The 40,885-nt window shown below is 43.3% G+C and carries 37 protein-coding genes and 5 pseudogenes; 35 read left to right on the top strand and 7 right to left on the bottom strand.

Going from position 1 to position 40,885, the window contains the following annotated elements; genetic code table 11:
* The first annotated feature begins 431 nt into the window (after positions 1-431).
* The 5 genes and pseudogenes from ASG81_RS23275 to ASG81_RS33760 form a co-directional block, all read left to right on the top strand.
* Complete coding sequence (locus ASG81_RS23275) at positions 432-644, top strand: hypothetical protein (RefSeq protein ID WP_056639898.1); 213 nt, start codon at positions 432-434, stop codon at positions 642-644.
* 36 nt (positions 645-680) lie between these two features.
* On the top strand, positions 681-1,067 hold the full coding sequence (locus tag ASG81_RS23270) for a hypothetical protein (protein ID WP_056639895.1): 387 nt from the start codon (positions 681-683) through the stop codon (positions 1,065-1,067).
* 598 nt (positions 1,068-1,665) lie between these two features.
* Positions 1,666-1,833: a hypothetical protein gene (locus ASG81_RS31310; protein WP_155971822.1), complete on the top strand. Its 168-nt coding sequence runs from the start codon at positions 1,666-1,668 to the stop codon at positions 1,831-1,833.
* 352 nt (positions 1,834-2,185) lie between these two features.
* On the top strand, positions 2,186-2,692 hold the full coding sequence (locus ASG81_RS23265) for a DinB family protein (protein ID WP_056639892.1): 507 nt from the start codon (positions 2,186-2,188) through the stop codon (positions 2,690-2,692).
* 436 nt (positions 2,693-3,128) lie between these two features.
* Positions 3,129-3,251: pseudogene (locus tag ASG81_RS33760) on the top strand (exosporium leader peptide); the annotation flags it as partial.
* Positions 3,252-3,401: 150 nt separating this feature from the next.
* On the opposite strand, the gene ASG81_RS23260 reads toward ASG81_RS33760, so the two are convergent.
* Positions 3,402-3,722, bottom strand: coding sequence for an AbrB/MazE/SpoVT family DNA-binding domain-containing protein (locus ASG81_RS23260; RefSeq protein ID WP_056639889.1), 321 nt, complete (start codon positions 3,720-3,722; stop codon positions 3,402-3,404).
* A 162-nt stretch (positions 3,723-3,884) separates the two neighbouring features.
* On the opposite strand from ASG81_RS23260, the gene ASG81_RS23255 reads away from it, so the two are divergent.
* From ASG81_RS23255 to ASG81_RS23220, 8 genes are all read left to right on the top strand, one after another.
* Complete coding sequence (locus ASG81_RS23255) at positions 3,885-4,976, top strand: tyrosine-type recombinase/integrase (protein WP_056639886.1); 1,092 nt, start codon at positions 3,885-3,887, stop codon at positions 4,974-4,976.
* 319 nt (positions 4,977-5,295) lie between these two features.
* The gene (locus ASG81_RS23250; RefSeq protein WP_155971819.1) at positions 5,296-5,757 is read left to right on the top strand and encodes a DinB family protein; all 462 of its coding nucleotides are present in this window, start codon (positions 5,296-5,298) and stop codon (positions 5,755-5,757) included.
* A 110-nt stretch (positions 5,758-5,867) separates the two neighbouring features.
* Positions 5,868-6,584: a M24 family metallopeptidase gene (locus tag ASG81_RS30280; protein ID WP_081417534.1), complete on the top strand. Its 717-nt coding sequence runs from the start codon at positions 5,868-5,870 to the stop codon at positions 6,582-6,584.
* 251 nt (positions 6,585-6,835) lie between these two features.
* Positions 6,836-9,244, top strand: coding sequence for a hypothetical protein (locus ASG81_RS23240; RefSeq protein WP_056639884.1), 2,409 nt, complete (start codon positions 6,836-6,838; stop codon positions 9,242-9,244).
* Complete coding sequence (locus ASG81_RS23235; protein WP_056639880.1) at positions 9,241-10,188, top strand: serine hydrolase domain-containing protein; 948 nt, start codon at positions 9,241-9,243, stop codon at positions 10,186-10,188. The genes ASG81_RS23240 and ASG81_RS23235 overlap by 4 nt, the downstream gene beginning before the upstream one ends.
* 290 nt (positions 10,189-10,478) lie before the next feature.
* Positions 10,479-11,243 carry an S-layer homology domain-containing protein gene (locus ASG81_RS23230; protein WP_056639878.1) on the top strand — a complete coding sequence of 255 codons (765 nt, stop codon included), beginning with the start codon at positions 10,479-10,481 and terminating at the stop codon, positions 11,241-11,243.
* A 167-nt stretch (positions 11,244-11,410) separates the two neighbouring features.
* Complete coding sequence (locus tag ASG81_RS23225) at positions 11,411-11,926, top strand: GrpB family protein (RefSeq protein WP_056639875.1); 516 nt, start codon at positions 11,411-11,413, stop codon at positions 11,924-11,926.
* 209 nt (positions 11,927-12,135) lie between these two features.
* Positions 12,136-12,600, top strand: a complete 465-nt coding sequence (locus ASG81_RS23220; RefSeq protein ID WP_056639872.1) for a VOC family protein — start codon at positions 12,136-12,138, stop codon at positions 12,598-12,600.
* 979 nt (positions 12,601-13,579) lie between these two features.
* Here ASG81_RS23220 and ASG81_RS23210 read toward each other — a convergent pair.
* Positions 13,580-13,807 (bottom strand): hypothetical protein, encoded by a 228-nt coding sequence (locus ASG81_RS23210; protein WP_056639863.1) that lies wholly within the window; start codon positions 13,805-13,807, stop codon positions 13,580-13,582.
* A gap of 97 nt (positions 13,808-13,904) precedes the next feature.
* On the bottom strand, positions 13,905-15,359 hold the full coding sequence (locus ASG81_RS23205; RefSeq protein WP_056639860.1) for an RCC1 domain-containing protein: 1,455 nt from the start codon (positions 15,357-15,359) through the stop codon (positions 13,905-13,907).
* A gap of 1,363 nt (positions 15,360-16,722) precedes the next feature.
* Between ASG81_RS23205 and ASG81_RS23190 the strand changes: the two genes are divergently transcribed.
* The 7 genes from ASG81_RS23190 to ASG81_RS23155 all read left to right on the top strand — a co-directional run bounded on the left by ASG81_RS23190 (position 16,723) and on the right by ASG81_RS23155 (position 22,770).
* Entirely contained in the window at positions 16,723-17,553 is an 831-nt protein-coding gene (locus ASG81_RS23190) for a helix-turn-helix domain-containing protein (protein WP_056639850.1), read from the top strand.
* A gap of 188 nt (positions 17,554-17,741) precedes the next feature.
* Entirely contained in the window at positions 17,742-18,686 is a 945-nt protein-coding gene (locus ASG81_RS23185; protein ID WP_056639847.1) for a helix-turn-helix transcriptional regulator, read from the top strand.
* Between the two features lie 73 nt (positions 18,687-18,759).
* The gene (locus tag ASG81_RS23180) at positions 18,760-19,245 is read left to right on the top strand and encodes a DinB family protein (protein WP_056639844.1); all 486 of its coding nucleotides are present in this window, start codon (positions 18,760-18,762) and stop codon (positions 19,243-19,245) included.
* A gap of 73 nt (positions 19,246-19,318) precedes the next feature.
* Positions 19,319-20,200, top strand: coding sequence for an SPL family radical SAM protein (locus ASG81_RS23175; RefSeq protein ID WP_056639841.1), 882 nt, complete (start codon positions 19,319-19,321; stop codon positions 20,198-20,200).
* Between the two features lie 629 nt (positions 20,201-20,829).
* Positions 20,830-21,309 carry a GNAT family N-acetyltransferase gene (locus ASG81_RS23170; protein WP_056639839.1) on the top strand — a complete coding sequence of 160 codons (480 nt, stop codon included), beginning with the start codon at positions 20,830-20,832 and terminating at the stop codon, positions 21,307-21,309.
* 312 nt (positions 21,310-21,621) lie between these two features.
* Entirely contained in the window at positions 21,622-21,972 is a 351-nt protein-coding gene (locus ASG81_RS23165; RefSeq protein WP_056639833.1) for a hypothetical protein, read from the top strand.
* 576 nt (positions 21,973-22,548) lie between these two features.
* A complete protein-coding gene (locus tag ASG81_RS23155) occupies positions 22,549-22,770 on the top strand; it encodes a hypothetical protein (protein WP_056639827.1) in 222 nt (73 codons plus the stop codon).
* 220 nt (positions 22,771-22,990) lie between these two features.
* Here ASG81_RS23155 and ASG81_RS23150 read toward each other — a convergent pair whose 3' ends face one another.
* Positions 22,991-23,872 (bottom strand): LysR family transcriptional regulator, encoded by an 882-nt coding sequence (locus ASG81_RS23150; RefSeq protein WP_056639825.1) that lies wholly within the window; start codon positions 23,870-23,872, stop codon positions 22,991-22,993.
* A 108-nt stretch (positions 23,873-23,980) separates the two neighbouring features.
* Between ASG81_RS23150 and ASG81_RS23145 the strand changes: the two genes are divergently transcribed.
* From ASG81_RS23145 to ASG81_RS33115, 4 genes and pseudogenes are all read left to right on the top strand, one after another.
* Positions 23,981-24,850 (top strand): alpha/beta fold hydrolase, encoded by an 870-nt coding sequence (locus ASG81_RS23145; RefSeq protein ID WP_056639822.1) that lies wholly within the window; start codon positions 23,981-23,983, stop codon positions 24,848-24,850.
* A 396-nt stretch (positions 24,851-25,246) separates the two neighbouring features.
* Positions 25,247-27,769 (top strand): RCC1 domain-containing protein, encoded by a 2,523-nt coding sequence (locus tag ASG81_RS23140; protein ID WP_056639820.1) that lies wholly within the window; start codon positions 25,247-25,249, stop codon positions 27,767-27,769.
* Positions 27,770-28,277: 508 nt separating this feature from the next.
* A pseudogene (locus tag ASG81_RS33120) lies at positions 28,278-28,601 on the top strand (NucA/NucB deoxyribonuclease domain-containing protein); the annotation flags it as partial.
* An 87-nt stretch (positions 28,602-28,688) separates the two neighbouring features.
* Positions 28,689-28,982: excalibur calcium-binding domain-containing protein (locus ASG81_RS33115; protein ID WP_235548995.1), on the top strand; the 294-nt coding region annotated here is incomplete at its 5' end.
* Positions 28,983-29,462: 480 nt separating this feature from the next.
* Here the strand turns inward: ASG81_RS33115 and ASG81_RS30275 are convergent.
* Positions 29,463-29,764, bottom strand: a pseudogene (locus tag ASG81_RS30275) (ATP-binding protein); the annotation flags it as partial.
* A 324-nt stretch (positions 29,765-30,088) separates the two neighbouring features.
* On the opposite strand from ASG81_RS30275, the gene ASG81_RS23125 reads away from it, so the two are divergent.
* From ASG81_RS23125 to ASG81_RS34125, 8 genes and pseudogenes are all read left to right on the top strand, one after another.
* On the top strand, positions 30,089-30,886 hold the full coding sequence (locus ASG81_RS23125) for a YheC/YheD family protein (protein WP_056639812.1): 798 nt from the start codon (positions 30,089-30,091) through the stop codon (positions 30,884-30,886).
* Positions 30,887-30,996: 110 nt separating this feature from the next.
* The gene (locus ASG81_RS23120; RefSeq protein ID WP_056639809.1) at positions 30,997-31,419 is read left to right on the top strand and encodes a hypothetical protein; all 423 of its coding nucleotides are present in this window, start codon (positions 30,997-30,999) and stop codon (positions 31,417-31,419) included.
* A 687-nt stretch (positions 31,420-32,106) separates the two neighbouring features.
* Positions 32,107-33,390: pseudogene (locus ASG81_RS23110) on the top strand (spore germination protein); the annotation flags it as partial.
* A 1-nt stretch (position 33,391) separates the two neighbouring features.
* A partial coding sequence (locus tag ASG81_RS33110; protein ID WP_235548994.1) for a spore germination protein occupies positions 33,392-33,777 on the top strand: 386 nt, incomplete at its 5' end.
* Positions 33,778-33,811: 34 nt separating this feature from the next.
* Positions 33,812-34,981, top strand: coding sequence for a Ger(x)C family spore germination protein (locus tag ASG81_RS23105; RefSeq protein ID WP_056639803.1), 1,170 nt, complete (start codon positions 33,812-33,814; stop codon positions 34,979-34,981).
* Between the two features lie 156 nt (positions 34,982-35,137).
* Complete coding sequence (locus ASG81_RS23100) at positions 35,138-35,386, top strand: hypothetical protein (RefSeq protein WP_056639800.1); 249 nt, start codon at positions 35,138-35,140, stop codon at positions 35,384-35,386.
* A 189-nt stretch (positions 35,387-35,575) separates the two neighbouring features.
* Positions 35,576-36,351, top strand: a pseudogene (locus ASG81_RS34130) (GerAB/ArcD/ProY family transporter); the annotation flags it as partial.
* A 41-nt stretch (positions 36,352-36,392) separates the two neighbouring features.
* A complete protein-coding gene (locus ASG81_RS34125) occupies positions 36,393-36,770 on the top strand; it encodes a GerAB/ArcD/ProY family transporter (protein ID WP_442952951.1) in 378 nt (125 codons plus the stop codon).
* Positions 36,771-36,778: 8 nt separating this feature from the next.
* On the opposite strand, the gene ASG81_RS23085 is transcribed toward ASG81_RS34125, so the two are convergent.
* Positions 36,779-37,777: a sensor histidine kinase gene (locus ASG81_RS23085; protein WP_056639791.1), complete on the bottom strand. Its 999-nt coding sequence runs from the start codon at positions 37,775-37,777 to the stop codon at positions 36,779-36,781.
* 9 nt (positions 37,778-37,786) lie between these two features.
* On the opposite strand from ASG81_RS23085, the gene ASG81_RS23080 reads away from it, so the two are divergent.
* The 3 genes from ASG81_RS23080 (at position 37,787) to ASG81_RS23070 (ending at position 40,582) form a co-directional block, all read left to right on the top strand.
* Complete coding sequence (locus ASG81_RS23080) at positions 37,787-38,668, top strand: extracellular solute-binding protein (protein ID WP_235548993.1); 882 nt, start codon at positions 37,787-37,789, stop codon at positions 38,666-38,668.
* 184 nt (positions 38,669-38,852) lie between these two features.
* A complete protein-coding gene (locus ASG81_RS23075; RefSeq protein WP_056639790.1) occupies positions 38,853-39,767 on the top strand; it encodes a carbohydrate ABC transporter permease in 915 nt (304 codons plus the stop codon).
* Entirely contained in the window at positions 39,764-40,582 is an 819-nt protein-coding gene (locus ASG81_RS23070; protein WP_056639787.1) for a carbohydrate ABC transporter permease, read from the top strand. The genes ASG81_RS23075 and ASG81_RS23070 overlap by 4 nt, the downstream gene beginning before the upstream one ends.
* Before the next feature lie 122 nt (positions 40,583-40,704).
* On the opposite strand, the gene ASG81_RS33105 is transcribed toward ASG81_RS23070, so the two are convergent.
* On the bottom strand, positions 40,705-40,885 hold a 181-nt coding region (locus ASG81_RS33105; protein ID WP_235548992.1), incomplete at its 5' end, for a hypothetical protein.

The raw sequence follows: 40,885 nt of genomic DNA, 5'->3' as shown, positions 1-40,885 counted from the left end.
ATAATGCAGCTTAATCCGTTCTTGAATATTTTTAAGTGCATAACCTGACTTCTGCTATTACAACCGTCAAAACTTAGAGGTATCTAATGATATTAAACCCAAATATATTATTAGAAATCTTTTAGATCTTGTAGATGTAGTGGGATTGTAGCTACATAGTACCATGTAGCGGATGTGCAATCCGGATCTTACTAAAGGGACATGACTACGCTAACGGGTACGATAGTTCAATCATAACGACGGTAGCCGGCCAGATGATCGGCTGCCGTTTTCTGTTGAAGTAACTGGCAGTTTAGCTTATTGGGGGTCTTGAGTTTGCGGCGGTTTATACCGTTTCCCACAATCTGGCGAACATTCATTAAGCAACATTTAAACTGGGTGCCACGTCTTAACATTCAACAAAAGAAACAAAACAAAATGGTGAGGTAAAAATGATTATCAAAAAAGCGATGTTGTTTTTGGTACTTATCGTGATTCTAACCGCTTGTGGAATTACGTCAGAACAGAAAACAAAATTAGACACACCTCAATTTGAAGAAAAGAAAAATCTGCCACCTAAGAAGGCAGAAGCAGGAGTAATAGATGATTTAATTGCTTTCCAACAAGATGTAAGATCAGTAACTGAAGAAGAGTTGGTTAAGTAATATCCAACGAAACATCCTGATTCTGGTGAAACAATAGTGGATAATGAAGCGTTGTTGGAGGACTTAATATGGTATTGGGATAACGATAGCAATAAAGCTTTCTTCAAGGTTGATAAAGAAAATTCCCCAAAATGGAAAGAAGCTCGTAAGCATATCGAAGAACGTTCGGGTGCGAAGGTTGTAATCAAGAAAGCAACAAAGAATCCTAAGATGTTGCAAGATATGGTTGAACCTGTTACTGATTTCCTCAAAACGAAGAATTATAATAAAGACATGAGCGTAGGTTGGAGTCCTGTTGAGGAAAAGGTTATCGTTAAGGTGGATAATCTAACCCCAAAATTAGCAGATGAAATCAAAGCAAAGTTTGGTTTCGATAATGTATCTGTTGAAGAAATGCCTGATCGTTATGCTCAAGATACCTAAGTTAGAAGTTAATCCATTTATATTTGTTGTCATCGTCGTGCCGTTTAGCCATCGATCCGCCTGAGGCATTTTGCATTTGGATGGCTAACGGGTACGATAGTGGAGGGGCTTGCTCGTAGCAGCTCCTCTTTTGATTTATTGAAGTAACTGGAAGATCTCCATGTTACATTTTAGCAATCCATCCTTGTCTAGGCTCGTCTATAGGTAAAAAAAGGAGGTGAGTCGCTAACCAATGCCCTTTACCTTTGCGCACCCGACCTATGCTTTCCCCTTAAAATTCATCAGCCCGCGATTAAACGGATCCCTATACGAAAGAGATCCCATTCATCACGTACAAACAAAAACTGTTTTATTGGGGCTTCGCGGCGATGGTCGCAGTCTTCATGACAGGGTGTAAACTGCTGCTAACCTCGGACGGCAACATCATCGGAATTTTGGTCGTAGCGCCAATCACCGGCTTCTGTGCAGGGGTACTGTTCGTCTCCTTGCTCTGGAGAAGAACCAGGCATAGAAACAAATAAGGGGCTGGGTGAATCGTAGAGTTGTGGGATGGTGAACCCCCAAGGAAATTAATAAAGAAGGAGGAGCGTGAAACAACATGGATAATGATAAAGTGAACAAAGTTCATGAAACGCAATCCAACGAGTCTGAAATTTTAAACAGCACGAATATAAGCTTTATTGATGATCAACTGCTTCATATGCAAAGAATAGAAGGTGGTGGCCCTCCTAAGAGAATTGATCTTAGTACGATGCAAAACCGTTGAGAATTTTTGGCTACTTTTTCTTCGCATTTATTTTAATTATGTTTTTGGCGATTTTATTTGTGAGCATATTCAAGTAGAATTTCCCTGATTCACTAAGGAGCAGCCCGTTGCGGTTGCTTCTTTTTAACTTGTTCACAAAATAAGAAATTTTGTACATATGTACTGATAGGCGTTAAGCTAACAGGCAGAATTAGTGGAATAATGTGGCGTTTTTATCTGTTATTATGTAAAATACTTCTTGAGCTCGCCTTACAAATGCATATCAATTGTAGTAACATTCGTTTCTGCAAGTCGAGCTATGATGGTTGTCGTCGGCAGCGTATTTATTCCAACTCTATGAGGAGAGATGAAGATGTACACGAGCGTGAACGCATTTCTAGAAGATTGCAGGCAAGAGTCGGAGCTGACATTGAAAGTATTGGACAAGTTGACGGACGAATCGCTGAAGCAAGCCGTTTCGGAGGCTCAGCCGCGGACGTTGGGCGAACTGGCTTGGCATCTGGTAGGCAGCTACGGCGCTTTTCTGAAAGGGGCAAGCCTGCAGATGGAATGTCCGGACCTCTCGAAGCAGCCGGCTTCCGCAGCCGAAATCGTCAAGACTTATCGCAAGATTCATGACATAGCCTCATCGGCGTTGAAGGAGCAATGGACGGACGCCAAGCTACAGGAGAAGTTGGTCCTGTTCGGCTTTATCGATACGACATACGGCGGCGTGCTGCAAACATTGATCCGCCATCAAATCCATCACCGCGGCCAGATGACGATTCTGATGCGTCAAGCGGGACTTGTGGCTCCCGGCATCTACGGACCGAACGAAGAGGAAACCGCAGCCATGCGCGCAGCCCGCGCGAACAAATGATAGATATCAATGAGGCGGTTTTATTTGGAACCTATTTCTTGAAGTACCCGCTGGATGAACCGAAGTGGTAATAGCCATTTAGAGAGATGCTGCAGCTGCATCTCTTTTTTATGCCTTTTTTAAGTATTGAAATTCTGATTTTGTTATGACACGTTATTATTTCTAAAAGAGGGCGATACTCATTAGCCCCGTACCAGTTGACGAGAGGTTCAACATGCTCAGACTATCGTTGTTCTTATGCAATATGCAGAGGTCATTAGAAAAGTAAATGTAACAACAGGCAGTCATTGTATAGACTTATTCTCAAGTATGATTGAACTTCATAATTTGACCGGAATAATAAGAGATCAAAGGAACGATGGGAATTTCTTCGTTTGGAACCGCATGTGTGGCAAACGTATGCCTCAAAAGATGAGCCTTTAAACAACTTGATTATTCGGGGCAGCTTATTGTTAATGGAGTAAATAACGTCATTACAAGAGTCAGAGCAACAGTCGATTCGATTCCGATTCGTTCCCGGGTAACTCTTACTGGTACGAATACCACTTTAATTGAATTGCTGCAGCGATTGGTCCTATCTAAGAGGTATTCAATCAAATGAGACAAGTTAGTTTGCAACGGTCGTATAGGAATCCTCGACAGACGTCGGGGGTTTCTTTATTCAATTTAAAAAAATGAGGCATCGTCAGTCTAAGACTTTTATTTCAGTCTAATACTTCAACACATAAAACCGCGTGGGATCAACAACTCCAGTATATAATTTATTTTCATCGGAACAACGATAGCATTCTCTCTCCTTCCGAACATAATCATCACTTGGTTCATCTTTCCATAACTCTTTTCCAAGTCCCCAAAGTTTGTCGGAAAATGATTTTGGTTTTGGCATCACAATGATCTCATCACGAACCTCGTCATACTGCCATAACAGTTTATCGCCAACTGCTAGTTTAGCTTTCACGCGTATTTCCTCAGGGATTGTAATCTGATACTTCGTCCGAATCTCGCTTTCCAATTTCGATATATGTTCCATATCACACCGTACTTTGAATCGTCTTACTATTATTTGTTTTATCACACTTATGTAGATTTAATCCAACCTTAAAACCGGAAGACAAAACACGTCACAGAATGTCCCTTCTGTGCTCTGAATTTGCTATAGTAGGTAGAAAAAGACGTTCAAGGAGGCCGCTAAGTGAGACGAAACACGACAAGGAAGAATTTTTCGATCTATGACCCGGACGAGGATCGGCTGACGCTTTGGAAAGAGCGCTACATGGAGATGGAAAAATCAGGGGACAGGAAGCGAGATATCGAAAAAAAGATTGATCTGCAGCTGAGCCGGTTCATTGACTTCTTTCGGGACCGGTACGGATATGAAAAAGTAACGGCTGTTGTAAAACGGGATGTTACGGCGTGGCTCGAGCAGCTGTATCATCCTCCCGAAAAGGGAGGGAAGGGATATGCGCCGGCCACCGTGAACAATCACCAAGCCGCACTGTCCCGGTTTATGAAATGGCTTCGGGTTCGAGCACCGCATCTTCTGCCGGAAGATCCGACCAAAGGGATCCGGGAAATTATGCTGCCGGATCCTAAGCCGCGGACGCTGACTTCCGAGCAGATTGTGACCCTCAAAAACATCTGTGATCGGCTGGAGCGGTTTCATCTTAAAAAGGATCGGCGCCGAATGAAGGGGAAAATGGAACTCAAAACGCATGCGCGCCCGCAGCGCGATCGGGCGATCGTTTACGTCCTGCTTTCGACGGGGCTTCGCCGGGAGGAACTGGTGAATCTGAACTTGGATCAAGTCGAACCTAGTGACCCTGTGCAGATGCGTGCAGCTCGCAGTGCAAAGATCGTCCTGATACGCGGAAAGGGAAAAGCGGAAGGAACCGAGTACTTGTCGGCCGATGCAAGGGCTGCCCTGGCCGATTATTTGGAATTCGAAAGGGGTCTGGATCATGCGGAGGAAACGATTGCCTTGTTCTTAAGTGCGAAAGGAACACCAGCTCGAAATATAGATGGCCGGCTGTATCCCAGGTCCATTAACCGAATCCTTGAGCAAATCGGTAAATGGCACGATGCAGAGCTGAAGGATCCTGAGCGCCACCTTTCACCGCTGCGCCCGCATGACCTTCGCCATACGTTTGCCAATGAATTAGCCAAACATCCTGATGTGACCGAGCAAGATTTGGAACGGCTGTTACGGCACCGGAATAAACGATATTTGAGCCTTTATACGAGACCGCCAGAAGCCACGTCCGCAGGTTTTGTGGAGAAGTTATAGTACCCGAACTGCAGTACTGATGAGTATTACTTATAATCTTTTATCATTAATATCATTTATAATTAACCCCGTTGATACCCCAATCTGTCTGGGATATCGATCCATATTATTGATGGAATAGCCTGCGAGGTTGAAGTTTTTGAGCGACGCAAGTCTGCTTAACTAATGACCAAGCGATACAACTCTTGAATAAATGTCTTAGACTGGGCGAGGCGTTAAGCTGACGAGCAGATTTGCGCAATAATAGAGGGATTTTGTTTTAAGACACGAATCTATATAATTTTAGGAATTAATTGGGAACTACTTAGGGGTGCATCAGTTGATAAATTTATATCGGTATAACTGGATGGTAAGAGATGAATGGTTTGAATTGTGTAAGCAAATTTCAGATGATGAATTGATGCGTAAACGCATTGGTGGAGTAGGTGGTATTCTATATACACTATTTCATATTGTAGATGCGGAATATAGCTGGATTCGTGGAATTCAGGGAAAACCAGATATACAAGTGCAATATGATAAATACAAGTCTATTCAGCAATTACGGGATCTTTCAGATTCTTGGAGAACCGAAATACAGCTGTTCCTTGAAACATGGAAAAACGATTTTGAACACGAAATTGTGACCGTACCATGGACGGAAGGACGTTACACCAAAGGTGAAATCTTGCGTCATGTGATTGCCCATGAAATTCATCATATGGGTCAGCTATCCATATGGGTAAGAGATCTTGGGTTTCAACCAGTATCAGCCAACGTTATTGGTAGAGGATTATTTTAACAAGAAGGCTAGACTAAACGGGTACGATAGTTTAATCAGAAGGACGAATTATTTTTATAAAGAAGATTCAAAAGTATTCTTCTCCTAGAAAAAAAGAAAGTTGGCTATATATGGAGATTATTTCGCAATATATTTATGTTCAGTCCATTGCAAAAGCTACAATGGACGAGTTAAAGGAATTCATTAAAGAAGGTATCTCTGAAAGAGAAATTGTTATTAAAGCTGAGGGCATCTTAAGAGATAAGGGCATAAATATTTTCTGGTATCACGGTATAGGGGCTTTTGTTCATGTTGGAATAAGAACAACGATTTCTGAATCAGGAAAAAGTTATAAGCCTTCAGATAAATTAGTCGGTAAGAATGATATAGTGACTATCGACCTTAGTCCAGAGTTAAATACCTATTGGGGTGACTATGCCCGAACGTATGTAGTCATTGATGGAAATGTAGTTGAGGAAGACGTGCTTTTAAATAGCAAAACCGAATTTGACATGGAATTCTTAAATGGAATTAAAACTGAAAAGAAACTTCATACACAATTTAAGCACAATATAAAACCAGACATGACTTTTGAAGAAGTTTACTTATATATGAATGAAGTTATACAACAATACGAGTACATTAATCTTGATTTTGCTGGAAATTTGGGGCATACAATTGAATTTAATAAGGATAGCAGAAGATATTTTGAGTCGGAAAATAAAACTAAGCTGAGTGAAGTATCTCTCTTTACATTTGAACCACATATTAAGCATAGGAATGGAGAATACGGATTTAAGAGAGAGGACATTTATTATTTCCGAAATGGCGAATTGTTTGTTTTATAAAGATAAAGATTGAGCTAACGGGTACGATAGTTCATAAACACGAAGAGACGGCAGCCGGTAATAGCGGCTGCCGTTTTCTCAAATAACTGGCAGTTATGCGTAGTAAATGTCGCATATGGGAATGTCAATAATCGGACCGCAGTTTCGAAATGAAGGGTTCATGCAATGTCAAAAGAAGTTATTTCTATACGAACAAGAGCGTTTGATATAATCATTGTTACTCAAATCGAAATCAAAGAAGCAGGTGACTCGTGAATAATACTATTCGGATTAGGGGTGCTAAGAAACATAATTTAAAGAGCCTAGATTTAGACATCCCTAAAGGGCGATTTGTCGTTATTACCGGAGTGAGCGGTTCGGGAAAGTCTACATTGGCTTTTGATATCCTCTATCGTGAAGGAAGACGCAGGTATGAGCGGGCAGTTGGTACGAGTTCCTTTGATGATGAGGAAGGATTCGACGAGATATCGGGGTTGGTCCCAACAGTGGCAGTGGAACAGCGGATCATACGGCAGTCGAATCCTCGAAGCTTGGTAGGAACCCGTACGCAGTTATTAGGGTTAATGCAAATTGTTTTTTCTCTTGCAGGTCGTTACACATGTTACTGTGGTAGGGAGACAGATGAACGGCGTGTATGTCGCGATTGTGGTCATAGGGTCGAGCCGCTTCCAACCGGGTATTTTAACTTTAATTCACCTCTAGGGATGTGCTTGGCATGTTTCGGTACAGGGAAGGTATCGGCTTTAACGGAAGAACAAGCTCTTCAAGGAAGAAATAGTGTTTCGTTAATGCGCGGGACGCCAGGAAAGCTAAAGGATGGATTAAAGAGACTTGGGAAAGCTTATGGGTTTGATCCTAACGTCTTCTATTTTAATTTATCTCCCGAGGCCCAAAGAGCGTATTTGGAAGGGGATTTATCCGTCGGCTACGAAGGACTGATGCCTTTTTTACATCGAATTGGAGCAGGAGCGGAAGGCCTTGGATCCAGCATATGTCCTTCTTGCAGTGGCACCAGAATTGGTGAAGAGGCCAGGAACATCACCATTGAAGGATTGAACATTAGCACGTTGGCAGAAAAAACATTATGTGAGCAAGCAGATTTTTGGGAAGAGCTGTCTGGTCGCATAGTAAGGGCCGATCCTAATCTCGCTCAGGTTCTGAAAAGGATAAGAACGCAAATATATGCTCTTCTCGATGTGGGCTTGTCTCACCTATCTTTATACCGACAAACGCCGACTTTAAGCGGTGGGGAACTGCAACGTTTATTCCTCGCATCGCATCTGGATTCGGATCTGGAAAGCCTCATCTATATCTTCGACGAGCCTTCGGTCGGTTTGCATGAGAGGGAAAAAGATCGTCTTATCAAACGACTGAAGGAGTTACAAAGCTTGGGGAATAGTGTAATTGTCGTTGAGCATGACCCTAGCGTTATTCGGTCTGCAGATTGGATCATCGAGATTGGACCTGGTGCGGGGAAAGATGGCGGACGCATTGTTTATCAAGGAAATTTAGAAGGATATTTATCTTGTACTGAATCCCGAATCGCTACTTTTATATCACAAGGTGACAGTCCTATTTACGTAGGATTTGGTGAACAACGTCATCGGATACAGGTAACAGAAAATACACCAAGACTAACAGTTTACCATGCAAATCTACATAATCTGAAAGATATATCAGTGTCCTTTCCCCTAGGGGTCATGGTGGGAGTGGCCGGGGCTTCGGGCAGTGGCAAAAGCTCCCTTGTTTCTTCAACGTTGGTTCCCCTGTTGGCTAACTTCTTTGATTCTATCGTAGAAGCTGATCTGGAGGATGATGAGGAAAAAGAACAGGATGCGGAGGAACTCAAGGATGCCGAGTTGAAAGGAGCCGATATGCTGACTGGAGTATTATTAGTCAAGCAGGCACCGATCGGTCGCTCAAAAACCTCTACACCTGCAAGCTATATTGGAGTGTGGGACAGGATTCGCAGCCTATATGCTAGTCAAACAGCAGCAAAAGAGATGGGATTAAGCTCGGGTGACTTCTCATTCAATTCGACTGGGGGATGCACAGAATGTGGAGGAGAAGGTATTATCAAGAAAGAAACGCGGGGTAATACATTTAGGTGGCCTTGTCACATTTGTGGTGGAACACGTTATCGTCCCGAGGTCTTGGAGATTACCATTGCTGGAAAAAGCATAGCAAAAATCTTGGAAATGTCCGTGGATGATGCGATAGACTTTTTTCCAGGGGATATAGGTATTTCCGGACCGCTTAGAGTTTTACAGCAGGTAGGAATGGGATACTTAAGACTCGGCCAGCCGGCTACTACGATTAGTGGCGGCGAGGCACAACGAATCAAGCTGGCCAAGGAACTAGGACGGGGCCGCAGTGGGAACATGATGTATATTCTCGACGAGCCAACGACCGGACTCAGTTGTGCAGATGTGACACAACTCATGAGTTTATTAAGGAGTTTAGTTGATCGAGGAAACACCGTATTACTTATTGAACACGATCTGTCTGCATTGTCGCAATGTGATTGGTTAATTGAGATGGGACCGGGCGGTGGTCATGAGGGTGGTGAAATAATCGCAGAGGGTTCGCCGGAAATACTGGTATCCCTGCAAGCTTCCGTAATCGGTAAATACTTGAGAAGGGGCGTTGGCGAATTGTGATCGATTCTCAAAATTGGTTTGTCTCAACTCCTGAGGAAAAAGGTATGGATCCTATACAGCTGGGATTGATTGACCGCGAGATTTATGCCAAGTATCCTAATCTCCTAAGTTCCCTTATCTTGAAAGACGGCTGCATAGTGCATGAAAGCTATTATCGGAATATCGGACCTGACGATCCGGTTCCAGTTATGTCGGCTAATAAAAGTGTTCTGTCTGCATTAATTGGGATTGCCCTAGACAAAGGGATTTTAACCAGTCTCGACCAACTGGTGCTGGATTTTTTTTCTGAGATAAACACCAAGGATATTGATCCGCAGACTCGCCGTCTAACGTTGCGGCATCTTCTTACCATGACTTCCGGATTTTACTACCCGCGTTTGACAGGGGATGCCCAACCCATTTGGCAACGTACAACTATGAGTCGTAATTGGATTGAATTCAGTCTGAAGATACCCGTACGAGATGTCATGGGCCAGCACTTTAACTATAAAAATACGGATTCTCTTTTAGCAGCAGCGTGCCTATCCCGTGCAACTGGGAAGCCTGTAGGTGAATTGGCAGAAAAATGGTTATTTCAGCCTCTCAACATGAGGGTTCCTTATTGGAAAGCAGAGGACCCCCAGGAACTCGGCATAGGAACCCTTTCTATGACAGCGCGAGATATGGCAAAATTAGGTCAGCTTTATCTACAAAGTGGCTACTGGAATGGCCTTAAGGTCGTACCAGAGGAATGGGTTAAAACATCTACATCGCGCCATATTGGCCGTTATGGGTACTTATGGTGTATTGAAGAAGATGGGTTTTCTGCATCAGGAGCAGGTGGAACTCTTATACGTATAATTCCAGCGCGACGGGTTGTAACAGTGTTTCAATCTAAACATCTTAAACGGTTTAAAGATCCCCGGGAAATTGTTGATCGTTACGTAATTCCTGCGACTTATTGATTGTTAATAAAGATGCTATAGGGATTCAATGCTTACAGGGGTCAGTGTACTGAACTAACGGGTACGTTAGTTGAATGACAGAGGGAGCAGTTTGCCGCAGCTCCTTGTTTTTATTAAACGGGCAGCATTTCTATTATGAGGAAATATTCCTCAAAAGAGGAACAATATATACCTGGATCCGATAGGTAGATGTGAAGAATGAGTGCAACTTTATGCGATTGCATACGTCTAAGTTATTTTATGTAGAACACACATCAAAACTAGAATCGTATGAAAAGGGGACATCCAGAATGCAAAAGCAAACGATGAAAGGCTTTGTTTTAGGTTTTTCAACAGCACTATTGTTCGGATGTGCATCACTTACTGTAGGAGCGGCAAGTGGAGCATTTAAGGATATTAAAGCAGGAGCTTGGTACGAAAGTGCGGTCCTTTGGGCTCAAGAAAAAGGAATTGTTAATGGTTATCAGGACGGTACATTCAAACCAAATGGTAACGTCACACGTGCCGAATTAACAGGAGTGATACAAAACTTAGCTAAAGAAGGCTACATTGATACGGATATTCCTTTAGAAACGACCGAAGGTTATGGGAAACCTACAGTTACTTACGAAAAGTTTAAGGCTATCCGTATTGGAGAAACAACTCTTAAAGACCTGGAAAAGCTGTATGGTCAGAAACTGAACTACGATATTAATGTCGATCAATACGAAATAATAGCAGAACGTAGTATTTTTGTGCGAGTAAACCAGGATCAAGTGGTAATGACTAAACATATTTTAGGCGCAGAGTCTGATGATGGAATCAAGAGCATTCGTTATCCTCAAGTTACGGAACTTAACTATAACAAGTTAGAAAATAATATGAGCTATGAATTTGCTAGTGCCATACTTGGTGGAAAAGGTATTCTTGTCTTTGACGGTTTAAATGAGCAAATCTATAACTGGTTCGGTACGGAGGATACTTTCGTACAACTTGTTTTTACTAAGGCTGGGGAAGGATTATCCTTAACACTTGATGGCGGGAAGCAGGGAAGAAGCATGTTTAATGCTTCATAATAAAGCATAATCTAAAATTAAAAATATTCAATAGTGATTAAACTAACGGGTACGATAGTGAGGAGCTTGCTCGGCGGCAGCTCCTTTTTCGTTTGTTGAAGTAACGGGCAGGATAGTTTCGAAAAAATGTTATAATTGTAAATAAAAATCTCTAGGGGGATGAGGCAGTGCTTGGTCTACCGAAAGGGAAAGTTTTTCTTATTCCTTGGACGAACGAATGGGAAAAAGAATTTACAAATGAGAGTAAGAGGATAAAATCTGAACTCGGCGAACTTGTCCTAGCAGTTCACCATATCGGTAGTACAGCGGTAAAAAACTTGTCCGCTAAGCCAATAATTGATATCGCAATTGAGTTAAAAGAGTTCCAACTCGGTAAACATTGTGTCCAGGGCTTAGAAAAAATCGGATATGAATATAAAGGTACAGATATACTGCCTGAAAGGCATTACTTTAACAAAGGAGAGCCAAGAACTCATCAGATACACATGTTCCAAGCAGGTAGTATATATCTGAAAAGACAACTTGCCTTCCGGGATTATTTATTGACAAGTAATGAGGCATTGGATGAGTATCAAACTCTAAAAGAGATGCTTAGTAAAGCACATCAAGCCGACAAAGTTACGTATTCCCATGCAAAAACGGATTTTGTCAACTCAATAATGGGAAAATTAGGGTTAAACTAACGGGTACGATAGTTCAATCAGATCAGGGAGCAGACCGCTGCGGCAGCTGCTCCCTATTTCATTGAAGTAACTGGCAGGAAAGCATAATGAACAAGTAAAAAAATATAAAAAATGACATATCATCCATGTGTAGTAGTGGTAAAATTAGAAATGGTTGGGAGTAGGATGTATCATTATTGATTTAAGATATTGAGAGGGAGGAAACGGATATGCAGGAAAATGAGGAAATCAATGTGGAAGAAAGACTGGAAGACATTACGGGTATAACTTGTATTTACGTACCAGTAAATGATGTTTACGAGTCTATTAAATGGTACCAAAAGAATTTAGGGTACCAACCTGCAAATAACGACCGTGTTGAGCCTGGGATGGTGATGGCTGTTTTGAATTTTCCCGATCGGAATGGAAACCTGCCTTCACCTGGTCTAAGGCAAGTTGTACCCGCTCTGTTCCTTCACAAATCGGACGAAGAAGGCGGTCGATTACGCTTTTCTTGGTCATTGGACAGCGGCAAACCCCATGCAATGGCATGTTTCATTACTCCACGGATCGAGGAGCTATTTGAACGTTTCAAGGAAAACGGAGTGAATATTTTAGGAGAACGGGTGACAAGCGGACCAAACATAACGTTCGCTGATCCTGACGGTAACATATGGGAAGTTTGGCAACCATAATCGATTAAGCAGATCTATTACTCTAACGGGTATGATAGCTGATAACACACATTGTTGAACAGGCTCTCGTTGGAACGCTTGATCCTGTGGGGGAGATATAGATGTCGAGAATCAATGAGTTTAATAGTTTAGATGTAGTTGAAAAACAATACCCTTTGCTGCGAGACTTTATCATGAGCTACATTTCTTTTCGAGAGCTTGAACCTGTGCAGAATGAACTTAAAGGGTCGAAAGATTTTTGGATACATACAACGGATGGACATCTAGTCCTAGCTATAATGAAATGGTGTTCTGCGTTCGAGTCAGTTGAGAACAAAAACCCAATGGCATGGCATTCTCTTCAAACTAGGCTGCTACACTCTCTAAAGATCAGTCTTAAGGAATGGATGGATTACCGGACCCAACTACTGGATTTCCGGAACCAATACGCTCTTTACATTGGATTAGTCTTGATTCGACAGAATATCCCCAGCATGGATTTAGCTTTTCAGGCTGCTCTTATTTACGATGAATGGATGAGAGAGTATGTTCAAACAAAATTCCTGGGTCCCTCACTAAGTGAGGAGTTAGTGGCATATGAGATACAACTAAGAAAGACGATTAGCGTGCTTTGTCGAAATAATTGATTGCTAAGCTAACGGGTACGATAGTTGAAAGAAGCAGAGCGCCGCGGCACTCTGCTTCTTTCTTTGAGGTACTGGCCGCAGCCAAACGGAGGATTTCATCCCAATAAACGCGGATGTGTTTCACATTTACATTTCCACGATCAGACTGGGGTCCTCCCAACCAAATGACCCATGACCCATGCTATGACATTAATTACGTATGCTCCATTTGCCATGCCGAGGACAAAAAGGTCTTTTCATCCTTGCCGAGTCCCGTTAAAATTCCGATGGAACCCGGTGTTTTTCCGGGGTATAAAATGCCGCAGGGCGATCCCGCGGTCGATCATTAAGTTTCCGTAAACATAGCAATATCTTCAGTGATTGTCATATTTGATGCTCACATAGACGAAAACCTTTTTATCCGGACTATAATCTTTGTCCGTATGTCCCTTAACTCTCCACTCTGCTCTGTAACCTCCGGACACCTCGGTAGCACTGTACTCGGTACCATTTGTAAGTAACGTCTTATCTTCCGGCAATCGGTTACCCTCGCCCACGGTCTCCAGACTAAGGTCATAATCTTCCCCATACGGCGAGGCCATGGAGACCTTAACGACTCCATGAAAACCTTCAGGGGGGCTCCATGATCCACTCAACTCTTGTCCTGAGGACGAAATGTACCCGTAATATAACAAAAACTCATAATTGGATCCGCCGTATGAATAAGTTTTGGAATCGGAAAGCTGAAAAGAGCCGTGGAGACAACCCCTTCACTTCATAGCTGCTCACATCCCCGTTCAGTGTATCCAGCAGCGTATTGTCTTGGTATAGCAAGTACTTGTCTACACCCGTTTCATCCGTGGCCGGCTGCCAATTCAGCTGTACGCTGTTATAGGTCACATCGGTAACCGTCAGCACATCGCCAACAGGCCACTGTGGCGTTTCAGGAGTGGTGGGACTGGACTCGCCAAGTCCTTGAACTTGTACAGGAGTATAACGGTTTGTCGTTGTTCTATCGCCGAGTTGTCCATAAGCATTCCATCCCCATGCCCAAACGGTCCCGTCGCTCTTAAGGGCCAAACTATGCCAAGTACCCGCAAAGATAGCGGTTACCGAATCGAGACCCTGTACTTGAACGGGAGTATGACGGTCTGTCGTACTACCATCGCCGAGTTGACCAAATCGATTCTCCCCCCACGCCCAAACAGTTCCGTCGCTTTTGACTGCCATACTATATCTATGGCCTGTAGCTACGTAGACCACATCTGTGATGCTAGAAAGCTGAACGGGGGCGGTACGTATTGTAGTTGTTCCATCGCCGAGCTGGCCATGGTCATTCTTCCCCCATACCCAAACGGTCCCGTCGCTCTTGAGTGCCAAACTATGCGAAACATCTGCAGCAACGGCAATCACCGAATCGAGACCATTCACTTGAACGGGAGTATAACGGTCTGTCGTAGTACCATCACCCAGTTCGCCATAATAGTTATTTCCCCACGCCCAAACGGTTCCATCGTTTTTAATTGCCAAATTATGCACTGCGCCTGCAGAGATGGCGGTTACCGAATCGAGCCCCTTCACTTGATCAATATTCCTCGTGTAGTATTCGTCCGATCTGGTTCCATCACCCAGTTGGCCCGTATGATTTTTCCCCCACGCCCAAACGGTCCCGTCGCTCTTGAGTGCCAAATGATGCTGAGACCCCTCAGAGATGGCGACTGCCGAATCGAATTTATTGCCAAGATTATCGGTAACTTGAGCTGGTGTTGGGTTGGCAGTCGGATCATCCCAGCTTGCAGAAGGCGGCGTTATTCCCCACTCCCAGACAGTTCCGTCGCTTAGGAGCGCCAAACTATGCGAATCATCTGCAGCTACGTGGTCCACCTCTTTAAGGCTTTTGATCTGAACGGGGGTATAACGGTCTGTCGTACTTCCGTCGCCGAGCGCGCCCCAGTAATTATTACCCCACGCCCATACCGTTCCGTCCTGTTTTAGAACGAGACTATGACTCCCTCCTGTTGAAACCATCGTTACACCCGATTTTGAACTCTCTGCTTCCACCGCAGAACCGGCCTCATCGGCGGCTGCCTGAAAGGGCAGAAGCAGCATCAGCATCAGAAATCCGCAAACCAAAAGAATAAACCGTCGTCTCATCAATCTTCACTCCCATCATTGATCCACCCTGAATATTACCATATTACGGAAATTTATTGATCTGCTCATTGCACTATTACAAATCTGGTGCAATTGTCATAACAGAGGGTGCAGATAAAGGGCTAAAGACGTCCCAACAGCACTTTATTATGAATTTACTATCAAAAAATTTGGTCGTACAAAACTCTGAACATCCGCCACTTTCATCGTCAGATAAGTTAATACAATTTGAAAAAGAGGCATTAAATGCTACTTTAATTATCATCCTTGATAAAAAAGAAGTGGCTCGATTTAACCTGAATGAGTTTAAAGAATAACTCGCTCTTGATGTAAATGGCACTTGCATGGAAATTCATAGAGTTGGGTCATTGAACTAACGGGTACGATAGCACAATAAGCACTAAGAGACGGCAGCCGGTGAAGTGGCTGCCGTCWYTTCAACTCCCATGGAAGAACGTAATTACTTCCATAATCTGTGGTGTCGCGTGAGCGGCATGGATGGCTAACGGGCAGATTAACGCAACTTTGGTCCAGAGCAAGCGTCTTAAATGAAAGATTCATTTTGGGGAGGAATAANCTGTGGTGTCGCGTGAGCGGCATGGATGGCTAACGGGCAGATTAACGCAACTTTGGTCCAGAGCAAGCGTCTTAAATGAAAGATTCATTTTGGGGAGGAATAAYAATRAAAGCTATCAAGAGAAGTCTAATTTTTTCAATTTTGATAGGAGTTTGCATGTACCTAATAGAAGCGTCATATCATCGCAAAGAAGTCSAAAAAACTATCAAAGAACTCGAACAAAGCGAATTCGCTCCCGTAATTCAATACTTCCCAGAAACTTTTAATTTTTACTTAATAACTGAATACCTTTGGTTGGATCTATTTATTTTTGTAKGCGTCTCATTTATTGTATTCTTATTTGCAAACCTTCTTTTTAATAAAAACAACAATTCTCAATCATTGTTACACTAACGCGTCTCATTTATTGTATTCTTATTTGCAAACCTTCTTTTTAATAAAAACAACAATTCTCAATCATTGTTACACTAACGAAGACGAAACTCATCAAGATCTAAAGATCAACGGCATATAAATTGATTTGATTAAGGAATATGAAGATAAACGGTTACAGGATGATCAACGCTAACAAATACGTATTGGTCATTACGCTAACGGGTACGATAGCTTAATCAATGACAAGAGGAATAACCAATTACGGCACGACCCGTTTTTATTAAGCTAAAGGTCAGAAGTTAAGGCTTCACTTCAACTGTTGGTTGAATAATAAAGAATATCAAATACCAGGTTATTGTTTGTTTCAGTTAACATCAATAAAATTGGTGTTAATAAGGAGCGTGAGAAGTTATGAAGGACACACTGGCAAGAAACATAAACAGGTATCGTAAGGAAAAGGGACTAACACAAGAAGAACTTGCGCAAATACTTGGACTTAGCTTTCAAGCAGTTTCAAAATGGGAAAATGCTCATACAATGCCCGAAATCTCATTGTTACCAAGTCTTTCTAAAGCATTGGAGGTAAGTATTGAGAAACTACTTGGGTATGTAACACATGATAAACAGATCACCATTTACGAGGAAGAATACAAAACACCAGAATATTATTGGGGTGTTGAACCCAATACAGCATGTTATGAAGTCATTCGTTTAATGCCCCCTACCAAACATCTAAAATTATTAGATATTGGTTGCGGTGAGGGGAAAGACTCTGTATTTTTTGCGAGAAATGGATATGATGTCACCTCAATTGATGTATCAGATGCAGGTATAGAAAAAACTAAAATGCTTACTGATAAAGTTGGTGTATCGGTTGAAGTTTTTAAAGCAGATATATTAGATTTTCGCTTGGATTCCAATTTCGACATCCTTTTTTCAAGCGGCGTATTACATTATATTAAGCCTGAATATCGAAACGACATATTTAGTAATTATAAGCAATTTACAAATACAAATGGTATTCATGTGTTTAATGTGTTTGTCAACAAACCTTTTATAGCTCCACCACCTGAAAAGGAACCCAATGCGTTTAAGTGGCATTCTGGAGAGTTACTTGCACAATATAACGATTGGCTCATTAAGGACAGTTCAGAAGTTATATTTGACTGTAATTCCTCAGGCATCCCTCACAAACATGCAATGACTAAAATGATTGCACAAAAAACTATCTCATTGAGCTAAACGGGACGATAGTGCAATGACAACAGGCTGCCGATAATTCAGCAGCCTATTCAGCTCTGGCAGAATAACGTAGTTATACATAGAAAAATGATATAATAATCTAGGTTCAAACTTTCGTGCTAAGTCGTATTAAAAGCAAAAAAACAAAAGTAAGAAAATGAAAAAGTAGAAAAACTTCAGAGGACATCATGAAAATTGAACGGTTACTAGCTATTATTGTTTACTTACTCAACCATGGACGCATTAGTGCAAGTACATTAGCTCAACGGTTTGAGGTATCTATACGTACCATTCACCGTGATATGGAAGCAATCAACAGATCGGGAGTACCCATCGTTTCTTATCAGGGAAATGGTGGGGGGTTCGAGATTATGTCAGGTTATAGATTGAGTCATCAGATTCTGCGGAAAGAAGAGCTATATTCGATTATCGCTGGTCTTAAAGGAATACAATCCCAATGGAGTGATCAGTCAATTGTAGGTACGATAGACAAGATGCGCAATTTACTCCACAGGACTGAGACTACTCAGAATTGGAATGAAGATGAACTGATACTTGACTTATCACCATGGGGTAACAATAACGACGAGAAGCAAACAGTTGTTTTTCTCCGAGAAGCAATACAAAGTAGGAATGTTGTTCACTTTGAGTACACAAATTCACAGAATATCACAACTGATTCTTGGGCTGAACCTGGCTCAGTTGTTCTAAAGGGATCACATTGGTATCTATATGGTTATTGCAAAAATAATGAAAAACACAAGCTCTTTCGATTGTCTAGAATGAAGAAACTTGTGATTAGTAATATAACGTTCGATAGGGAACTAGTGCCTTATGATGCTGCTACTATCGAAAAAAAATGGTTACTCGAAGGTAAGACAATAAATTTGTTGTTACGCTTCCAATCAAATGTTAGAGGACGTGTAGAAGATTCTTTCCGCGATGGCCACATTAGATACAATAATGATGAATCATTAACGGTTGAAGTTGTATACCCGGAAGACGATTGGGTGTATGGCATGATATTAAGCTTTGGCGAAGCGGTCGAGGTAATAGAGCCCCTACATATTAGAGATATTATTTGCAAAAAAGCAAAAAAGATATGGGAGAACTACACAAAAAAAGAATGTTGATTTCAAATATGTCATATAGTTGTCTGGTTATCAGTCGTACAATAGGAGCATCCATCAATTAAGGAGGTCAACTATGACGCAGAATGTACAGGCAGTCATCCAGCAATTTGGGGAATTAACTCACTGGATTCAATCGCTTTTAGTTATGAACGATGAAAAGTGGAGGATGCCGATCAAAGAGGGTAAGTGGTCACCGAGTGAAGTTATTGCACATTTGCAAGGGTGGGATCAATACATGAAAGATTATGTTATTCCTGCTGCATTGAAAGGAGAGGTAGTATTTCCGGAACATAATGAGTTTAATGCTAAATCTTCAAAACATGCCTTTTCTGGAATATCTAAAACAAATATGATCGAAGAGGTAATTCAAACAAGAGTTACATTAGTGAAAGAATTACTTTGTCTATCTGAACAGGATCTGCAAAAAAATATTACTGTTAATGGATACACTAATTGCCCAAATACAAATAAACCCTTTACTCTGTTACATCTTGTTACAGAATTTATTGAACATGACCAGCACCATAAGAGACAAATTGACCAATATGTATCCGTATGATTGGGCATCCGTAACAAGTCTCTTGTCTAAATTATCGGCGTTGAAATGGCTCATATGGAGGGAGTGAAGTACTATGCAATCCGTATCGGCGAAAAGCATCCTGATTCCGAACAAGTACCCTTCCGGCTGGTTTGGCATTAAGTATACGATGAACCTATATCGCGGCTGCGATATTCAATGCATATACTGTGATTCGCGCAGTGAGCGGTATGGCATTGACGACTTTCATAATGTTACCGTCAAAACAAATGCATTAGAGTTGCTGCGTAAGGAATTGGCAACGAAAAGAAGCAGAGAGTCGACGATCGGCACAGGATCGATGAGCGATCCGTATACGCTGATGGAACGAAAGTTGCAGATGACGCGGCGAGCATTGGAGATTATTGCGGAGTTTCGGTTTCCGGTTCATATCACGACAAAGAGCGATCTCATCCTTCGTGATTTGGATATATTGCAACATCTGAGCCGTAAATATGCTTCGGTTGCGGTATCGATTACTACCGCCGATGACGAACTGGCCCGTAAGCTGGAGCCGCATGCGCCTTCGTCGACGGAACGATTCAAAACACTGGCTGAGCTTGAGAAGATCGGCGTAGTTACAAGTATGACGATGATGCCTATCCTTCCTTTTCTCGAGGATCAGTCTGAGAACATCGATCGGCTTGTTGAGAAGGCGGCAGCTGCAGGCGTCAAGCATATTATAGCTGTGTTCGGAGTCACGTTGCGAGACCGGCAGCGGGATTATTTTTTTCGTAAGTTGGATGAAGGGTTTCCAGGACTGAGCGAACGATACAAACGTAAGTTTGGTAATGCATATGAATGCAGGTCGGAGCGTGAGGATGAACTGATGATACGGTTTCATGAAGTCTGCTCAAGGAACGGGATATCGACAAGGATGCCATCTTATCAGATGCCAGTTTCTAACGCAGTCCAAATGAGCTTGTTCGACGAATAAATCGAAAAAGTTCAAAACATAAAAGTGAGAAAGTAACTATTTAGAAATTGGGTAGTTAGTCAAATCTCGTTGAGCTGAGAACGATAGTTTAATTAACCGCCTATGACTAGGCGGCTTCTAGTTGGTTGAAACGATAACGAGCTTTACAAAATGACCAATCTGTTAAATTGGAGAAGTGCTTACGAGTTAGCCGTAAAGATGGCTTCCAGTAAGCTTTTTTTATTTATTTTTTATTTATTTTCGAATCCAATAAAACTTGTACTTAACATTTTGATTCAATTGTATCATTTAGCTAAACATTTTGGGTGGGAGGAGGGTTACCCCTGAGACCATTGATAAAAACAAAAGGGCCATTCTTCAGAAGATGGCCTTAAAGCACGGTGCATAAAAACAGACCTCAAAGGGACTTTTATTGCTTCCATAACATTCTGTTACGAATCAGTCGAAACCTTTATTTTCACAAATGGGAAAGTGGTCTTGTATCCCTGCATTTGGTGAAAAAATGCACCGTTCGCCGGCTGCTGCTAATTTCCGGATTCCTGGCTGTGTCATTAAGCTAAATGGGCAGTATACTACCAAAATGTGGTATGCTTAAGACTTGAAATTCACAAAAAAGGCGTGACTATTAAATGAATTATGAATTATTTCAAGCTCCTAAAGAATATAAAAATATCATAAAAAATTTAATGCAATTTTATATTTATGATTTTTCTGAATTTGTAAAATGTGATGTTGAAGAAGATGGACTATTTGGGGCATATCCATATTTAGAAGAGTATTGGGGAGAAACGAATCATCGATTTCCATATGTCATTAAACAAGATGATAAGTATGTGGGTTTTGTATTAGTACGGTTTATTGAATCAGAAGAGCAGAATTACTTTTCAATTGCAGAGTTTTTTATAATGAAGAAATATAGAAGAGAAGGAATTGGTAAAGCAGTAGCCAAACAAATATTTAGTTTACATAAGGGGCAATGGGAAGTTTATCAACTAGAAAGCAATAAACCGGCTCAGATATTTTGGAACAAGACCATTGATGAATACACTCAAGGACAATTTAAAGATCGATTCGAAAACGGTAGAAGGATACAAGATTTTGTTAGTTAATCAAAGAAGTCATGTTACATCAGAAAAAAACAGTATTCATGCTGCGGTCTGGCAGGGGTGTTCTCCGTTACTGGCGTTAAGCTAACGGGTACGATAGCAAGCAAGGAGTAGTTAGCTGCGGCAGCTACTCCCTTTCTTTGTTAAGCTCCCATGGAAGAACGCACTTACTTCCATAATCTGTGGTGTCGCGTGAGCGGGCATGAATGGCTAACGGGTACGATAGTTAAAATACCAGAAGGGCTGCCACGCAGCAGCCCTTCGTTCCGAACAGGCAGAATAGGATGATTTCATTCATCTGGAACGGAGGATTATATGAAGTTTATACGAAATTTTTTTTTCGGGGATTTAGACAAATTTAGTCAGAGCCTCGGTTATTCAACATGGAATGAACTACAAGAAAATACATTTCACATATTTAGAATTCCGCCAGATGCAGAATGGCTCGTATCTCAGTTACCTGATAAAAAATGGGCGGTATGGAATGATGAAGGACAACCGCCATTTGGTTTTACTGTATTTTCAAAATGGGATGAAGCAATAAGATATTTAAGAAATGTATTTGATAAGAACAGTTATCCCGAAGAAAATTGGGTACCAGAAGGTTATGATTTAAATGATGACGTTTTTTCTATTCCACCAGAGAAAAGTAAACGGATTGAGTGAAATAGTTTTTTATCGTTGTTACGCTAAAGGGTACGATAGCTCAAAAACAAGAAACCGACAATAATGGATGTATTAGGAGGGCAACTTGAGAAGAAGAATAGGTATAACTGCTACTTTAATTGTCATGATATTTATAAGTTCCATTTTTATCAATCAAAAATTTATTTTCAATCCTATCTTATTTCAGCAGGATAAAATAACAAGTAATGACTGGAGTATTTATAGCTTCCGATCCGCAAATGCGTTCTGGCCTCCCCAGCCCCGATCTCCACNAAGGTCCAATTATATTCCAATTCAGATATTACGAAAATGGTGTTGCCGCGGATTTAGGCAATGGTATTGATTTTGTACCGATTTCTGATGAACTGAAGGGATTATTGGAGAAATTGAACTAACTATATCCCGATGACCTTACAGTTCTTAATTGAGCTAACGGGTACGATAGCTCCATAATGCTTTACTACGTAGGCTGCTGGTGATTCGCTCGACAGCCTGTTGAGCTAAGAATAGCACAACTTTAAATCGTAGTTTGCGTCTTTGTGTTAAGCGTTTCAATTATGTAGTGGAGGTAATTAGATGAAAAACATCTATGTAGGATGCACTTTTTTTATAAGCGGAATCATCCTTTACTCACTGCGTTTGGTTGCAGGTGTAATATATGATGAAGCTCGAATGAGACCTATTAGTGGAGGCGGTAATTTAGTAATTGAAAATATAAGCTGGCTGTCACTTGGAGTAGCAGTAGTTCTAATTATTTTAGGGCTTATTCTCATTATCAGAGGTTATTTTAAAGATTAGTTTATTGAACTACCATGAAAGAACGGATTAACTTTCATGCTCTGTGGTGCAACATAAGAGATACATGGATGGCTAACGGGTACGATAGTTGAGGAGTATGTGCTTGCACAGCTCCTTTTTTTTTATTGAAGTAACGGGTAGGGTAGGATAGCAAAAACTTAAGAGGTTAATGTCACATGTAAAAAGAAAAGCAATCCCCGCAAATGCTCCTGATCTTTTATCATTCAGTGGGATACCTTTCACGTATGAATTCAAGAAATATATTCGATACAGGGGTAAGTCTCTTATCCTTTTTCCAAACGACTCCAATCGAAAGCTCGCATTCCGGTTCTTCCACCTTCACCCAGATCAACGGATGATTTTGAAGTCCCAACGTCTTTGGCAACAAAGCGACCCCAAATCCAGCAGAAACCAATCCGGCTACCGTATCCAATTCGTCTACATGAAATACGGTGTTCGGTTGAATCTGCGTTGTTTCGAACAACTTATTGATGGTGAAGCTTAGTCCGCAGGATGGTTTTAATCCGATATAAGGCTCCTCCTGAAGCTCCTTCAAGCTTATGCTGCTTTTGTTAACCCATTGATGGTTAAGGGGAAGCACAAGGAACAGTTCTGAGTTACCTATTAAATGCCAAAAAAATGGTTCATTTACAAACTCCGGTGTAGTTATGCCGAAATCGCAGTCGCTATTTGAAATTAGCGTCATCAGCTCATGGTTGGAACTCTGATGCAGCTCGAATCGGATGTCAGTGTATCGTTGCCGGAACGAACCGAGCAAGGACGGAATTAGCTGGGCTCCAAGCATATGAAGGAAACTCAGAGAGATTATTCCCGTCGAAGGATCGATTTGATTCGCAATATCCTGCTTAACCATCTCAATTTGCTTTAAAATGAGCTTGGCACGTTCGAAAAAAAGGCGTCCATACCGATTCAAAACCAAGTTGCGGCCGCTGCGTTCAAATAAAACCACGCCTAACTCCTTCTCCAGAACGGCGATAGAACGACTTAAAGCAGGCTGAGATAGGGATAATTCTTTCGCAGCCTTCGTCATATGCTCTAATTTCGCAACTGCGATAAAATATTCGATCTGCTGAAGCTCCATTAAATCCCCCCCTAATTGATTACAAAAAATCATGATTAGTATAAAAATTATAAATTAGACGTTATAAAAAAACAAGTATACAATTCTAACTACAAGGAGGAATGGTAAATGGTGATTAATAAACAATTACAGAATGAATGGCGGAAACCCGCTGTACATCTGGTGACTGGAGGCAGAGGCGTTAAGCTCCATGTCGAGGAGTCCGGCAATGTTCAAGGCCAAACTCTACTATTTATTCACGGCGGATCGCAGTGCCACTTATGTTGGAATAAACAGATTCATTCAGAACTCGCTTCGGATTTTCGGCTGGTCACTATGGATTTGCGGGGTCATGGACTTTCGGAGAAACCGAAAGATGGGTATGGTGAAGCACAGCTGTGGGCGGATGATATTCACGCTGTCATACATGAGCTGAATTTAATGCAGTCGATATTAGTCGGTTGGTCGTTCGCGGGAATTCCAATTCTCGATTATATTCGTGTTTATGGGGAGAAAGATATTGGGGGCATTCATTTTGTCGGAGCGATAACCCGACTTGGCAGGGAATCTTCTATGGTTGATTTGGGTGTTGACACGCTGCAATTTTCAACAAGCTTTTTTTCAGATGAACCGATAATAAGAATAAATGCTCTGGATCAGTGGTTGAAGCAGTGTGTTCATCACAAAGAGCTGTCTCAGGAAGAGCATTATTTTTTTCTCGGGTGTAATGTAATCGTCCCGGCTTACGTTCATCAAGGAATCTTCACCAGGCAAGTGTCGAATGACGATCTGTTAACATCGCTTACCAAGCCAGTCCTTGTCACGCAAGGAATGCATGATCGAACAGTCAATCTTGCAGTCGGACAACGAATTGCTGAAATCACTCCCTACTCCAGATTATCGCTGTATGAAGAGGCAGGACATGCAGTCTTCTGGGATCAGCCGGAACGGTTTAATCATGAACTGCGAGAGTTTATACAATCGATAGCATTGAACTAACGGGGAACGTTAGTTCAACGAGTTCTAGCTACCTGATTACGAAAACCGGATTCCTTTGTAGAATAAAGGGTTCGGTTTTTTCACGTAATGAATTGCTTAGCGTACGATTTTTTCCGTTTCGTGAGGTGACCCCTAAGAGGTCAATTCATCCAAAATCAACCAACTTCCTCAGACCTCTTTTAATTAAATTCCATTAAATTCCTCTTCACATCTCTAAATGACCGATTGTTGACTGAACAACCATATTTCCGTCCATATCGAGTTCATTCAATGCGAAATATACCGATGTTTGTGTTGATATTTTTGGTAGATTTGTTTTGTGATAGTGCAATGAGCACATTCATAGATTTTGGTAATATGGTAGATTTAAGGTAAAAAATAATGGAGTGAAGATGGATGAGACGATGGTTTATGCTTTTAGTTTGTGGATTTTTGCTGCTGACGCTGCTTCTGCCCTTTCAGGCAGCCACTGCTGAGGCCGGTTCCGCGGTGGTAGCAGAGAGTTCGAATGCGGGTGTAACGATGGTTGCAGCAGGAGGGGGTCATCTCGCTCTTAAAGAGGACGGAACCGTCTGGACGTGGGGAGACGGTCTTCCCGTTCAGGTAAAAGACCTCGAAGAGGTGGTTACCGTAGCTGCAGGAGGGGGTCATAGTCTTGCTCTTAAAGAGGACGGAACCGTCTGGGCATGGGGAAGCAATGAGTATGGTGTACTTGGCAAAGACCCATATAATACAGGATCCAGTTTAACCCCCGTTCAAGTGCAGGGTCTCAGTTCAGTAGTCGCCATCGCTGCGAGCGGTCAACATAACTTGGCGCTCGAAAGCGACGGAACCGTCTGGGCGTGGGGACTTAATAGCTCTGGGCAACTCGGCAATGGAACAGCGACAGACCATTTAACTTACTTCCATACTCCGGCTCAGGTGCGAGATCTCGATTCGGTGACCGCCGTAGCTGCGGGTGCTGGCCTTAGTTTGGCGATCAAAAGCGACGGAACCGTCTGGGCGTGGGGAAACAATTATTATAGAGATGTCAGCGGAACAACGTTAACCCCCGTTCAAGTGCAGGGTCTTAGTTCGGTAGTCTCCATCGATACGAGCGGTAGCCATAGTTTGGCGGTCAAAAGCGACGGAACCCTCTGGGTGTGGGGATATAATTCCGCTGGCCAACTCGGAGATGGAACAAGGACAGCCCGTAACACTCCCGTTCAGCTGCAGGGTCTCAGTTCGGTAGCGGCCATCGATGCGGACGAAGGGTATAGTTTGGCGCTTAAAAGCGACGGAACCGTCTGGGCATGGGGATGCATTCCAAAAGGCGGTGAATGCTACGAATCTGACATTCGTACCACTCCCGTTCAAGTGCAAGATCTCAGTTCGGTGGTAGGTATATCTGCGGGTTTTGGCCATAGTTTGGCGCTCAAAAGCGACGGAACCGTCTGGGCGTGGGGAGGAAATATGTATGCACAACTCGGTGATGGAACACGGAGAGCCGGTTATATTCCTTTTAAAGTTCAAGGATTTGGCTGGGCCAGTCCTGAAACGCCAGAGTGGCCTGCGGGCGACGTGCTCACGGTTGCCGATGTGACCTATAACAGCGTACAGCTGAATTGGCAGCCGGCTACGGATGATACGGGTGTAGACATGTACTTGGTATATCAAGACAACACGCCGCTGGGTACCCTAAACGGGGATGTGAATAGCTATGAAGTGAAGGGGTTGTCTCCAAAGTCGTCCTATCTCTTTTCACTGGTCGCCATCGATGCCGCCGGCAACCAAAGTGTGAAAAAAGACGTGACGGTCACTACTACTGTATATAATCCAGTACCAAAACCAGAAACGCTGCTTTACCGGTTCAACGGAACCATTCCTGGGTCCGGTTCGGAAACGCTGCTTTACCGGTTTAATGGAACCATTCTAGACTTTGACAAAAGCCGTATTTTGTGGAAAAAACCAGGCGATAAGGTGCTCTGGCTGTACAATCAAACGGATGGAAACCAAGTAATGGTTGATGATGTCACCGGGGCCGATTATATCATAAGAACAGCGAAGCTATCCGCTGACGGCGTTGTATATTCCTTATCAGGAGGGAAGGTTGCGACTCATTATTGGAAGGACGGCGCGGTTCAAAATAGCTGGCACGGGCAGAGCCTGTACGAAGCAAAAGGGAATTTTGTGGTATTTACCAGCAGCGTTGTAGATGTAACTACGGGACAGTCCCGAACATTACCGAATTCCAATTTTAAAAATACGAACCGATTTGACTTGTCAGGCGACGGAACCGTGGTTTATGTGGATCCAACTTATAGATCGAACCTCTACAAGTCGCTTCCTGACGGTACGTTGACGACGCTGGTGCCGCCGTCTGCTGATTACTTAAGCTACGGCGGGCCCTTGACGGACGGAAAAAACATCATCTACAAGGTACTCAAATGGACGAGTAGCGGATACAAGTGGGGGGTCCGATTGCGTGATGCCAATGACAAGATTACCACATTAGCCCTAAACCCTTTTTATAAACCTTTTTTTACCAACACAAGAACGGACTATCAGATCAATAATGGCTGGATTGCCTATCAGGAGTATAATAAAGAAAAAGATAATTGGATCTTGTATGTCCGGTCGCCGGAAGGCGAAACCAAACAGATTTTTGAAACCCCTTCACAGACGTGGAAACAGTCGTGGTATTCAAGAGTTGGCCTCTCCATCAACCAGTTGGAGGCGGACGGCTCTGTGGTATACGCGGCGAACTCGGGGACGTACCTTTATTCTGCTCAAGAGAATAGACACGTGCCTGTATCTGGCGTTCCGGGGAAGTTAGAATACCAGGAGTATGTCTTCAGCGGTCCGGGAGAGAAGCAGTACCGGTTTGGAGCATGGTACCGGCTTGACGGCGGTTCATTGTACGCGATTCGAATGAGCTGAAGAGTATCTTAACAGAAGAACGCAGAAAAGATAAATGTAAAACACTCTAACGGACACGATAGCATCGAAGGGCTGCCGCGTGGCAGCCCTTTTCTCCGCTAAACTGTTAGTCTAAAACGAAACCAATAGGGGGCTTTGCATGTCTCCCCTTTACATGGTTGTTCTTTGAAAATAAAATGAGAGGNAGCATCGAAGGGCTGCCGCGTGGCAGCCCTTTTCTCCGCTAAACTGTTAGTCTAAAACGAAACCAATAGGGGGCTTTGCATGTCTCCCCTTTACATGGTTGYTCTTTGAAAATAAAATGAGAGGAAAAAATATGATCGGAGAGTTTTAATTGAAAATTACTCGTTTACTATGTTTGGCTTTAATTGTAATGTTCGTTYCCGCTTGTAGCGGTACCGCAACATCGCCGCAAGAAACGATGGCGGTTTCAGACCCTTCTATTTYACAGAAAGCTGTTGCATCCTCTACTCCTTCACAATCAGTCTCAATTCAGACTGAACACGACGAATACGACTTCGAACTCATCTTTYCAAGCGATGATTATCCTGAAACCGCCTTACATATCCTTGGTGCCATCGAACAAGGCTACGCTGATGTCTGTACGATAGACCGTAGCGGAGCTGATGAAAAYCGCAAAGAATCATTRGCTGGAATAGCTACCCGTGACGGTTACGATCGGGACGAATGGCCGATGGCAATGTGTGAGGAAGGCGGTAAAGGTGCTAGTGTAGCTTACGTTGAATCGAGTGACAATCGCGGGTCTGGCAGTTGGGTTGGGCATCAGCTTTCGGCGTATGAGGACGGAGAAAAGGTGCTGTTTATAGTTGAGAAACCGAAAAATCTATTTTCGAGTCAACCAGCAACACCGACTTCTACGGCCCAATTTCTTCAAAAGAAAAGATCGGATATTATCGGNAGTGACAATCGCGGGTCTGGCAGTTGGGTTGGGCATCAGCTTTCGGCGTATGAGGACGGAGAAAAGGTGCTGTTTATAGTTGAGAAACCGAAAAATCTTTTTTCGAGTCAACCAGCAACACCGACTTCTACAGCACAACCAACAGACGATCTAAAAGYAACTGTAGAACAGGATGTCTATTATGCGAATTGTACAGCTGTACGCGAAGCCGATAAAGCTCCGCTCYATCGAGGTGATCCTGGTTACTCTAAAAAGTTAGATCGGGACGGCGATGGAGTAGCTTGTGAAAAATGAATAAGTAAAACAGAAGCCCACCTGGTTAGTGGGCTTCGTTTTATTTTCGTGATATTGTGATTGATTAAAACATGTATCTGAACTTAATAAGCTGTCGCTCGGGATTTTGGACTTTCGCGGACGCCATTTCCATCTGTATTCCTTGAATTTTTATGCCAAAACATCGTTGACCATCGTGGCACGTGCCTAAATTGATTTTATGATGTTTTGGCACAAAAAAACAAGCTCATTTTATCTGTGCCGAAAAGTATGCTTTATGACACTCTTTCTTGGAAAGAGAACTTAGAGGGGATGCTAAAAGCGGTTGCGTTAAACTGCCAAAAGTTGAGCAGGATGCCAGTTTTCATCGCCAGCCTGTCATCATGACGCTATCGTACCCGTCGTAGTATTTTCTATTATTTGTTTGTTCCATAACTTCAACCATAAGGAGCAGGTCGCCGCGGTTCCTGCTCCAGTTATGGCTTTCGGGAATTGTTAGGATGGCGGACCCAAAAAGATGAGATTCTCCTGGTGCTCTACAAAGCGGAGCGTGGCCATGTCCCGAATCCGGCGCTCGTCGATCGAAGGTTGAAAGCGAAAGTCGCATTGGTCCAGTGTCTTATGATACGGCAAATGGGCGGCCATCCGCGTTTTTATGCGGATAAAGCGTTCGTGCCTGGCGCTAATTTCTTCCTGCAACAGTTTGTCGAGAAACTCAAGTACGAATGATTGTGTTTGGCAGCTTCCTCGGCCTGCGTATGCAGGATTTCCGGAATTCGGCTCGCCGGCCAATGGGGCTCCATGAAGGAGCGCACAAGCCCGGCAATCCGTGTCGTGCTCATGCCTTGATGCTTCATGTGTTTCAGCATGTAGAATTCCCTATTTCTGATCATATTGTATCTCCCCCGTTTGGGTGATTGTGTGCCACTATTGGGGATTTTACCACTGCCGCTCACAAGATCTCATAGGAGGGCCGAGTAGCAAGCCGCTCTTGCACAGCTTGTGAGGGGTTCTTCCTCGAAATGGGCAGATATAGTAATGATAGTAGCCCTTACGAATTGAATATTAGTCACATACCCTAAAATTAGTCTTATGACCCGAATTTATCAAAAGAAAGGAGTCATTATTTGGGGAATAATGCCACCATCCTGAAAACAGGTACCACTAAAGATAAATGGGGAAAGTTTAAAGTTTTAAACGGCTCAAAAAAACTGGTCCCATTCTTGCCGGCCACACTAAGGATGACGAAGCAAGCGTTGTGGGAACTTATCGACAAATACGGTACGGTGATGCTTAAGCCTTGTGTCGGTCATTCAGGTTACGGTGTAATTCAAGTTTGTAAGAAAAAAAATGATCAGTTGGAAATCCATGCTAAATATAAGAAAGTCACTTTGGATGGAAAAAAACAAACATTTAATGCATTGAAAAAGGGTATCCGTAATTACAAATATTTTGTTCAACATCGTTTGAAAAAGGGTATCCGTTCTTACAAATATATTGTTCAACGTCGTATACCTTTAGCTGAAATAACTAACCGGCCTTTTGACCTCCGAGTAATGGTACAACGCAAAAAACATTCCGAATGGAAAGTCACCGGAATGTTAGCCAAAGTAGCTAATGAAGGTTATGTCATTACGAACGTTACAAACACAATATTGCCAGCGAAAAAGGCGATACAACAGTCTTCTATAAAAATTAGTTCCTGGCAAGAGTTATTACCGAAAATTCATAAAATCTCACTACAAGCTGCACAACGATTAGGCGATTTTTATCCTTTTCAACGTACCATAGGTTTTGATATCGGTTTGGACCACAAAGCAAAAATCTGGATTATTGAGGCCAATTTTGCGCCGAGTACTAGGGATTTCCTTTTGTTAAAAGATAAATCGATCTATCGTAGAATTATGTCTTATAAAAAAGGATAATACAGCAATACCTGCTAATCAATTAGATTTTTGAAATGATGGATTTTTTAATGGAGATAAAGTTCTTATCACAAAATAATTGAATTTCAAACTAAGAATGAGGTGATAACATGGGAATTCAGAAATGTAGGGCTCGAGTTACTATATTAGGTTTCACTGTTCTTAAGATAAATGATGTTTCTCCAGAAGGGCCTCCTGATACCTATACCGTTCAAACTCGTGTAAATAATAACCCTATAACAGAGATAGGTCCTATAAATGTCAATCCCAGTTCCATCGGTGTTGTATTAAACCCAACTAAACTTGTAGTTTTTAGTCGTATATTTCTAAAACAAAAAAAAATTAGACTTAAAATTGAGACTAAAGTTACTGAGTTTGATTCTTTTTCTTTTAATGATGTTGCTGAGGCGGAAACAGAACTCTTTATTCCCTGTGACTGTTGTGAATCACTTGTAGTAGATTACAACCCAAGAGTAATGGGTGGCGGGAACGATGTTAGGGTATTCTATAAAATTGAGTTGGAAGACCTTTGATTTCCGTCTTTCAATTTTGAATGCAGATAATGTAATTACTCTCACACAAAAAGAATTTTACTTTGCAGGAAGGAGCTGCCGTGGCAGCTCTTTTACATCTTCACAAAATAAGAAATTTTGTACATATGTACTGACAGGTGTTAAGCTCCCATGAAAATTAAATCCGCGAAAAACCCCAAAAAGACAATAATAAATTAGACCTATCCGAATGATTTTTTTAAAAAAGGCTGAGCCTGAGAAGAGTTATGAAATCAAAGTACCAAAGACCTTTCAAGGCTGAATATAAAAATGAGGCTGGTGCAGCAACCAGAGTAGGATTAATCTCCCATGAGTGCCTCCCAAAAGGGAGCGACAATCTGTGACGCACCGTGGTCGCCCAAGTCAGACTAACGGATGGGCTCTATGGCACTATAGCTTATCGACCTTTCTCTCCCAGCCATAGTAGCAGTATTGACAGATTCTTCGACCCATTTTCATCATCTGTGGTGCGGCGCTTGCGCCGCATGTGTGGCTAACGGGCAAGATTGTGGTGAAGGGTAGGGGCTTCATCCCATAAAGCAATATTATGTCGCAGCTACGCTGATCTAGATCAAAGGCTTTTATACTCTCCCCTCCCTTGGAAAAAACTGCATAGTTACCGTCAATAAGAACCATACTATCACCAATGCGAAAACAGGGTGATACTCCATGAGTGACAGTCTTTCTGGCGTTTCATCACAGGGAACCGATACGGCGCAGTCAAGCGGGCAGGCAGGGATTAACAGCAATCAGCCGACCGGCAAACCAAAACATCCAATCTCCGATCAACTGGACGATAATCTGCTTCAGCTTAAAGAGATATTCGCCAAAAATTCCGACATTATATTCAGGTATTGGTCTTACGGTCCCGATATGCAGCATAGAGCTTGTTCTGTGTATTTTGAAACTCTCATGCAAGGTGAAATTGTTAATTATATGAAGTCTTCCCTTCAGGATCTCGTAACTCATGAGCTCGGCCCCGCTGAGGATATCATACCTCAGGATGTCATCTCCTTTTTTGAGCAAAACGGGGTTTCCGAGAAAAAAGCGGGGATTATTGCAGATTTCAATCAAGCGGTGGGAGAAGTTACAAGCGGCAATATCGTCATTTTTTTTAATCAGTGGAATAAGGCTCTGAATTATAAATCGATGATGGTCGAGTCGAGACAGATCACAGAACCGTCCAACGAATCGGTTGTTCAGGGGCCTCGGGAAAGCACCGTTGAAAACTTGAAAAAAAATATTGGTCTTCTTCGTATGCGTCTGAACACCCCAAAATTCAAGGTACAAAAAATTATCACGGGTGGAGAAACAAATACCAAAGCTGTTTACGGATATGTTGAAGGCGCTGTAGACTCGGAACTATTGAAGGAATTTGAAAAAAGAATAGAGCAAGTTAGTCAGATGGAAGTATTGGAGACCGCTTATATTGAACAATTGATTGAGGATTCCACCTGGTCGCCTTTCCCCCAGCATCGGTATACGGAACGTCCGGATGTGGCGGTGGCCGCCCTGTTGGAAGGCAAGATTGTGGTTTTGGTGCAGGGCACAGGAAGTATTTTATTATGTCCGGGTTTGTTTACGGAGTTTTTCCAATCCAGCGAGGATTATTATCAAAGAACGGTGTATTCGACCATGATCCGGTGGCTTCGAATCGTCGCATTTATAATTGCTTTGTCACTGCCGAGCATCTATATTGCTTTATCGACATTCCATACCGAGCTGATTCCTACGGTTTTGCTGCTTGCGATTATCGATACGAGGGAAGGAATACCGCTGCCGGCCTTTTTTGAAGCGCTCCTTATAGAGTTTTTCTTTGAGCTGCTGCGGGAAGCGGGAGTCCGGCTGCCAAAACCGATCGGTTCCACCGTAAGCATTGTTGGGGCACTCGTCATTGGGGAAGCGGCGATCAGCGCCGGTATCGCTTCGCCGATCATGGTCATCATCGTCGCGNCGATCGGTTCCACCGTAAGCATTGTTGGGGCACTCGTCATTGGGGAAGCGGCGATCAGCGCCGGTATCGCTTCGCCGATCATGGTCATCATCGTCGCGCTGACGGGTATCGCATCGTTTGCGATTCCTCAATACAGCATTGCCGTATCGCTTCGGATACTGAGGTTCCCGCTAATGCTTTCCGCTACTGTAATGGGGGGCTTCGGCATTATGATTATGTTCCTGCTTATTTTGCTTCATCTATGCGAGCTTCGCTCGCTTGGACAACCTTATCTGGCATCGCTCGCCCCGTTTCGGTTTAGTCAGCTGCGGGATGTATTTGTAAGGGTTCCGTTGAAAGTTTTGCTGCGCTCCGTCCGCAATAACGTTAATAGACCAAATAAGTAGCTTACGACAAATTTGAATCCGGAAAGAATGAGATATGATGAAAAAAGGCATGGTTATTCTACTTTTGTTGGCCGTTCTGCTCATACTCCCTGGCTGCTGGAACAAAGAGGAGCTGGATGAATCCGGGTTTGCGATGGCCATTGCGCTGGATCAGGGAAAGGGCGGGACACTCGATTTAACGACACAAATTTACCGTCCGTCCAACACGAAAGGTGCTAGCAGCGGCTCAGGAACAAAACAAACCAAAAACCTTTTGATCAGGACGTCGGATGACTCCCTGTTAGAAGCGATTCGCGACATTCCGCTTCATTTGGGAAGAAAAGCGAAGTGGAGCCATTTGCGTATTATTTTGGTGGGAGAGAAGCTGGCCGCTGCAACCGACGTCGGCAAGCTGATTGATCTTTTTTATCGTGATCATGAGCCGCGGCACACAGTTTCCATCATGATCGCGAAAGGGCGCGCCGAAAAAATATTGGAGAAAAAGCCGGAAATTGAACAGACGATTGGCCAGCAGCTTATGCTGACCAAGCAAGTATCCTTCAAAAGCTCAGCCAAGTCGATGGACACCACTCTGCTCAAATTGGCGCTGCAAATGAACAGTCCGCAGGGGGATGCGTCCATCACCTATGTTTATGAAGACAAGAAAAATAAGGATGTTTTAAACTCGGCAGGCCTAGCCCTTATCAAAAAAGGAAAAATGACGGGTATTCTATCTYCCAAAAAAGTGGAGGGGCTGGTTATGCTGCGGAATGAGATTGTATCCGGGGCTATCGAAGTCCCTTGTCCCGGAAAAAAGTATGAATCGGAGTCGCTTGAAATTATTTCCTTTAAAACGAAATTGAAACCAAAGCTCATAGGAAATAAGGTACACGTACAGGTCAAGTCCCAGGTGCAAGGGGCAGTCGGGGAATTGAAGTGCACAAACATTAAAACAAAAAAAGATGAAGCTGAATTCACGCATAAAATGGAGGAACAAATCAAGCATCAAATGTTTGAGACGGTCCAATTTCTTCAAAAGAAAAAATCGGATATTATCGGGATTGGCAACAAGATTGCAGGTGCGCATCCGAAACAATGGAATAAAATGAAAGAAGGATGGGACGAGCAGTATGCGAAAATCCCTTTCGATATTCAAGTWAAATTACAGCTTGTAACGACTGGAACGGTTATAGGCAAACCGACTGTATCGGGGGAAGATCGGTAAATAGCGAGTGTTTACGAAGAGCGTTTCGCTTCGTAAAGCTATAAGGGNAACGACTGGAACGGTTATAGGCAAACCGACTGTATCGGGGGAAGATCGGTAAATAGCGAGTGTTTACGAAGAGCGTTTCGCTTCGTAAAGCTATAAGGGGGGATCGGTGTGAGTGAACGCATATTTGTCCTGTTGATTGTATACAGCGCGATTTTTTTGTATGATCGTTCGCTTCTGAAAAGAAGCTCGGACAAGGGAGAGAAGGCAGTCTACATCATCCTTATCATCATCTCGCTGTATCTCAGTGTCAGTTATGCGGGAAATCTAAACTTTATATGGTGGTATGATCTGGTTGATCTCACACTTACCGATACAGCACGTGCAATCGATAAATGGCTGACAGTGCCCAAACCATGATTTTGCAGCAGAGGAGGAGATAAGCATGAGTAAACAGGAAACGGTTAGTCCCCAGCAAATGGGAGTTCTCTTCTTCGCCTTTATGACNCTATGATCTGGTTGATCTCACACTTACCGATACAGCACGTGCAATCGATAAATGGCTGACAGTGCCCAAACCATGATTTTGCAGCAGAGGAGGAGATAAGCATGAGTAAACAGGAAACGGTTAGTCCCCAGCAAATGGGAGTTCTCTTCTTCGCCTTTATGACCGGGTCTTCCATCATTAACATTCCGAGTCCGCTCATCGGCAAAGCGGGAAACGGCGCATGGCTTTCACTCCTGATCTCGGGCGGAATCAGTATGGGTCTGCTAGGCTGCATACTCTATTTGCACCGGCGGTATCCGGATAAGACCTTTGTCGAATACAGCCGTAATCTGATCGGAGTATGGCCGACCGCCATTATGTCCGTGCTTCCGCTTTCTATGATGATGCAAATGCTGACGGGGATTGTTCTCGATATCGGCCTGTTCATGAGAAGCTCGATGCTGAGAGAAACGCCGACATATGCGTTCACTTCTTTGATCTATATGGTAGCGGCCTTGAGCGCTCGGGCAGGCATCGAGGTCATCGCCAGAATGTTTTTGCTGATCATGATCCTTATCGCTTCTTTTATTGCAGCCGTGCTGCTGTTAGCCTTTGAGAATTACGATATTGCATTTCTTATTCCCGTTATGCCGGATGGAATAAAGCCGATACTGAAAGGCGCTTTTTTCTCATACGGATTTCCTTATGCCGAATGCTTTCTGTTTACGATGCTTTTTCCATTCGTCAAAAAAGGTACCGACGGCAAATTAAAACGTGCTATGTTTCTGGCATTATCTACTAATATTGCCACTTTGTGCATTTCAACGATCTGTACGATCATGCTATTTGGACCGCTTGCCGGGGTGAAGAAGTATTCGATCTATGAACTTGCCCGCACNTAATATTGCCACTTTGTGCATTTCAACGATCTGTACGATCATGCTATTTGGACCGCTTGCCGGGGTGAAGAAGTATTCGATCTATGAACTTGCCCGCACGGTCGATGTTCAGGAAATCATCACAAGAATTGAGTCGGTTATCGGCATGTCGCTAATCGCCGGTTCTTATATGAAAGCAACGATTACGTTGTATGTGATTAGTTTGTACGTGTCTCAATTATTTAAGTTCAAAGATTATAAATTGATTGTTACGCCAATCGCGCTCATCGCTTTTCTAAATACGCTGGTCGGTTTTGATTCGGATATGGATTGGGTAGAGGTCGTTTCGGTCGTTCACCCGCTGTGGGTATGGCCGGGGTTTATCTTGCCTCTAGCACTAATCATAACTGTCTCTTTGTTTAGAAAGCCTTCGGGCTGACCGATAAGCTAAGCGTTTGATTGCTGACCGGCGTGGGCGGGAAGCTTCGGCAGCTCAACGGTTACGGTTGTTCCTTGACCTAGGCTGCTTGCCATTTTCATGGAAGCTTGACTGCCAAATAAATGCTCCACCCTTTTCCGGGTATGGGATAATCCGATATGCCTTAGACCGGAGTTTTTCTTATGTTCACCCATATCCCAAATCACCTGCAGCTGATGCGGATCAATGCCAATTCCGTCATCCTCAATTTGAATGACAAGAACCTGTCTGGTAACGGATGCGGAAATGCGTATCGTGCCTGTCGCATCTTTTGGACAAATGCCGTGGAAAATCGCGTTTTCCACAAAAGGCTGGATCAGGTTGCGGGGGACCAAACAGTCATTAGCCTCATCTTGGATATCCCATATGACCTCAAACATATCGATATAGCGATAGGACTGAATGGCGATATAATCACGCAGCAAGCGGATTTCTTCACTCAGCGGGATAAGGGATTGAGCCCCGTCCATTTTGACCGCATCCTGCAAAATTCGAATGAAAGAGCCAACCATGCGGACAATATCGTCATTTCCTTGCATCTGTGCCATATAGATGACAGCGTTCAATGTATTGTATACGAAGTGTGGATTGAGTTGGGAAAGCAAAAGCTCCAGCTCCAGCTCCCGTTTATCTTTTTCATGGCGAATCGATTCCTCCAAATGCACCTGAAGCTGATTGGTCATACGGTTAAAGCCAAGGCCGAGCTTCTCGAGCTCATCCCCGGTTCTAATATTAACGGACGTGTGCAAATTTCCGCTCGATACGGCATTCATGGCATGGTATAAGCGCATGATCGGCCTTGTAATGCGGAATATAGCCGGCATCATGAGAAGCAGAATCAAAATCGTGCTGGTCATTGAAAAAAAACCGAGCAAATAGATGACGATTTTCCCCCGTTCCATCAATGAGGCTTTAGAAATAAAGGTTGTGAGCATCCAGTTGTTGCTCTCAAAGCGGTCGATCAGCATATAACCCCCTTGGACGGAAGAGATCCCTTCTGCCCGGATGATATGAGCGTAGCGGGCATCGCTTACATCAAATCGCTGGCCAAGGAATATTTCGGAACGGACAACACGGAGGAAATGGAAGCCATTTTCATGAACTGGGATGCGTTTATTGAAAAAGGAAAAGAGGTTCTGCAAAAAAGCGGAGGCAAGGTGAAAATGATCCCAAGCCTCGGCGACGTGCATCAAACGCTGAAAGGACAGCGTGCCGAGCCGTATTTTGACGGTGACAAGCTGAATGTGAACATGCTCGAAAGCACTGTAACCGATCTAGTCAAGTTTCGGGACTCGGGCATTATAGATAAGCTTGATCAATGGACGCCGGCATGGAATGCGACGTTTGGCGGAGACAAATATATATTCGCTATGTCTCCCGTATGGATGCCGCAGTATGTAATCGGACCTAATGATAAAAAGGATGACCGTTGGGCGCTGATGGTGCCTCCGGGCGGCGGTTTCATTAGAGGGGGATCCTCGCACGGTATTCCGAAAGGGGCAAAAAACGCAGAGCTTGCCTGGAAATGGATCGAATTCACATCGATGTCGCAAGAAGGAGCGGTAGCGCAGAAAACGGATGGCGTGTTCACGCACTTTAAAAAAGCATATGAGGATCAATCGTTCACGAACTGGACGTGGAGAAATTTCGGCAGCCAGGATATCGGTGAAAAGTTTTTCGTCGACATTTCGGCGACAACAAAGGACATGCCGGAAAATATCAATGACCTGGTATTGGATGAAGTAATGAATATTGTGCTTCAGACGCTGGCCAAAGACGAATCGTTTGGCTTTGAGCAAGCTATGGAGAGGATTCAAAAGGAATTGAAAGCGAAGGCGCCAAACATCACTTGGGAGTAAGTTACGGGTAACAGCAACAATAAGCGGCCTGTTTATCGGCCGCTTTTCTTAAAATACAAGAATTTATATTTTTTGTATCTATAATATGACTTGTATTTCACCGCGAAACGAGCTTTTGCCGCCGTTGGACGGCGACAGCCGTTTACGCTTGTCACAACATGTCTAATAGTCAGGAGTGTAAGCGATGGTTGCCGTAAAAAGAAGATGGGTGCCTTACTTTTTTCTTTCTCCATATATGTTGTTTTATTTGGCCTTCGGCCTAATTCCTATGGTGTTTTCGTTATATGTCAGCTTGACGAGCTGGAACGGCATCGGCGACAAAACCTTCGTCGGTTTGGACAATTATAAGTATCTGTTTAATCCTGATTCCTATTTTTTTAAATCGGTCGGTAATACGCTGCTGTTTGTTCTCTTTACGCTTCCTATGCAAATTGTTTTTGGATTGATCATTGCCTCGCTGCTTTACAGCCGCTGGGTGAAGTGGAAAGGCTTTTTTCAATTGATCAACTTTCTCCCGTATATCGTGACGCCGGTCGCGGTGGGGCTGATGTTCAATCTTCTATTTGATTGGCAGGCAGGTTTTATTAATAAAATTTTGCTTCAGCTGGGGCTCATTGATGAGGGCATATACTGGCTGGGAGACCCGTTGTATGCGAGAATGGTCATTATCGTTATGCTGTTCTGGAAAGGCTTCGGCTATACGATGATTTTCTATCTGGCTGGACTTGCCAACATACCGAAGGATCTAAATGAAGCCGCACAAGTGGACGGAGCTACAGGGTATAGAACATTTATGTCCATCACGCTCCCACTGCTAAAGCCGGTCACGGTTTTCATCGTTATTACCGGCATCATTGGCGGCTTTCAGCTGCTCGAAGAGCCGATGCTGCTGCTCGGGGGCTCCGGAATGGGCTCCAGTACGGCAGTTATAGGCGGCCCGGACAGATGCTGCTTGACGACCGTATGGAATATGTATGATACCGCCTATGGCAGCATGACCCGTTACGGGCTTGGAGCAGCTATTGCTTATGGCCTGTGCATCATTATTGCGCTCTTCTCATTTATAGGCGCAAGATTTTATAGGGGGGAACAGGAATGAGTCACCGTTTCCGAACGATGCTGGCGACCTCCGTGATCGCCCTGCTTTCTATATTTGCGCTGCTGCCCTTCTACATTATGACGATTATGGGGACCTATCAGAACGAAGACCTTTTTACGAAGATCGTGCTTTTACCGGGTACGTATTTATTGGAAAATTTTAAAACGGTGGCGGCCAGCCGATTCGATCTCGTTTACTGGAACAGTCTGATCGTATCATTGGTGAGCACCGTGCTGTCGGTGCTTGTCAGTGCCTTTGCAGGTTTTGCCTTCGCTAAGCACGAGTTTAAGTATAAAAACAAGATTTTTGCCGCTGTACTGCTCACAATGATGATTCCCGGACAACTCGGTCTAGTCGCGTATGTCATTGAGATGCGTTATCTCAGCATGTCGGGAACTTTGCTTCCGCTTATCCTGCCTTGGGTGGCTAATGCGTTCGGCGTATATTGGATGACGCAGTTCATAAAAAGCGCGGTTCCTACCGAAGTGCTTGAGAGTGCGCGTATCGACGGCTGCTCGGATATAGGAGTGTTTTTCCGCATCGTCTTAGCCTTTATATATCCGGCGATTACGACGCTCTCGCTTCTTGTGTTCTTGTGGTCATGGAACAATTATTTGCTGCCGCTGATTATTGTCAATGAACCTGAGCTGTATACGATACCGCTCGGAATAACGGCGCTCGGAGACGCTTACCGTACGGATTTGGCGGCTCAAATATTAGGTTTGACGTTAGGTACGGTTCCGGTGCTTATCTTGTTCGCGATAGGGTCCAAAAGCTTTATCCGCGGATTGACTGCAGGATCGGTTAAGGGGTAGCGGGATTTTAAGATATATGCATTACGAACAAGCTGGCGCCTTTTGAGACGGCAGCTTGTTCGGCTGCATACGATTCCGGGTCTATTTCAAGCTTTTTTCGATTTATACAGGCAAATAATAATTTATTTTAAAAAAAGACTTGCAATACTAGGCTGATGCATGGTATATTCTAATTCCGGCCGAGAGAAACACGCGGACGACAAGCAAAACAAGCGAACCAAATGAAAGAAAAGATTGCTCTTTGAAAACTGAACAACGAGTAATAACTGCCTCGCAAATCCTTCGGGATAAGCGAAAAAAGCG

The organism is Paenibacillus sp. Soil522 (assembly GCF_001428245.1).
GTDB lineage: Bacteria > Bacillota > Bacilli > Paenibacillales > Paenibacillaceae > Pristimantibacillus.
The sequence above is the reverse complement of the archived record's forward strand: the minus strand, read 5'-3'. Positions and strand labels throughout refer to the sequence as shown.

Coding starts and splice junctions, on each gene's coding strand:
- ASG81_RS23265 (WP_056639892.1), top strand. CDS start 2,186: ATGTACACGAGCGTGAACGCATTTCTAGAAGATTGCAGGCAAGAGTCG.
- ASG81_RS23230 (WP_056639878.1), top strand. CDS start 10,479: ATGCAAAAGCAAACGATGAAAGGCTTTGTTTTAGGTTTTTCAACAGCA.
- ASG81_RS23075 (WP_056639790.1), top strand. CDS start 38,853: ATGGTTGCCGTAAAAAGAAGATGGGTGCCTTACTTTTTTCTTTCTCCA.
- ASG81_RS31310 (WP_155971822.1), top strand. CDS start 1,666: ATGGATAATGATAAAGTGAACAAAGTTCATGAAACGCAATCCAACGAG.
- ASG81_RS23120 (WP_056639809.1), top strand. CDS start 30,997: ATGGGAATTCAGAAATGTAGGGCTCGAGTTACTATATTAGGTTTCACT.
- ASG81_RS23145 (WP_056639822.1), top strand. CDS start 23,981: ATGGTGATTAATAAACAATTACAGAATGAATGGCGGAAACCCGCTGTA.
- ASG81_RS23150 (WP_056639825.1), bottom strand. CDS start 23,872: ATGGAGCTTCAGCAGATCGAATATTTTATCGCAGTTGCGAAATTAGAG.
- ASG81_RS23185 (WP_056639847.1), top strand. CDS start 17,742: ATGAAAATTGAACGGTTACTAGCTATTATTGTTTACTTACTCAACCAT.
- ASG81_RS23210 (WP_056639863.1), bottom strand. CDS start 13,807: ATGGCCTCGCCGTATGGGGAAGATTATGACCTTAGTCTGGAGACCGTG.
- ASG81_RS34125 (WP_442952951.1), top strand. CDS start 36,393: ATGCTATTTGGACCGCTTGCCGGGGTGAAGAAGTATTCGATCTATGAA.
- ASG81_RS23165 (WP_056639833.1), top strand. CDS start 21,622: ATGAAGTTTATACGAAATTTTTTTTTCGGGGATTTAGACAAATTTAGT.
- ASG81_RS23140 (WP_056639820.1), top strand. CDS start 25,247: ATGAGACGATGGTTTATGCTTTTAGTTTGTGGATTTTTGCTGCTGACG.
- ASG81_RS23170 (WP_056639839.1), top strand. CDS start 20,830: ATGAATTATGAATTATTTCAAGCTCCTAAAGAATATAAAAATATCATA.
- ASG81_RS23180 (WP_056639844.1), top strand. CDS start 18,760: ATGACGCAGAATGTACAGGCAGTCATCCAGCAATTTGGGGAATTAACT.
- ASG81_RS30280 (WP_081417534.1), top strand. CDS start 5,868: ATGGAGATTATTTCGCAATATATTTATGTTCAGTCCATTGCAAAAGCT.
- ASG81_RS23260 (WP_056639889.1), bottom strand. CDS start 3,722: ATGGAACATATATCGAAATTGGAAAGCGAGATTCGGACGAAGTATCAG.
- ASG81_RS23190 (WP_056639850.1), top strand. CDS start 16,723: ATGAAGGACACACTGGCAAGAAACATAAACAGGTATCGTAAGGAAAAG.
- ASG81_RS23155 (WP_056639827.1), top strand. CDS start 22,549: ATGAAAAACATCTATGTAGGATGCACTTTTTTTATAAGCGGAATCATC.
- ASG81_RS23085 (WP_056639791.1), bottom strand. CDS start 37,777: ATGCTGATCGACCGCTTTGAGAGCAACAACTGGATGCTCACAACCTTT.
- ASG81_RS23070 (WP_056639787.1), top strand. CDS start 39,764: ATGAGTCACCGTTTCCGAACGATGCTGGCGACCTCCGTGATCGCCCTG.
- ASG81_RS23220 (WP_056639872.1), top strand. CDS start 12,136: ATGCAGGAAAATGAGGAAATCAATGTGGAAGAAAGACTGGAAGACATT.
- ASG81_RS23275 (WP_056639898.1), top strand. CDS start 432: ATGATTATCAAAAAAGCGATGTTGTTTTTGGTACTTATCGTGATTCTA.
- ASG81_RS23175 (WP_056639841.1), top strand. CDS start 19,319: ATGCAATCCGTATCGGCGAAAAGCATCCTGATTCCGAACAAGTACCCT.
- ASG81_RS23205 (WP_056639860.1), bottom strand. CDS start 15,359: ATGAGACGACGGTTTATTCTTTTGGTTTGCGGATTTCTGATGCTGATG.